The 40,557-nt window shown below is 58.1% G+C and carries 39 protein-coding genes; 27 read left to right on the top strand and 12 right to left on the bottom strand.

Features of this window, described 5'->3' with window-relative positions; translation table 11 throughout:
- Nucleotides 1-551: 551 nt before the first annotated feature.
- A complete protein-coding gene (locus ACRC0P_RS18850) occupies nt 552-1,136 on the top strand; it encodes an exopolysaccharide biosynthesis protein (protein ID WP_438632850.1) in 585 nt (194 codons plus the stop codon).
- A 489-nt stretch (nt 1,137-1,625) separates the two neighbouring features.
- Here the strand turns inward: ACRC0P_RS18850 and ACRC0P_RS18855 are convergent, their stop codons facing one another.
- Nucleotides 1,626-2,144, bottom strand: coding sequence for a GDYXXLXY domain-containing protein (locus ACRC0P_RS18855; protein WP_438632851.1), 519 nt, complete (start codon nt 2,142-2,144; stop codon nt 1,626-1,628).
- A complete protein-coding gene (locus ACRC0P_RS18860; protein ID WP_438632852.1) occupies nt 2,141-3,448 on the bottom strand; it encodes a DUF2157 domain-containing protein in 1,308 nt (435 codons plus the stop codon). Before ACRC0P_RS18860 ends, ACRC0P_RS18855 begins: the two co-directional genes overlap by 4 nt.
- 238 nt (nt 3,449-3,686) lie before the next feature.
- Here ACRC0P_RS18860 and ahpC point away from each other — a divergent pair, with 238 nt between their 5' ends.
- The 4 genes from ahpC to ACRC0P_RS18880 all read left to right on the top strand — a co-directional run bounded on the left by ahpC (nt 3,687) and on the right by ACRC0P_RS18880 (nt 7,464).
- Nucleotides 3,687-4,253 carry an alkyl hydroperoxide reductase subunit C gene (ahpC, locus tag ACRC0P_RS18865; protein ID WP_438632853.1) on the top strand — a complete coding sequence of 189 codons (567 nt, stop codon included), beginning with the start codon at nt 3,687-3,689 and terminating at the stop codon, nt 4,251-4,253.
- A gap of 271 nt (nt 4,254-4,524) precedes the next feature.
- Nucleotides 4,525-6,126 (top strand): alkyl hydroperoxide reductase subunit F, encoded by a 1,602-nt coding sequence (gene ahpF, locus ACRC0P_RS18870; RefSeq protein ID WP_438632854.1) that lies wholly within the window; start codon nt 4,525-4,527, stop codon nt 6,124-6,126.
- Between the two features lie 384 nt (nt 6,127-6,510).
- Nucleotides 6,511-6,954, top strand: a complete 444-nt coding sequence (locus ACRC0P_RS18875; protein ID WP_438632855.1) for a hypothetical protein — start codon at nt 6,511-6,513, stop codon at nt 6,952-6,954.
- A 96-nt stretch (nt 6,955-7,050) separates the two neighbouring features.
- Nucleotides 7,051-7,464: a hypothetical protein gene (locus ACRC0P_RS18880; protein WP_438632856.1), complete on the top strand. Its 414-nt coding sequence runs from the start codon at nt 7,051-7,053 to the stop codon at nt 7,462-7,464.
- 225 nt (nt 7,465-7,689) lie between these two features.
- On the opposite strand, the gene ACRC0P_RS18885 is transcribed toward ACRC0P_RS18880, so the two are convergent.
- Nucleotides 7,690-8,679 carry a transposase gene (locus tag ACRC0P_RS18885; RefSeq protein ID WP_438632857.1) on the bottom strand — a complete coding sequence of 330 codons (990 nt, stop codon included), beginning with the start codon at nt 8,677-8,679 and terminating at the stop codon, nt 7,690-7,692.
- 457 nt (nt 8,680-9,136) lie between these two features.
- Here ACRC0P_RS18885 and ACRC0P_RS18890 point away from each other — a divergent pair, with 457 nt between their 5' ends.
- From ACRC0P_RS18890 to ACRC0P_RS18900, 3 genes are all read left to right on the top strand, one after another.
- Entirely contained in the window at nt 9,137-9,784 is a 648-nt protein-coding gene (locus ACRC0P_RS18890; RefSeq protein WP_438632858.1) for a hypothetical protein, read from the top strand.
- A 326-nt stretch (nt 9,785-10,110) separates the two neighbouring features.
- A complete protein-coding gene (locus tag ACRC0P_RS18895; protein ID WP_438632859.1) occupies nt 10,111-10,461 on the top strand; it encodes a hypothetical protein in 351 nt (116 codons plus the stop codon).
- A 102-nt stretch (nt 10,462-10,563) separates the two neighbouring features.
- Nucleotides 10,564-10,761: a hypothetical protein gene (locus tag ACRC0P_RS18900; RefSeq protein ID WP_438632860.1), complete on the top strand. Its 198-nt coding sequence runs from the start codon at nt 10,564-10,566 to the stop codon at nt 10,759-10,761.
- 324 nt (nt 10,762-11,085) lie between these two features.
- Here the strand turns inward: ACRC0P_RS18900 and ACRC0P_RS18905 are convergent, their stop codons facing one another.
- Nucleotides 11,086-11,523, bottom strand: coding sequence for a YybH family protein (locus ACRC0P_RS18905; protein ID WP_438632861.1), 438 nt, complete (start codon nt 11,521-11,523; stop codon nt 11,086-11,088).
- A gap of 851 nt (nt 11,524-12,374) precedes the next feature.
- Here ACRC0P_RS18905 and ACRC0P_RS18910 point away from each other — a divergent pair.
- Both ACRC0P_RS18910 and ACRC0P_RS18915 read left to right on the top strand, forming a co-directional pair.
- Nucleotides 12,375-14,828 (top strand): GDSL-type esterase/lipase family protein, encoded by a 2,454-nt coding sequence (locus ACRC0P_RS18910; protein ID WP_438632862.1) that lies wholly within the window; start codon nt 12,375-12,377, stop codon nt 14,826-14,828.
- Between the two features lie 223 nt (nt 14,829-15,051).
- A complete protein-coding gene (locus tag ACRC0P_RS18915; protein WP_438632863.1) occupies nt 15,052-15,483 on the top strand; it encodes a pyrimidine dimer DNA glycosylase/endonuclease V in 432 nt (143 codons plus the stop codon).
- A gap of 266 nt (nt 15,484-15,749) precedes the next feature.
- Here the strand turns inward: ACRC0P_RS18915 and ACRC0P_RS18920 are convergent, their stop codons facing one another.
- Nucleotides 15,750-16,211, bottom strand: a complete 462-nt coding sequence (locus ACRC0P_RS18920) for a YybH family protein (protein ID WP_438632864.1) — start codon at nt 16,209-16,211, stop codon at nt 15,750-15,752.
- A gap of 12 nt (nt 16,212-16,223) precedes the next feature.
- The gene (locus tag ACRC0P_RS18925) at nt 16,224-16,643 is read right to left on the bottom strand and encodes a hypothetical protein (protein WP_438632865.1); all 420 of its coding nucleotides are present in this window, start codon (nt 16,641-16,643) and stop codon (nt 16,224-16,226) included.
- Nucleotides 16,644-16,728: 85 nt separating this feature from the next.
- Between ACRC0P_RS18925 and creB the strand changes: the two genes are divergently transcribed.
- The 4 genes from creB (at nt 16,729) to ACRC0P_RS18945 (ending at nt 20,865) form a co-directional block, all read left to right on the top strand.
- Nucleotides 16,729-17,403 (top strand): two-component system response regulator CreB, encoded by a 675-nt coding sequence (creB, locus tag ACRC0P_RS18930; RefSeq protein WP_438632866.1) that lies wholly within the window; start codon nt 16,729-16,731, stop codon nt 17,401-17,403.
- Nucleotides 17,400-18,821, top strand: coding sequence for a two-component system sensor histidine kinase CreC (gene creC / locus ACRC0P_RS18935; RefSeq protein ID WP_438632867.1), 1,422 nt, complete (start codon nt 17,400-17,402; stop codon nt 18,819-18,821). Before creB ends, creC begins: the two co-directional genes overlap by 4 nt.
- A 181-nt stretch (nt 18,822-19,002) precedes the next feature.
- Complete coding sequence (creD, locus tag ACRC0P_RS18940) at nt 19,003-20,352, top strand: cell envelope integrity protein CreD (protein ID WP_438632868.1); 1,350 nt, start codon at nt 19,003-19,005, stop codon at nt 20,350-20,352.
- Between the two features lie 126 nt (nt 20,353-20,478).
- A complete protein-coding gene (locus tag ACRC0P_RS18945) occupies nt 20,479-20,865 on the top strand; it encodes a VanZ family protein (protein ID WP_438632869.1) in 387 nt (128 codons plus the stop codon).
- Nucleotides 20,866-21,202: 337 nt separating this feature from the next.
- Here ACRC0P_RS18945 and ACRC0P_RS18950 read toward each other — a convergent pair whose 3' ends face one another.
- The gene (locus ACRC0P_RS18950) at nt 21,203-22,306 is read right to left on the bottom strand and encodes a citrate/2-methylcitrate synthase (RefSeq protein WP_438632870.1); all 1,104 of its coding nucleotides are present in this window, start codon (nt 22,304-22,306) and stop codon (nt 21,203-21,205) included.
- Between the two features lie 100 nt (nt 22,307-22,406).
- On the opposite strand from ACRC0P_RS18950, the gene ACRC0P_RS18955 reads away from it, so the two are divergent.
- The 8 genes from ACRC0P_RS18955 (at nt 22,407) to ACRC0P_RS18990 (ending at nt 29,605) form a co-directional block, all read left to right on the top strand.
- The gene (locus ACRC0P_RS18955; RefSeq protein WP_438632871.1) at nt 22,407-23,315 is read left to right on the top strand and encodes a LysR family transcriptional regulator; all 909 of its coding nucleotides are present in this window, start codon (nt 22,407-22,409) and stop codon (nt 23,313-23,315) included.
- 200 nt (nt 23,316-23,515) lie between these two features.
- On the top strand, nt 23,516-24,667 hold the full coding sequence (locus tag ACRC0P_RS18960; protein WP_438632872.1) for a glycoside hydrolase family 88/105 protein: 1,152 nt from the start codon (nt 23,516-23,518) through the stop codon (nt 24,665-24,667).
- A 95-nt stretch (nt 24,668-24,762) separates the two neighbouring features.
- Complete coding sequence (locus ACRC0P_RS18965; protein WP_438632873.1) at nt 24,763-25,113, top strand: DUF488 domain-containing protein; 351 nt, start codon at nt 24,763-24,765, stop codon at nt 25,111-25,113.
- Nucleotides 25,114-25,141: 28 nt separating this feature from the next.
- Complete coding sequence (locus tag ACRC0P_RS18970; RefSeq protein WP_438632874.1) at nt 25,142-25,597, top strand: GNAT family N-acetyltransferase; 456 nt, start codon at nt 25,142-25,144, stop codon at nt 25,595-25,597.
- A 538-nt stretch (nt 25,598-26,135) separates the two neighbouring features.
- Nucleotides 26,136-26,351 carry a cold-shock protein gene (locus ACRC0P_RS18975; protein ID WP_438632875.1) on the top strand — a complete coding sequence of 72 codons (216 nt, stop codon included), beginning with the start codon at nt 26,136-26,138 and terminating at the stop codon, nt 26,349-26,351.
- Nucleotides 26,352-26,761: 410 nt separating this feature from the next.
- Complete coding sequence (locus tag ACRC0P_RS18980) at nt 26,762-26,929, top strand: DUF1328 domain-containing protein (protein ID WP_438632876.1); 168 nt, start codon at nt 26,762-26,764, stop codon at nt 26,927-26,929.
- A 60-nt stretch (nt 26,930-26,989) separates the two neighbouring features.
- Nucleotides 26,990-28,486 (top strand): ComEC/Rec2 family competence protein, encoded by a 1,497-nt coding sequence (locus tag ACRC0P_RS18985; protein WP_438632877.1) that lies wholly within the window; start codon nt 26,990-26,992, stop codon nt 28,484-28,486.
- A gap of 114 nt (nt 28,487-28,600) precedes the next feature.
- Nucleotides 28,601-29,605, top strand: a complete 1,005-nt coding sequence (locus ACRC0P_RS18990; RefSeq protein ID WP_438632878.1) for an endo alpha-1,4 polygalactosaminidase — start codon at nt 28,601-28,603, stop codon at nt 29,603-29,605.
- Nucleotides 29,606-29,640: 35 nt separating this feature from the next.
- Here ACRC0P_RS18990 and ACRC0P_RS18995 read toward each other — a convergent pair whose 3' ends face one another.
- From ACRC0P_RS18995 to ACRC0P_RS19005, 3 genes are read right to left on the bottom strand one after another with little or no spacing between them, the layout of a single operon-like run.
- On the bottom strand, nt 29,641-31,398 hold the full coding sequence (locus tag ACRC0P_RS18995) for a SulP family inorganic anion transporter (protein WP_438632879.1): 1,758 nt from the start codon (nt 31,396-31,398) through the stop codon (nt 29,641-29,643).
- A gap of 13 nt (nt 31,399-31,411) precedes the next feature.
- Nucleotides 31,412-31,825, bottom strand: a complete 414-nt coding sequence (locus ACRC0P_RS19000; protein ID WP_438632880.1) for a TIGR01244 family sulfur transferase — start codon at nt 31,823-31,825, stop codon at nt 31,412-31,414.
- Nucleotides 31,826-31,844: 19 nt separating this feature from the next.
- On the bottom strand, nt 31,845-32,723 hold the full coding sequence (locus ACRC0P_RS19005; protein ID WP_438632881.1) for an MBL fold metallo-hydrolase: 879 nt from the start codon (nt 32,721-32,723) through the stop codon (nt 31,845-31,847).
- A 92-nt stretch (nt 32,724-32,815) separates the two neighbouring features.
- Between ACRC0P_RS19005 and ACRC0P_RS19010 the strand changes: the two genes are divergently transcribed.
- The 5 genes from ACRC0P_RS19010 (at nt 32,816) to ACRC0P_RS19030 (ending at nt 38,372) form a co-directional block, all read left to right on the top strand.
- Entirely contained in the window at nt 32,816-33,130 is a 315-nt protein-coding gene (locus tag ACRC0P_RS19010; protein WP_438632882.1) for an ArsR/SmtB family transcription factor, read from the top strand.
- Nucleotides 33,131-33,134: 4 nt separating this feature from the next.
- Nucleotides 33,135-33,569, top strand: a complete 435-nt coding sequence (locus ACRC0P_RS19015; protein ID WP_438632883.1) for a YeeE/YedE family protein — start codon at nt 33,135-33,137, stop codon at nt 33,567-33,569.
- Nucleotides 33,570-34,004, top strand: coding sequence for a DUF6691 family protein (locus tag ACRC0P_RS19020; RefSeq protein ID WP_438632884.1), 435 nt, complete (start codon nt 33,570-33,572; stop codon nt 34,002-34,004).
- Between the two features lie 263 nt (nt 34,005-34,267).
- Nucleotides 34,268-35,986, top strand: a complete 1,719-nt coding sequence (locus tag ACRC0P_RS19025; protein ID WP_438632885.1) for a SulP family inorganic anion transporter — start codon at nt 34,268-34,270, stop codon at nt 35,984-35,986.
- Nucleotides 35,987-36,140: 154 nt separating this feature from the next.
- The gene (locus tag ACRC0P_RS19030) at nt 36,141-38,372 is read left to right on the top strand and encodes an ATP-dependent helicase (RefSeq protein ID WP_438632886.1); all 2,232 of its coding nucleotides are present in this window, start codon (nt 36,141-36,143) and stop codon (nt 38,370-38,372) included.
- A 107-nt stretch (nt 38,373-38,479) separates the two neighbouring features.
- On the opposite strand, the gene ACRC0P_RS19035 is transcribed toward ACRC0P_RS19030, so the two are convergent.
- Together ACRC0P_RS19035 and ACRC0P_RS19040 are read right to left on the bottom strand one after the other, a co-directional pair.
- The gene (locus ACRC0P_RS19035; RefSeq protein ID WP_438632887.1) at nt 38,480-39,157 is read right to left on the bottom strand and encodes a DUF4919 domain-containing protein; all 678 of its coding nucleotides are present in this window, start codon (nt 39,155-39,157) and stop codon (nt 38,480-38,482) included.
- On the bottom strand, nt 39,138-40,403 hold the full coding sequence (locus ACRC0P_RS19040; protein WP_438632888.1) for a patatin-like phospholipase family protein: 1,266 nt from the start codon (nt 40,401-40,403) through the stop codon (nt 39,138-39,140). The genes ACRC0P_RS19035 and ACRC0P_RS19040 overlap by 20 nt, the downstream gene beginning before the upstream one ends.
- Nucleotides 40,404-40,557: the final 154 nt, after the last annotated feature.

Consider the following 40,557-nt stretch of genomic DNA (forward strand, 5'->3'; position numbering starts at 1 on the left):
TCCCTACGGGTGAGTAGTTACCTCGGGGCTTAACTTAGTGCCATTCGGACCGGAGTCTTTGTGATTGACGGAATACCATTGTGATCCGCCCTTTCACCATTCTCGTTCCGCTTTTGTTGCTGCTCGGCTGCCAGCGCCCCCACCGAGAAAGAAGTGGCGGACAATATACGTTGGATACTGTCCCCTGCAGATTCTGCCGGTTTCAATCGGCAACGGAAAGCCGACCACACCCGCACCCTGACAATTTCCCAGACCGGCGATTACACTCTGAAGGCGGAGGCATCCTCCTGGTGCGGCGCGGAGGTACGGGTCACGCCGGAAAAAATCGGTATCAAAGTAAGGACCTAGGGAACCTCTGAATATCGCCATCCCGGCGAAGGCCGGAATCCAGGGCCCGTTGATTCCGCTGGACTCCGGCCTTCCCGTTTTGCCCGCCAACCTCCATACTCCAAATAACTGTAGCGGACGGCTCCCTCGCGGGGGCCGCTAGTCACTTTTCCGGGATAGATTCTGCAACGGCCGCAACCCTTTACTGCGTAGAAAATTCTGCCATGCCGTATGAATTCACCAGCCTGCAGCAGTTGCTCGACCATATCGCCAAGACCGCCCGGCACCGCAAGCGGGTATCCCTGGATATGGTGATCAGGGCAATCGGGCAGCGTTCTTTCGCTCCTTTGCTGCTGCTGGTAGGTATTATTCTGTTTTCGCCCCTCAGCGGTATTCCGGGGGTTCCCACCACCATGGCTATTTTGGTGCTATTGGTTGCCGTTCAGCTGCTGCTGGGGCGCAAATACTTCTGGATGCCACAGTGGTTACTCCACCGATCCATATCCAAGACCAAACTGATCAAGGCATTGCATTGGCTACGACCTCCCGCACGGGTTATTGACCGCTGGCTGCGCCCCCGCCTGAGATTATTGGTACAGCGCACAGGCACCTATGTTATCGCGACAATCTGTGTCGTTATCGCCCTGGCGCTACCGATTATGGAGGTGGTGCCCTTTTCGGCAACCGCCGGAGGGCTGGCACTGACAGCTTTTGGTCTGGCACTGGTCGCCCAAGATGGATTGTTGGCTGCGCTTGCCTTTATATTTACTGCGGCCACTTTTGGGCTGGTTATCTTTGCCCTCATTTGACAGTGCTCGATCAATCTACCGATTTAGGCCGGTTTTCGACCATGTGCAGTCGAAGTTTGCCAAGGAGTTCCGCGGTCCCGAGACCTTGTCTGCCGGAAATTAATGATGGGCACGCCTTTGCCCATTTTGTAGGAGCGGCCGTTGGCCGCGATCGGGCGGTGCTACGTAGTGAGGATTGATCGCGGCCAGCGGCCGCTCCTACACAGGCAATAGACGAGCCTGCGCCGGTATGACGATATGCATTTATCCCCGGCTCAGTCTGCTTCCAGCACAACAAAGCGACACTCCTCGCCCCCTCCCCTATCGGCACAGACTTCAAAGCGATCCCCCAGCGCGGTAAACAGGTGGGCACCGTGTCAGCACGGCATTATTGACATGACCGCATGTCAAAAAAACATTCGCGCCAACCGCCCATTGGCTCTGGTTTCGCTCCGCTGCCGTGATGAGAAGCCAATCCGCGGTGAAAATCTACACCGCGGTCGCCAGCGCTCACTGAGCGACAACACCCTGCAACCGCGCCTTTCCGCCACCCGACACCTTCACCACCGCCACCCCGCCATCGACCAGTTCCTTCTCCAACGCCAGGGCCTTTTCCTTGGGGGCAAACAAAGCCTCGATACCGTATTTGATCCGCACCGATCCCCCCGGTCCTTCGAACCAGCGGTCGGCCACGCGGCCGCGCAGGAACAGCCCGGATTGCGGCTTTTGCAGGCTCACTCCGGAAAGTTCGTACAGATCGTTTTTTCCCGGCTCCAGGGACACATAGACCACCTCGCCGTTGCGCAGCCTTTTGCCGGGAGGAAACAGGCTCGCATCCACCCGGGAAATTGTATATTCCAACCGGGCGTAATTGCCGCGGAACAGGGAACGCGGGTCCACGGGCACGGTTTTCAGTTTTACTTCGGTGCCCGTCCACAGCGGCATCTGCGCGCTCACATACATGCCGGTGAGGATGACAAACTGAAAGGCAATGGCGGCGATCAGGCCGATCACTATTTTCTTCTTCATACCGCGCCCTCCCGCGAATGGAACCTTCGCCAATACCTGGCCGCCGCCAGCAGCAATACCGCGAACAGCAGAAAGACCGCCGCACCACCGATATAGTCGCCGATCAGGTCGATATAGCGCATCAGCGCGGTCAGCAGTATCGCGGTCACGCCGAGAAAAAAGTAATGGGAAATACCGCTGTGAATCCCCCGCACAATCAGCCAGATACCCATGCCGATCAGCGCGACGTTGTAAACCAGCTGAAAGTAAACCGCGTGCTCCTCATTGCCCAGCAGAATCGCCATCAGCAGCGAGAGAAAATAGAAAGCCAGCAGCCCCGCGGTGGCCCGCAAGCGCCCTCCCCCGGCGGCGAATACCAGCGCGATGGCGGCGAGCAGGGCCGACGCTGCCGTCATCGGCAGCCAGTAGCGCCACTCCGCCTCGATCAGTTCCTCCCAGGGGCCGGCAAAACTCAACACCAGCATCAACACCAACCCGAAACGCAGGCTCCAGATCGACAGCACCGCGCCGTAGTCCCGAGCCACCGCCGAGGTGCGCGCGGCCAGCCAGTGGCCGAGGGCGTAGAGAGCGATAAACAGGGCCACGCCCACCGCCAGGTTTTCCGCGCGGAATTCGAAATGGCCCGAATCCCGCCACCAGGCCGCCAGCGAATACTCCGTCCAGAAACCGATACCGGCCACCACCAGCAACAACAGCAGAATGCTCTCCCGCCCGCGCCACAGCACCCACAGGAACGCGGCAATAAATAGAGGGAAGAGCGTCGGGTAAAAACCGAGGGAAACTTCCAGGAAAAACCACACCAAAGCCAGCACACCGGCCTGCAGCGCCAGCCAGGGATTGCGCAGCAGCACCGCAAAGGGCAGGCAGCCCAGGGCCCACCAGAAGACCCCGTCCGGCATATGCTCGCCCAGGTGGTAGATCTGCGCGATCAGGATAATAGAGGCACCGAAGAAGAGATTGCCCAGCAGGAAGATCCCCGTGGCACCGCTTTCGTCTCCCGACAGATAGCGCCGCAACGCCAATCCCTGGGTGGCCACCGTAATCGCGATCAGCCCCCACATGCGCAGGGCGCGGGGAATCTCCTCCCAGTTGGCGCCGATCAGGGTGATCAGCGCCAGACCGATAAACAGATAGCCCAGGCCCGTCAGTACGCTGTAGCCCAGGGAGCGCCCCTGCGTCTGCTCGAAGTCCGCGCCGTAGCGGGTGCAAATCCGCTCCGCCTGCTCGCGGCTGACAATCCCCTCCGCCACCCAGTCGGCGGTCTCCCGGGCCAGGTCGTTCTTCAACAGCCGAATCAGCCGCATCCCTCTCCCCTCTTCTCTTTATTGTCCCGGGAACCGGCTCCCCGGCCATAGCAGCCGAGTATCCGGAAAGGTTTGGCGCAAAGCAATCCATGACCCCTGGCTATGAATAACCAGTCAGTGATCAGGCGGGACTATTAGACCTATTGAAATAGATTATTTTTATCAATGACTATCAACCCATAGTATATCTCTCGTCCAAGACAACTTCTGAACCCAAGACAGTCAACGAGGAGCAATCATGTCTCACTACATCAACACCGAACTCAAGCCCTTCCAGGCCAAAGCTTACCTGAACGGCGAGTTTATCGAACTCTGCGACGCCGACTTGAAAGGCAAGTGGTCCGTGGTCTTCTTCTACCCGGCGGACTTCACCTTCGTGTGCCCCACCGAGTTGGGCGACCTGGCGGACAACTACGCCGAGTTCAAGAAGATGGGCGTGGAGATCTACTCCGTATCCACCGACACCCACTTCACCCACAAAGCGTGGCACGACTCCTCCGACACCATCGGCAAGATCCATTACCCGATGATCGGCGACCCCACCGGCACCATCAGCCGTAACTTCGGGGTGATGATCGAGGAAGAAGGCATCGCCGACCGCGGCACCTTCGTGATCGACCCCGACGGCAAGATCCAGATCGTCGAGATCACCGCCGGCGGTATCGGCCGCGACGCCAGCGAACTGCTGCGCAAGATCAAAGCCGCCCAATACGTCGCCGCCCACCCCGGCGAAGTCTGCCCGGCCAAATGGAAAGAAGGCGAAGCAACCCTCGCCCCGTCCCTCGACCTGGTCGGCAAAATCTAAGCCCCCCGGGACCGCGGAGCTCCAGCTCCGCAAACGGGCCGCCCCTGGGAACGCCGAGCTCCAGCTCGGCAACCGGGCCAAAGGCCCGCTCCACCCCCGGGACCGCGGAGCTCCAGCTCCGCAAGCGGGCCGCCCCTGGGAACGCCGAGCTCCAGCTCGGCAACCGAGCCGAAAGGCCCGCCAACTGAAACCGTGAATTGGGACCACCATCCCCATTTGGCCCGCCCCCAAGCGGGCCCTTTTTAACCCCAAAGAACCACAGGACACACCGATGTTGGATGCAACCCTGAAACAGCAACTGGACACCTACCTGCAAAATATCGTCAATCCGATTGAAATCAGTGTGTCCGGCAACAGCAGCCCCAAATCCACGGAGCTGCAAACCCTGGCCGAAGAAATCACCGGCCTCTCCAGCAAAATCGCCCTCAATAGCGGCAGCGGCAAGCGCACACCCAGCATGGCCGTAGCCCCCGCGGGCGAACAACCGCGAGTCAGCTTCGCCGGCATTCCCCTGGGCCACGAATTCACCTCCCTGGTACTCGCCCTGCTCCAGGCCGGCGGCCACCCCTCCAAGGCCGACCCGGAACAGCTGGAACAAATCCGCAATCTCCAGGGCGAATACCATTTCGAAACCTACATCTCGCTGTCCTGCCAGAACTGCCCGGACGTGGTCCAGGCCCTGAACCTGATGGCGACTTTGAACCCGAACATCACCCACGAAATGATCGACGGCGCCCTCTTCCAGAACGAAGTGGAACAGCGCCAGGTAATGGCGGTACCCTCGGTCTACCTGAACGGCGAACACTTCGCCCAGGGCCGCATGACCCTGGAGGAAATCATCGGCAAACTGGACACCGGCGCCGCCGAGCGCAAGGTCGCCGAATTGAATGAAAAGGAACCCTACGACCTGCTGGTGGTCGGCGGCGGCCCCGCCGGCGCCGCCGCGGCCATCTACGCCGCGCGCAAAGGCATTCGCACCGGCCTGGTGGCCGAGCGCTTCGGCGGCCAGGTGATGGAGACCGTAGGTATCGAGAACTTTATCTCCGTGCCCTACACCGAAGGCCCCAAACTCGCCGCCAGCCTGGAACAGCACGTCAAGGAATACGGCGTGGACATCATCACCGACCAGCGCGCCGCCAACCTGACGCGCAAACAACTGGTGGAACTGGAACTGCAGAGCGGCGCCACCCTCTCCAGCCGCTCCGTAGTCCTCGCCACCGGCGCCCGCTGGAGACAACTGGGCGTGCCCGGAGAAGAAAAGTACCGCACCAAGGGCGTAGCCTATTGTCCCCACTGCGACGGCCCCTTCTTCAAAGGCAAACACGTGGCGGTGATCGGCGGCGGCAACTCCGGTATCGAAGCAGCCATCGACCTGGCGGGCATCGTCAAGCACGTCACCGTACTGGAATTCGCCGACACCCTGCGCGCCGACGACGTACTGGTGCGCAAGGCCAGATCAATGGACAACCTGGATATCATCACCAACGCCCAGACGACGGAAATAGTCGGCGACGGCAACAAGGTGAATGGTCTCGCTTACACCGACCGGGAAACCGGTGAAAGCAAACAACTGGAACTGGCTGGCGTATTCGTCCAGATAGGCCTGGTGCCCAACACCGAATGGCTCAAGGAAAGCGAAGTGGAACTCAACCGCATAGGCGAGATCCTGATCGACGAGCGCGGCGCCACCTCCCTCCCCGGCGTCTACGCTGCCGGTGATGCCACCACTGTGCCTTACAAGCAGATTGTTATCTCCATGGGTGCTGGGGCTACGGCGGCGCTGGGGGCTTTTGACTATCTGATTCGTTCCTCGGTAGCCGACGAGGCAGTGCAGAAAGAACTCGAGCCCCAGATGCTGGCAGCCAGCGCTTAACTTACTGATACCAACCTCAAAAAGTGGCCGGAAGATTTCCGGCCACTTTTTGATCATCTGGCACAGGGCAAATACGCCCCTTTCCTTCCTCGCGCCTCCCCACTTCCCTGGAAAAGTGATCATCGAGGCCGATATCTCTGCCTGCAAGCTAAAATCGACTGAAGGTCTCGTAGAAACAACAGGTTAGCTGCTATGCAAAAAAGGGGGATATGAGCCTCGATAAACGTTTTCACCAAAGTGAACAAACGTACCACTTTATCTTCAGGCTTGACCGGATGAGGCTTTCGAAGCATTCTTGCCTAAAAGTACCAATTGAGATATGAGGCAAGAGATATTGGCCTTTGTGATCACTATATAAAAGTTAGCGATAAGGGAAGGACTGGTGTGGATACAAGCCTAATTGATTCTATTGACTGGCAAAATTTAGAGCATGCTTACGGGCCGGCAATAGATGCACCAAAAGAATTAGCTAATCTTGTTAGTGGTGATGAGGATGATCGAGATGATGCGGTAAATGGCTTTCTATATAGCTCCGCTTACCATCAAGGAACCGTATACTCTTGTACTGCGAGCGTTGTACGTTGTGTTATACACATAATTAAAAATGAAGATGTATATTCGTTTGAAACCATAGGTGCACCTTTAATTCGGGAATTATTGTGTTTTATAAGCATTTGCGCTCACACTTGGAGATTTGAGCCAGAAACAGGTGCGGCAGCGTTTGAGGGCTGTGATGTGTACAAGGATTATCTAGATCACCCTGACAGTAAAACAGCGGGTTATGCAAAAGAGCTTACCGATTTTTGTAGTACTTATGAAAATAGCTAACAGGTAATCCACGGGACTTCTCTGAGAGGGTGTTCAAAATTCGCTGACGCTAGCCCGTGATTTTTACGTTAAATTTACACAATGAATAAACTCCATATGTATGATGAGCTCCAAGAATTACTAGGTGATTTATGTGTGGATTATGGCTTTTGTCTATCTACGCCGTTCTGGGAGGCTATGGCATCGAAAAAGCGCTACACAGCGAATGAGTTCGTTACTGATATTTTTATTGCAGATAAAACTGGCCCTAAAGATCAAGAAATTTATAGTCCCATCATCAAGAAATTGTTTGTTGAGAAATTCGGCACCGAAGTTAATGTGTGGAATCGCCGTTTCCAAACAGCACGTCGAAAACACCCATCTAGAATTGAGAAAGATGTCGTGCTATTGGATTTTGCACGAACTGAACGCATTATTACCAATAAAAACCCTAGAGCTGGTCAGCTCAGAGCTAGGTATAAGGGTATTCATATGCTCAAGGAGGCCAAGAGTAGAAAGTGCTTTAAGTAGTATTCAGCAATAAGAAGTAATAAGAAGTAAAAAAGTAAAAAGGACAGCCGTAAATAGAAAAATCGGAAGGTATACCGATGATGTTTAGGATTGAAAAATCTTTCGAACGTTAGCGGCTGCTTATTGGCAAAATGAGGTAGATGTGAGCCCCTGTCAGCCGCTTTAAGGCCAAAGAACCCCTCGCAGTTGAGCTGCGCCGGTACTCTTTAAAAGGAAGGCAAAGAATCAGGAGGTGGGCGACGGAGAGAAAAATCGCTCACACTCGCGAACTCCCTGTGCCCAGTGTTTACCGAGCTGTTCGCAGGCGGAGCGTATCGATTGGGCGGAGCCAACCAGAGACCTAAAGCGGCTTTCGAAGTTCCGGCTCAGGTAGAGCCAGTTTCTCGGGTCGATTTGCAACCGCTCCAGGATGGGCGGTAGGCGGTCGGAAATGGCTCCATGTTTGTCCTCGCGAAGAGCGCGTCCGGTCCAGTCTACCAGCGCCAGGTAGTCCTCGAGCCGCAGGGGTATGCCCTCGGGCATGGGCTCTCGCGGATTACCGGCGAAAGGGAAGAGTGACTGTGGTTGCTCACCTTGCTTGGCGGCTGCGATGCGCCGCTTGACCGAGGTATGCGCGGATTCCTCCGGAGTCTCCGCCATTTGCGCACGAATCGGGTTCAGGTCCACATAGGCCAGACAAGCCACCAGCGCCCGCTCGTCCAGCAACGCCTGGGACTTGAAACGGCCTTCCCAGAAACGGCCGGTGCACTGGTCCTCCCGGTTGGCCTCCCGAGCAATGGACTCATTCATCATGCGCATAAACCAGCTGACATCCGCAAGCCTTGAGCGCCAGGTCTCCGCAACTTCCGCAAGCCGGGCCAATTCTGCCGAATTCAGGGCTTCACCGCGAACAAAGCGTTGGGAGAGCACAGAACCCTTGCACAGCTGGTGCCAGCGCTCAGTCAGCTCGCGCAAATCCCAGCCTGCTGCCCGCTGTCGATCGATATGCAGCACAACATGGTAGTGGTTGCTCATCACCGCATATCCGCAGACATCCAGGGCGAACACCTGGGCCAGTGCCAGCAACCGGTCCTCAATCCACTGGCGGCGATGCTCGAAGCTCTGTCCTGTACGCTCATCCCGCCCACACAGGAAGGCACGGCGCACACAGCGGGAGACGCAGTGGTAGTAGGGTGTGGTGTCTGGGCAGATAAGAGCTTTGCGTGGCACGGTCATTTTCTGCTGGCTCATGAGCCTGGATGTATAACCAGTATTTTGCGCAAATGACGATATGATGCAATAGAAGTGGCGCGAAAAGCTCTTTGCTTGCTGGGTGTCCTCTAGAGTTTCGCTGGGTGTCCCTAGAGTTTCGCTGGGTGTCCTAGAGTTTCGCTGGGTGTCCTAGAGTTTCGCTGGGTGTCCTAGAGTTCCCCTTCCTAGAGTTCCCCTTCCTAGAGTTCCCCTCCTGAAGTACCCACTGCGTTTCGGTTTGCTAGAGCGCAGAGTGTTGAGTACACTTTTTAATTTAAGGAGGAAATAATGGTATTTTAACAGTACAACCAAATCAAGTTGGTGGCTATATTTAACTTAACAAGTGGCCATTTTAATTATTCGATCGCTCACCAAAAAGGAATTAAGTATGCGCATCCCTAGCAGAATGATAACCAATTTCAGCTCTGGCCGAGCCAATAGAATGAACACCAAGTTCAAATTTAGACGGAGCATAAGTACTCTATCTTTTAAGCAGCATGAAGATGTGATCAAAAAATTCAAGTCATTCTCCAAAAAACAAGGTGCCGTGGATTGTCACTTTGTGACCAATAAATTCTTACTTGCTGATAAACCATTATACAACGAAAACTGGTGGCGAAGGATTATATATGGCAATAATGGAACAACGCATATTCCCAAAAAAATAACATCAGGATTAATCACACCAGATGATATAATTGGAGCTTGGAAGGAATACGGCCAAGTCAAATTACATGCAAAACACATTACTGTCACTCCCGATTCCAGTCTAAATGGCAAGGGTACAAGATTCAGTGAAGACAGCTTTCATTGTATAAATATAGTGAAGATTTTTAGCATTAATCGAAAACCGTACACTCTCTCTTATGACCCAGAAGCCAACTGTGGTTTGTCTGACATTGAAAGGATAAACTCTATTAATCCAGCGTGTTATGAGATGTCAGAGCTAACAACAGAAACAACAGAAAGAATCCAGTCTCTATGTGCAATGTATAGAATCGACGACTTATATTCACTCCTTCGCAAGGCAGATACCATAACCCACCCTGATAGCGGCCTATATGTAGCAAAAGAAAAACATTGGCTCTAATCCGACGAAGACACGGAATCTATTTCATAGCCAATGTGCGAGTGGCTGGTGAGCGGAGCATGGCCAGTCACTCCCTAAGAAGCTATACGACGGTGAAGATCATGAGCTTGCAAACAACTGCAAGATCCCGGATTGGCAAGGGCACATCCCTGAAGCGCTTAAAGCCATGAAGGATGGCCTTGAACGACGTGAGCAACTGCGGGCTGAACCAATTGACGACTGAACATGGCTGTCAACTAACTCGCTGTCAACTAACTCGCGGATAAATTAGTCAGGCCACCGGTGATGATCCAGGTGACCCGTGATTGCTGGCATGAGGCATGAAGATGAAGACACAGTTGGAAACTACGCTCCATAAAATGAAAGAAGGCTTGTTCTCCACGGAAACCAAGCGGTGGCGCAAAGTTATTACGGTTATTTTCTATTCAGTCATTTGTGTGCTGCCAGTTATAGCATTTTCTTTAATCGTGGTATTTGAGCCAGGGTATGACCAATGGAAAGCCTTTCTTTTCATGTCTATCCTTTGGGTGTGCGCCGAACTGGTAGTAGTCTGGTACATTTACTACTCGGACAACATGCCAGCATTTGCAAGAGGGGCAATTCAACTGAACGTCCTCATTGCTAACGTTTGGTTTGGCCTATTCATTTTTTCACTGAACCCAAGCGGACCACTATAAAATCACACCGAGTCGCGCCAACCGCCTCCGGCTTCATCGTCTCACCAGCGGAGCATTAAATGCACTAAGCATGAGTGTTTACGAAAAAAATAGGGTTAAGGTATGTCGATTAATCCTGGAAACGTCGGTCACAACCCCAATCTGCACCTGCAGTCCGACGCACTCGCGGCGTGGTACGGCAGTGTCGGCGTCTTCGTCTGGAACCCGAAAGTGGACGGTGTCGGCGAAGTGATCGTCGTCATGATCAATGCCATGACCCGCACCGAGGCGTTTCCGGTGGAAATCGTGGTTTGGGAGTAGCTACCCTCCCCTCTCCCACTGCGGGGGAGGGGCCGGTGGAGGGGGCGCTGACCGGCTCCCCCTCTCCCTAACCCTCTCCCCCAAGGGGGAGAGGGGACTGTCGGGGTAGGCAGTTACGTTTGGGATAAACAAGGTGAGTGGCGGGAAAACCAGACCGTGCCGCAATTCAAAGCCCGGCCCGGCGCCCACCTGCCCTCGCAACGAGGACGGCAGAGAATATCGATTCTGGAAAATTCTCAGCACTATCACGTGGCTACACCCGCCATGCACGGGCTATAAATTCTACTCGGTCCTCCGGGGAGGTTAGCGGGGCCGACCTGCCAATCAGGCGTGGCGGGCGGTACCGGCGACTTGAATCCAGCCGGGCAAGACATCGGCATGGTGGACGATCATCTTCCACTCGCCATCCTCGCGCCGAAATACAGAAGTCTCCCTGATTTCCTGCTCAATACCGACACCTTCGGGATCGGTTAGGACGCCTCTCTCCAGGGATTGTACAACCGCCATGTCCCCCTCGATGATGACGTGGTTTTCTACACCCTCAACGTAACCGCCTCGGGTCAACTCTGCCTGAGCCTGCCAGTCCCTCCAGGTTTCGTCCCAGCCAACGCGTAAACCGCCTTCGGCAGACATGTAGGAAACATCATTGGCGTGGGAATAGACTTCGGCGAAAGGTTCCGGATCACCCTCCAACATAGCGTTCAAAGCAAGGAACCAAGCCTTATGTGCAGCCAGCACAGCCGCTTTGTCATCTGTATGCATGAGAGCCCCCTCCATGGCGCCCCAATACTTATTTATCGGTCAAACAAGGTCTGACGATCACAGCTATCATAGTTCATCGACTTCACTTGCCTCTCCCCAACAGGCGATTTTTGCCGCGCAGCCAGGCCTGTCAAGTAAAGATTGCGCCACCTACGTACAAACCTGGTAAAAATATTCGCTCCGGCTCAAAGTTGGACGACAGTATTGTGCCCTTATCGCTGAAAATGCTCTATAATTTATATGATTAATAACAGCTTTTGCTTCTGCCTCCACTGCGAGGCGGGGTGAGAATATAAAATATAAAAAGTGACGGTTGATAGCGATGACAAGGAAACCAAGCCGCGGCCTCCGCATGAGAGGACGGCCGCCAAATATCCACATTCCACAGTCGTATTGGGTAAGTGATATCTGTCACAAATCAGCGGGCAGTATCTCCCATCTTGTTTATCTTATTCCCCTTCTCACCTGTGTTTTACAGGCATTATCCCTATCTGGAACGATAGGGCCCACTCTAATGAAATTGGAGCGGAGCTGTTTGCGCAGTAACTACTTACCCATAGGAAACCTGCATTGACTTAAGCGAGCCACCCTGTAGGAGCGGCATGTCGGATGGCCGACCCGCCACTCCTACAGGGGTAAGCAGTTACTTTGCGCAAGTGATTGTTAGTGAAATTCGCCAACAAAATATTGGTATCACTGACTACTTGCGCAATCCATAACGTGAACTTAAGCGAAGCCAACCGGGCCCATGGCCCACTAGTGGAGAATTTATCATGATAGACATAAAGCGAAGCTTGGCTGTAATACTTCTATGCCTTGCGTGGCAGACGGTATACGGCGCCCAGGGTTCCATGACCATCACCAACGACTGGAGCTCGGGCTTCCAGGCCGAGGTCACTGTTACCAACGACGGCTCCACCACGCTGTCGAACTGGACAGCCGAGTTCGACATGCCCATTGCAATCGACAGCATCTGGAACGGCGAGGTGCAATCCAGCGACGATGGGCACTTCGCGATTGGACCGGCAGGCTGGAACACCGAGATCGCACCGGGCGGTTCGACTTCCTTTGGATTCACCGCGACACCGGGCAACGTATCGGCGGCGAGCGTGACGGTTAGAGGCGACGGGGGGACGGGTTCCAGTTCGTCGAGTTCGAGCAGTTCGTCCTCGAGCGGCGGATGCGCCCCAACGGTGATAACGCCTTACATGAGTGTGGATGGCGGCAGCTGGCAGCAAACGGCCAGCGCAAGCATCTCCGCCGGCGGTAGCGTGCGACTTGGCCCGCATCCGACTTCGGGCTCCTGGAGTTGGAACGGCTGCGGCACCTCAGGTTCGTCGCGGGAGCAGACGGTATCCCCCGACTCTTCCTGCACCGCCACGGCGACCTACACCAACAGCTGCGGCGCCCAAAGCACGCAAGACTTTTCGCTGACAGTAGAGAACAGCCAAGGTACGGAAATCGTAATTGAGGAAAACACCACCGGATTCTGCCAGGTCGACGGCTCGGTCGACAACAACAATGACGGCTTTACCGGCACTGGTTTTGCCAACACCGACAACGCCACAGGCAAAGGGGTCAACTGGCAAATCGAGGTCAGCCAGGCGGGCACCTACAGTCTGCAGTGGCGCTATGCCAATGGTGGCGCGAATGGACGCCCTGGCGATCTACTGATTGACGGCCAAGCGCAGTTTTACGGCGTGGCGTTTGCGGTAACCGATGGCTGGACAAGCTGGGCAAACAGCGAGGCGATTGAGCTGTGGCTTGAACAGGGTACCCACACGATCCGTCTGCAAGCCACCACCGCCGATGGCCTTGGCAATATTGATTCCTTGAGCATCACCGGAGACGGCAACGTCAGTGGCATTGAGTGTGGGGGCAGCGACGCCATTACCCTCTGGATGGCTGGCGATTCCACCGTGATGAATGGCGGGTCCTCCTGCCCGCACGGGTGGGGTCGCGACTTTGCAAGTTACTTTAACAACAATGTCAGCGTGCGAAACCTGGCAGTCGGTGGGCGTAGTGTTCGCACCTGGCTTTACGACGTTCAATCCAGTGTTGGCAGTGATGGGGAGTGTATTTTAAATACCGACTCCAGCGGGAATCCGATCCTGCAAAACCGATGGCAAACCACGCTGTCCGGCATGAAAAGCGGTGACTATTTATTCATCCAGTTTGGCATTAATGATGGCTCCAGAACCTGTCCGCGGCACGTCGGTTCGGAGGCTTTCATGCAGGCTTATCAAATGATGGCTGAAGCTGCTCGGGCAAGAGGTGCAACGCCGATATTTATCACACCGGTATCAGCGATCCGTTGTTCTGGCAGCACGGCTGTGGCAACACGCGGATTTTTATCAGAAACTATTAATTTAGGTGCCAATCTTGGTGTACCCGTCATTGACCTGCACCAACGCAGTATTCAGCTGTATAACGAGCGGGGTTTCTGCCCGATTCCGGGTGGTGGAGATGTGTCGGAAAGTACTGGCGGAGCGGTCGGCGCGTTCTTCTGTAACGATCACACCCATTTCGACACAAGTGGAGCCTATGATATAGCTGCTCTCGTGGTGCAAGGCCTCCGCGATCTGAATATTCCTTTGGCCCAACACCTGAAAGTTGATACCTCGACCCCGGTAAATGTTTTCCTGGCAGGCGATTCCATCGTTTCTAGTTATACCGATACTCCAAGCCCTAATGATATCGCGGGCTGGGGCCAAATGTTGCCAGAACAGTACAACGCCAATGTCAATGTCTATAACCACGCAGTTGGGGGGCGTACTGCACGTCGTTTCATTGACGAAGGACGCCTCGATGCCATTTGGGCAGAGGCCAACGCAGGCGACTATTTGTTGTTACAGTTCGGTACCAATGATAGCCACAGAACCGCGACCTATACTATCAATGGACAAACTATTCCCTACTATCTGGATCCGGATACCGATTTTAAATCCTACTTGTCGCAATACATAAGCGGTGCCCGTGCACGAGGAATTAACCTGGGCTTCGTCACGCCAACCCCCAGAAATTCCGCGTATTGTACTGGTGGAAACGGCACCGGCCGGTGGGCGCAAGCAATGCGGGAGCTCGCATCTGCCGAAGGTATACCCCTGATCGATTTGAATCGAAAAACAGTGGACCATTTAACGGCAATTTGTCCGGCGCCAACGCCAGAGGATTTCTTTTTTGTGCGCTCTGACGGCTCCGTCGACGGCACACATTTCCAGGAGAATGGCGCACGTATTCTCGCGCGCTTTGTCTCGGATGGCATTGGCGAAGCGGGCATGGTATTGGACCACTATCGCAAATAGGAATCAGGAGCATAAACAGCTGCGGCTGTTTATGCTTTTGAAATGGGAGCGGAGTTGTTTTCCCGAACGATTGCCAAGGCTCCCTTCGGGCGGGCCGCTAAGCAGCCATCTGCGGCGTTGCTTTTGCTTGACGTAGAACACAACTACGCCAGCGAAAATGCACCTTGCATCTGGCCGCTTAGCGGCCCGCTGATCAATTAGTACCTTACACTAGCCCACCGCTATGCGACTGTGGTCATTGCATCCGAAATATCTGGACCGGCAGGGGCTGGTAGCCTTGTGGCGGGAAGCCCTCTTGGCACAAGCCGTTCTCAGAGGCGAAACTCGCGGATACCGCAACCACCCGCAACTCGACCGATTCAGAAACCACCGCGCACCTCTCACAGCAATGTCACTCTATTTGAGCGGAATTTATTCTGAGGCGATGGTGCGTGGCTATAATTTCGATAGGAGCAAGTTCCGGATCGTTCGCAAGCACCTCACCCTTCCGGTAACATCCGGACAGCTGGAGTACGAATGGCATCATCTGATGGAGAAGCTTCGCACCCGAAGCCCCGAGACGTACCAAATGTGGCGAAAGACGAAATCTCCCGAAGCCCACCCACTGATGGAAGTGTACCAGGGAGACGTTGAACCCTGGGAGCGTAAAACGTAAACATGGGAGCGACTAATTTGGCCATCCGAGCGGGCGCTAAGCCTTCTGCTTTAGTGCGCCGGCAAAACATCACGGAGGTTCTTACCCTGTCTGCTACGCCATCGGCATTCCGTGAACGGCGGCCGGTGCCTACCTGCCCTCGCAACAATAACGGCCACGAGAATAGCGATTCCGGGAAATTCTCAGCGCCATCAATGCCCGCCAAGTGCGGGCTATAAATTCTACTCGGCCTCCGCGGACATCAGGAGCAAGGAGGAGTCGGCCGATCAGTCAGGCTTTGCGGGCGACACCCAGGCTTTGCGGGCGACGCCGGCGACTTCAATCCAACTGGGCAGGGCATCCGCGTGGTGGGCAACCATTTTCCACTTGCCATCTTCACGCCGATATACAGAAGTTTCCCTGATTTCCTGCTCAATACCTATACCTTCGATATCGGTTATGACTCCCCTTTCCATGGATTGTACAACCGCCATGTCCCCCTGTACGATAACGTGGTTTTCCACATCCTCGACATAACCACCCCGGGTCAACTCTGCCTGAGCCTGCCAGTCCTTCCACGTTGCATCCCATCCAACGCGAAGGCCACCTCCGGCAGACATGTAGGAAACATCACCGGAATGGGAATAGAGCTCGGCAAAAGGTTCCGGATCGCCTTCCAGCAAAGCGTTCAATGCATCGAACCACCCTTTGTGCGCAGCCAATACGGCCGCTTTGTCGCCTGTGTGCATAATATCCTCGCCTTAGCGCTCTTCAATAAAATTCTGCGCGTTGATAATCGTCTTGTCACCGTGTCGGTTCACACTGCTGAATACGGAAAAATGCGCTTGCAGATCCACTTCAGAGAAGCGCTGGCGCATATCATCACTAACGGCCCAGTGCGAAATACAGGCTTTACCTTCCGGCAATTCAGGTTCCATCACCTGAGCATCGCTTGATTCTAGTCCGGTGCCCGGAACCTTTACAAACGGCACAACTTGCTCTCGCCGTAGGCGCCCGGTGCTTCCGCAAGCCGGATTGAGGAGTATCCCTTGGCCAAAGGCCGGAGGAACACAGGGCGTATCTTGCCAGGCGCCGACCGGCGGCGTAATGTGGTGCGCCAGTTGCTTGCCGAGCCAAGCCGCCGGATTGAAAAGCCTTGGGGAAGTTTGAGCCGTATGCAAGGAACCCCGTAGTGCGGCTCTCAGCTTTCCGGTGCGCGCGGCGCACCCTACCAGCGCTTTTTCCCCTGCAGACGAGATATAGCCCGTGCCTGAAATCCTGATCGTAGACGACGAACCCCGTATCGCCGAGCCCTTGATGTTTGCCCTGGAACGCGAGCACTTTGAAGTCGCCCATGTGACACTGGCCGAGCAGGCGCTGGCCGCCCTGCGACAGGAGAATTTTTCGCTGGTGGTCCTGGATGTGGGACTGCCGGATGTGAACGGCTTCGAAGTGCTCAAGGAATTGCGGCGCTTCAGCGAGGTGCCGGTGCTGTTCCTGACCGCGCGCCAGGACGAGGTGGACCGCATTCTCGGGCTGGAACTGGGCGGTGACGACTATGTCACCAAACCGTTCAGTCCCCGTGAAGTGGTGGCGCGGATCCGGGCCATCCTCAAGCGACTGCAGGGCGCGCCGTCGGCACCCACTGGCAAAAAAACGTGGGAGCTAGACGAGACCGGAGCGCGGATATTGTTCCGCGGCCAGCCGTTGGCATTGACCCATTCCGAGTTCCGCATCCTGGCGGCGCTGGTGCAGCGTCCCGGGCAGGTGTTCAGCCGGGCGCAGTTGCTGGATGTCTGCGACAGCGACGAAGACAGCTTCGAGCGCAGCGTGGATAGCCACATCAAAACCCTGCGCGCCAAGTTGCGCCCCCTGGGGGGTGACAGCCTGATCGCCACGCGCCGGGGCCTGGGTTACTACCTGGAAACGGAGTCCCCGTGAAGCTGGGCCAGCGCTTGCTGCTGTTCTACTTTTTCATTCTCGGTCTGTTGGGCTGGCTGGTGCTGGATCTGGTGTTCGGCCAGGCCAAGCCGCTGGTGCGTCAATCCGCCGAGGAAACCCTGGTGGATGCCGCTAACCTGCTGGCGGAAATCGTCGCCAGCGATACCCGACAGGGCCAGGTGGTGATCACACCCGAGCTGCGCGCCGCCCTAAACCGTTACGCCGACCGCGACCTGGATGCGGATATCTGGGGCCTGAAAAAGGCGGCCATCCATACCCACGTCTATGTCACCGGCCCCACCGGCACGGTGTTATTCGACTCCCGAGGGCGGGACGAGGGCATGGACTTTTCCCGCTGGAACGACGTATACCTGACCCTTCAGGGCCGCTACGGCGCGCGGACCACCCGTACCGATCCGGCCGATCCCGGCACCTCGGTGATGTATGTGGCCGCCCCGATCCGCCATGAAGGAAGCCTGATCGGGGTGGTAAGCCTGGGTAAACCGGGGCGCTCCATCCAGCCCTTTGTGGACCGGGCGGAACGACAACTGACCCTTTATGGGGGGCTGGTGCTGGGCGCCTGTTTGCTGGTGGGGATGTTGCTGGCCTGGTGGCTGACCCGCCGCCTGCAACGGCTGCGTCACTATGCACAGGCCGTGGCGGAGGGCGAGCGACCGGCGCCGCCGCGCTTGCGGGGCCGCGATGAAATCCGCGATCTGGCCGAAGCGGTCACCGCCATGCGCCGCCGTCTGGAAGAGCGGGCGCGACTGGAAGATAACGTCAGCCTGCTCACCCACGAAATGAAGAGCCCGCTGGCGGCAATTCGTGGTGCCGGGGAAATCCTCGCCGAGGAAGTGACGGACCCTGCTATGCACCGCTTCACCGATAACGTGATCCATGAAAGCCAGCGCCTGAGTGAACTGCTCGACCGGCTGCTGGCCATGGCCCGGCTGGAAAAGCTGGAAAGCCTGCCCGCCCGCCGGCGGCTGGCCTTGGCCCCCCTGCTGGCGGACTGGCAGCAAAGCCGCTATCCACTGCTCGCTGAAAAAAACCTCAGCGTACAGGGGCCGCAGGAGGAAACCCTGTGGGTGGAGCCGGAAACCCTGCAATTGGCCCTGTTCAACCTGCTCGACAATGCCCTGCGTTTTGCCGAACCGGGCTCTACCTTGAGTGTCACCGTCACTGATGCCGGCGGGGAACAATGCCTAGCGGTAACCAACCGGGGCCCGACTATTCCGGATTACGCGCTGGCGCGAGTCAGTGAACGCTTCTATTCCCTGCCCGCCCCGGGCCGGGAAAAAAGCTCCGGCCTGGGCCTGGCCATGGTGCGGGAAATCGCCGCTCTCCATGGGGGGCGCCTGTCGGTCGGAAACACCAGTGACGGTGTGTGCGCCAGCCTGGTTCTGCCGGCGGGTTAAGGGCCTCTGATTAACGTCATTCCGGCGCAAGCCGGAGTGGCGAAATGCATCTATTCAGCGATTCCTTAATGGTTTTCCCAGCTATCCACCACTTCCCCACACAATCCCCATAAAACCCCCAAACCGACCCGCCATGCTGGGACCTCGCGAACAACCCGTTAGAAGAAGGGAGAGGAACCCCATGCGTCAGACACTGTTTTTAAAACTGCTCACCATCGCCGGCCTAATGCTGTTGCTGGTGGCGCCCCTGTTGATGATCCAGGGCAAGGTTGCCGAGCGCAGCAACGAGGCCCGGCAGGTGAAATACCAGATCGCCCGGCAGGTCAGCGGCGAACAGACCCTCAGTGGCCCCCTGGTGGTAGTGCCCCGGGTGCGCGAACAATTGGTGGAACGTGGAGACTGCCGGCGCCAGGAGCGCTGCGCGACGGTGGAGCAGCGCTCGGTGCTGGAAAGCCAGATTCCCGACACTCTGAGCGTGGACGGCCAGTTGCAGACCGAAATGCGCTACCGGGGCATCTACGGCACCCCGGTCTATCGCAGCCTGCTCACTCTGGAAGCGGTGTTCCCCGCCAACTGGCAGGCAGTGGACGAGCCGGAGCAGGTGGTATCGTCCCGGCCGGCCCTGCTGATCATGCGCATCAGTGACCTGCGAGGCCTGGTGGAACGGCCCCAGATTCTGGTCAACGACACGCCCCTGCCGCTGGTGGAAACCGAACAACTGCCGCAGGCGCTGGGAGACTCCGTGATAGCGGTGCAGTTGCCGGCGGACCTGACCGGCGCCTTTACCGTCAAGGTGCGGCTCAATTTGAACGGCACCGACTCCCTGGCGCTGTTGCCCCTGGCCAAGGAGACGCGCCTGGGGCTGCGCGCCGACTGGCCCCATCCCAGCTTTGAAGGGCTGGTGCTGCCGGTGGACCGGGAGATCAGTGCGGAAGGCTTTACCAGCCATTGGCGCACCAACAGCCTGGCCGCCGCCAGCGCCATCCATTGCGCCCGCAACGGCCAGGCCTGCGACGACGCCGGCCAGGCCATGGGGGTACGGCTGGTACAGCCGGTCACCGGCCTGTTATCCAGCGAAAGAGCCCTGAAATACAGCTTTCTGATTGCCGGCCTCACCTTCGCCGCCTTCTTCCTGTTCGAGGTGCTGCGCCGCTATCCCCTGCACGCCATGCAGTACCTGCTGGTTGGGCTGGCACTGGCCATGTTCTACCTGCTGCTGGTGGCCCTCAGCGAGCATATCGACTTCGTATTGGCCTACCTGTCGGCGGCATTGGCCTGTTGCGGTCTGATCGGCGTCTACTTGATGGCGGTGCTGCGCTCGGCCCGGGCCGGCTGGGGCTTTGCCGGCAGTCTGCTACTGGTGCTCGGGCTGATCTACGGCATCCTGATGGCGGAAGACTATGCATTGTTGTTGGGCGCTTTGCTGTTGTTCGCGGCCCTGGCGGCAGTCATGTTGGTGACCCGAAGACTGGACTGGTACGCCTTCTCGGTACGCAGCACAGGCAAGCCCGCGTCGGACCCTGCCGGATGATCCCCCTTTAGAAACGGCGAACGGGGCGGCCGCCTGCCGCCGCCCCATGCCCGGCCCGGCGGTAACTCGACGTATACCGCAGGGCGGGATAAGACTCAAAGAATTTTCCGGGTTTTGCAAAGAATTATGCCTAAATTAACAACTGCAATGGCTACGAGTTTTTTCCTATTTATTTTATGGATTATTTACCTTGCCAATAGTGGCAGTGACAGCCTGTTTTTCGACTTTGTCAGGTCAATTCCCCACGGAGACAAGATCGGCCATTTTTTCCTCTTTGGTACACTTACCTTGACTGTCGTTGTCGCCACCCGATTTCGCTCATTTACTGTTGGCTGGCTAAATATCTATTATGGTGGAGCTCTGGTTGCGCTATTTGTTCTGGGTGAAGAAGTCAGTCAAGTGTTTATACCATTTCGAACTTTTGACCTGGCAGATCTAATCGCAGACTCTCTCGGCATATTAGTGGCAATTGGGGTTGCCTATTTAATCAGAAAATATTTAGGGAACCTCTAAAAATTGATGCTGTGGGGTGCGCCGTACGCACCGAAAAAGGCAGGAGACCGTGGCGATGCTCGGCTGGTGCGCACGGCGCACCCTACGCTCAAAAGCAGGTTCGCGGTTTTTAGAGGTGCCCTTTAATAAATCTCTGATAAGAGCGCCGAAAACGACTCCGTTTAGCTTGGCGTTGGAATTAGAAAAAAGCTCGAGTGTTTCGCAGGCCAGAAACCTTTCCGGTGGAAAAGTAATCCAACTCGGCCTGCAAGGGTGGCATCAGGATAGGGATTGATAACGCCGGCGGGACGCCGGCGAAATTCCATCGGAGTGTCGGCATTGCGTCGGCACACCCCTCTCAACGGCCGGCGTAAAGCGCGCGCGGGCGGATCAGTCGCGGGTCCCTGTTGAACTCGTGGAAGTGTGAGATCCAGCCGAACGCCCGGCTGCAGGCGAACAGGGAGGTGAAGTATCGCTCCGGAATGCCCAGCGCCAGGTAGACGGCACCTTTGTAGAATTCCAGGTTCGCGTGGATTTCCTTCCCCTTGGCACTGAAGACATCCTGGCAGGTGTCCTCCACCGCCACCAGGGTTTCCATCAGTGTCTGCCATTCGGTGCCTTCGCAGAACTGTCGGGCCATGGGTTTGAGGATGGCGGCGCGGGGATCGAGGCGTTTGTATTCGCGGTGCCCCATGCCCATGATCTTGACCTTGTTGGCCAGGGCGTCGCGCACCCAGCCGTCGGCTTTTTCGGGGCTGCCGATCTCGCGCGCCATCATCACCGCCGCTTCGTCGGCACCGCCGTGAAGCGGACCGGACAGGGCCCCCAGGCTGCCGGCGACGCTGGCGGACAGGCTGGCGCCGGTGCTGGCGATGACCCGTCCGGCGAAGGTGCCGGCGTTGAAGCTGTGGTCCAGCTGCAGGATCTGGGTAGTGTTGATGGCCTGCAGGGCCTGTTCACCGGGCGCGGTGCCGTTGATGCCGTAAAGCAGTTTTTCCAGGAAACCCAGGCCGGCGGGTACGGCGAAGACGTCGCCATTCTGGCTCAGGTTGTGCCATACCCGAACGGCGGCATTGATGCGAGCGGCCAGAACCATGCCGGGCACCCACTGCCCGTCCAGCCAAGCCGGCGGTTGTCGGGCCGGGGTCAGGTCGGCGATGGGCGCCAGGGCCTGCAGCACCGCCATCGGGTGGATGTCGCGGGGCAGTTGTTCCAGCACCCCGGCCTCGACTGCGCTCAGTTCGGATTCGTCGGCCAGCCAGCGGTCCAGTTCCCGGCACTGCTCCGCATCCAGCCACTCACCGGTCATCAGCCAGTTGATTACGGCGGGAAAGTCCCGCTCAACCAGTGCCTCGATGGGCTCGCCGCGATAGGTCAGCCGGCCGATATCGCCTTCGACGTTGGACAGTTCCGTCTCACCTACGACAACGCCTTCCAAACCTGCGTTGATTTCCTCGGTCATGACAATCTCCTCACGCTGTGTTTGTGACGGCGCTATTAAAAAGGTGAGAGCGCTGTTAATCTAATTAAACTTTATAAACGAATGATTAGTAGGGCTTATCATGCGTCTGGAAAGCGGTGAAATGCGTATCTTCCACTCCGTGGCCCGCTCCGGTGGCTTTCGCGCCGCGGCCCAGGAGCTCCACCTCACCCAGTCGGCGGTCAGCCAGGCCGTCAAGCAATTGGAAGTGAAGCTGAACCAGCCGCTGTTGATCCGCGACCGACCGGTGCGCCTGACCCAGGCCGGCCGCCGCCTCTACCGTTACGTGGACGACCAGTTGCAGCAGGAGCAGGCGGTGCTGGGAGACCTGTCGCGGCTGGCGCGCGGGTTGGACCAGCAGTTGAGCGTGGCCATCGACAGCACCAACAACCGCTTCGCCGGGGCGGATTTGATCCATACCTTTATCGGCCGCTGGCCGGAAGCCAGGCTGCGGCTGGTCGAGCAGCCATCCCGCGCCATCGTGCAGGCGGTGATGAGCGGCGAGGTCGAGCTGGGGCTCGGCCCCTTCCAGACACGGATGGACCGCTTCAGTACCGCTCCGCTGTACAACGAACACCGCCTGCTGATGATCAGCCCCGAGCACCCACTCCACCGCGCCGAGATGACCGCCAAGGATCTGCAGCGCATCCCCCTGGTGGTGTCCTCGCTGGACGAACCGGACCAGCGGCCTTACCAGGAAAAGCTGCGCGATAACTTCCGCATGATCTGGCAGATCAGCAGCCTTAACGTGCGCCTGAACCTTATCGACCGGGGCCTGGCCGTGGGTTACATCAGCACGGAGGTGACGCGGCAGTTGCCGCACATCCAGCATTTCCGGGCGCTGAATGAATTCGACTTCGCCCGTATCGAACGCCAGGTGGGTTTGTTTTATCGCAAGGACCGGGATTTGAGCCCGGTAGCCCAGGATTTCATTGAGGTATGCCGGCGCTACTGGGCCGACGAGGCAGGCGCTCCAGGCGGGATCCGTTAAACTACTCTTCCTGATTCTTGCGCGCTTGTAACAGCATTCTGTTTCAGCAAAATTGCTCTACGGACCAAAACATCCTCATCTTGGCCATTATTTAGGCTAATTCTTTGTATAACTGGCACCCTTTACAATATTATTTATATGATTTATTGTTGGCAACTGATCGTTTGTCTCATAAAAATCGGCACCAGAGCTGAAACAACATGAATAGAAATACCCTTCGCAACCTGCTCGCTGTGCTCTCCCTTCTCTTTATCGCCAGCAGTTGTGCAACGCGAAGCCATCAATCTATACAGTCCCTGCCCGGTCCATCTGAAGTGTTGGAACAGCTGACCCGCACCAATGATTACTGGCAGACCCAAAATCCGGAACCCGGTTGGGCATTCTGGGAGCACGCGGCCTACCACACCGGCAACATGGAGGCCTACTTCGTCAGTGGCAATCAAGCCTATCTTGACTATTCCCTGCGTTGGGGTGAGCGCAATCAGTGGATGGGTGCCAAATCGGATAACCGCGCGGAGTGGCAATACAGCTACGGCGAAACCGATGAACATGTTCTATTCGGCGACTGGCAAATTTGTTTTCAAACCTATATTGATCTTTATCAAATTACCGGCGACAGACAGAAAATCGCCCGCGCATTGGAAGTCATGGAATATCAAATGGCCACCGATGCGGTTGACTACTGGTGGTGGGCCGACGGCCTCTATATGGTGATGCCGGTAATGACAAAACTGTACCAAGTGACCGGCGACGAAATCTACCTGGAAAAATTACACGAATACTTCACCTACGCCAAAAGCATTATGTACGATGAGGAAACCGGCCTGTTTTTTCGCGACGCGAAATATGTTTACCCCGCGCATAAAAGTTTAAACGGTCGCAAAGACTTTTGGGCCCGGGGAGACGGCTGGGTATTTGCCGGCCTGGCGAAAGTCCTGGCCGATCTACCCAAAGATAACAAACACCGCGACGAATATATTGCCATTTATCAAAAAATGGCCGCTACCCTGGCCGGCGCACAGCAACCCGGTGGCTACTGGACGCGCAGCCTGCTCGATCCGGAACACGCACCCGGTTACGAAACCAGCGGCACTGCATTTTTTACCTACGGATACTTATGGGGCATAAATAACGGCTATCTCGATAAGGAAACTTATCTACCCCTTGTGTTGAAGTCCTGGGGGTACCTTACCGAAACAGCACTCCAGAAAAACGGAAAACTCGGCTACGTTCAGCCAATTGGCGAAAGGGCTATTCCCGGCCAAGTGGTAGATGCAGACTCCACCGCTAACTTTGGTGTCGGAGCTTTCCTGCTCGCGGCCTCGGAAATGTATCGTTTGGTAAAAGAATAACCTGTCATCTACGCCACGCAAAGCAGCACAGCGACGGGCCCACAGAAACCCGGTGCCACGACTATTCTGTTTACACCACAACAGGAGAGTCCCTTATGTCCATTACCGTTAAAAGAGTCTATGAAAAGCCGAAATCCGGAGAAGGAATGAGAATCCTGGTGGACCGCCTGTGGCCCAGGGGCCTGTCGAGGGACAAGGCAGATATCGACCTCTGGGTCAAGGATCTCGCCCCCTCCGATGAACTCCGGCGCTGGTACCAACACGATCCGGAGAAGTGGCCTGAGTTCAAGAAGCGATATTTTTCCGAACTCGACAATAGTCGTGAATCGGTCGATGAACTGGTCGATAACATAAAGTTCAGGAAAGCGGTATTCCTGTTCAGCTCGAAGGAAACGCACTACAACAATGCCGCCGCGTTGAAAGAGTATATCGAGTCTATCCTCTAGCGCACTTTGATAGAAAAGTTCAGCCTGTATGAAAATCAAAGTAGATGACCTGAGTGGCCCGGAAGTGGCCGAGCTATTGAGCGAGCACCTGCGGGGCATGGCCCGGCATTCTCCCCCGGAAAGTATCCACGCACTGGACCTGGAGGCGTTGCGCCGGCCGGAAATCACTTTCTGGAGTGCCTGGGATGGCGCCGAACTGATGGGCTGCGGGGCATTGAAGGCACTGGATACCCGGCATGCGGAAATAAAATCCATGCGCACCGCATCGGCACACCTGAGGAAAGGTGTCGCACGGCGACTGCTGCATCACATACTCGGCCAGGCCCGCAGTCGCGGCTACCGGCGCCTGAGCCTGGAGACAGGCTCGATGGCCGCCTTCGAGCCGGCGAGAAGACTCTACGCCAGTTTCGGATTTGAATACTGCGAACCCTTTGCCGACTACCGGGAAGATCCGAACAGTGTGTTTATGACCAGAAAACTGTAAACGGCTGGCGGCACATTCCGGTCCTGACCGAATGGTATAAGTTAAGCCCCGAGCTGCTCCTGCCCCTGAGGATTGCGCTGTAGGAGCCTGCTTGCAGGCGAACATTCCCGGTGCCTTACCGCGACCTCAATTCGCCTGCAAGCAGGCTCCTACAGGGGGATTCCGCTTAAGTCAGTGCCATTCCGGTCCTGACCTACTGGGAATGTCACCGTCTTTGGCGGCGCGACCGACGAGTCTGCATACGCCCTGGACCCAAAGAGCGGGGGACTATTCTGGCAGCTCGGGTCACTCAGTGATAGGGTCACAAACCTCCCGGCGGGTCACCACCTTCGACGGCTACATCTATGCCCTGCATTAATAGATTGACTTTCACCCAAATGGCTATACACTATTGGGAAGCTAGAACACAAGCTGCATGATTATTCTCTCCTGTCACGAAGTTATACCCATAATCCTCGTCCTTTAGTTAGTAACTCCGCTTGTTTCCCGCTACACCCGCCATTTTCAAATGGCACAATATTGTTATTATTTTTAGGAAATGATTGTGAGCAACACAACTATAGGAACCGTAAAGTGGTTCGACGAATCCAAGGGTTTTGGCTTTCTTGAGCAGGAATCAGGCCCCGACGTCTTTGCGCACTTCAGTGCAATCGCCGACACCGGATTCAAGACCCTGGCCGAAGGCCAGAAAGTCGAGTTCACCGTAGCCAAAGGCCCCAAAGGCCTGCAAGCTGAAAATATTGTCGCACTCTAATCCATTGTGACATTCTCCCCCGGCTACCACTGGGGGAATTTTCACCCCTGAGGTGAAAATACGAAAAAGGGCAAGGCCGGAAGGTCTTGCCCTTTTTTAATTATTCCGCAGCACCCCCGCGGCCAGCGGGGTTCGGGACAAGGCCCCTCTTCCGCTGAGGAGAGATACGAATGGCAATATTCAGCAGCGGAGCATCTCGCCCGGCCCAATCAGGTCACCCGCTCCACCTCCTTCGCCACATCCGGCATATCGCAGCCGTGCAACGTTAGCGCTGTCATCGACGCCAAAATATGGTGACCCCGCTTGCGGCACCCTAACCTTGACGCTAGCCGCAAAGAAGCTATTGGGCAAAGTATCATCCAGTAGGCAAAGGCCGGGCAGTAGGCAGAGGCCGGGCAGGAGGTTCAAGCATGTTGCGCTGGGCAATCATTTTCTTTGTTGTTGCGATTATCGCCGCCTTTTTCGGCTTTAGCGGTGTCGCAACAGTCGCTACGGACGCGGCAAAGGTCCTATTCTTTATATTTATTATACTCTTTGTGCTGGCACTGATTTTCGGCCGCCGCGGCCCGCCGAAGTAGAAACTGGAGACTGCGGCTCCGGAAGAGTACCGTCAACCGTAAAACAGGAAGGTCCGGGCCGTGGTCAGGATCCGCTATGCTAAGGGGCCGGTTGTCTATCTCTACGATATCGACAACCTGAGAACCAGGAAGCGGCAACTGCTGTGGGGGGACTGGCTGCGCATTGTCGACGATATCGACGAAAAGTGGTCCAGAGTGAGCTGGGGCGGTGGTACCTTTGCCATCAAAAAAGAGGACTACCAGCAAGAGCGGCTGCTGGAGATGATTTTTCTCGACGTGGGCCAGGGGGACGGCTGCATCCTCACTACTCCGCTGATCGGCACGCGGGAAAGAATCCTGATTATCGACGCCGGTATCGGCGACAACATGAAGGGCTACCTGGAGTACCGGTTCCGGGATTTCAAAAACAAATTTCGCTTCCACGCCGCGGTGATCACCCACCCGGACAGCGACCACTACCGGGGTTTTCAGAAGGTTTTTGAAAACCCGCAGATCTCCTTCGAAAACGTCTACCACAATGGCCTGATGGAACGCACCGGTCCCGACCTGCTGGGGCCGCTCGAAGGCGGTTTCCTCACCGATATCCGGCCCACTGAATCCTCAGCCCGCGCGCTCTATGCCGACCCGGCGGTGCGCGGGCGGAAATGGTATCCGGAACTGATCTGGACCGCGCTGGAGAGCGAGTGCTTCGGCGACATAGCCATGCTGTCCACCGAGCACGGAGCGAAAGAGGACGGGCGCAGCTGGATGCCTGGATTCGCCCCCTCGGACAACCCGGAGCTGACCATCGAGGTGCTGGGCCCGGTGGTGGAGAAAGCTCCCAACGGCCAACCTGGTCTGCGTGCCCTGCCCGCCACCATGAGCGGGACCGCGATGAACACCGCCAAGACCAAGAACGGCCACTCGGTACTGCTGCGGCTGCAGTACAGGGGTTTCGCCATCCTGTTCGGCGGTGATCTCAATGCCCCCGCAGAACACTTCCTGATGCGTCACTACGGCAACAGCGGCGCGGCCCCCACCACCCTAACCGAGACCCGGGCGATGATCGAGCGGGCCAGAGCGAGCTTTGGCGCGGACCTGATGAAATGCTGCCACCACGGCTCTTCCGATGTCACCGAGGAATTTCTCGAGGCCACGGCGCCCGCCGGCTATGTGGTCTCCTCCGGCGACGAGGAGAGCCACGTGCACCCGCGCCCCGACCTGCTCGGCCTGCTGGGCAAAAAGGGGCGGGGCGAGCGCCCGCTGATTCTCAGCACCGAACTGCAGCGCTCCACCCGCGAACACGAAGACCAGTCCTTGCGCCGGAAACTGGACAGGCTGGTGGAGAAGATCAAAAGAGAGGACGACCCGGCCAGGGAACAGGAATTAAAGGACCAGCGCAACGAGATACTGGACGAGCTGTTCAAACGGAATGTGGGTGTCTACGGCTCCATCAACCTGCGCACCGACGGCCACCGGGCGGTGATTGCATTCCGCCGGGAAAAATCCAGCCAGACCAAGCGCTGGTTCTACTATGAACTGGAAAAGGATACGGATGGCGTCTTTCAGGTCAAGTAGTCCTCAGCCAAATCAGCCTACAAAAGCGGCACCGGACCGGTGCCGCTTTTCGGTTGCCCGTTCTCCCCATCCCTGTTACCTTCGGTCCCTACGAGTTACCCGGAGGGATGTAATGTGAAACGGTTCGGCTACGCAATCTTCCTACTGCCTTTATTTCTGTTTGGTTGCAACCTGGACGAATTTCCGAAGATCGATTCCGACAGCGACGGGGAAGTGGAAGCCGTCGACTACAAACAAGAGATGCGGGATTTCGTCCAGGATATCAGTCAATACGCAAAAGGAGCCGACGGAAACTTTATCATTATTCCCCAGAATGGCGCAGAAATCGTCAGCACAACCGGGAACGACACCGGCACTGCCGATGTGGACTATGTCAATGCCATAGACGGTATCGGGCTGGAATCCCTGTTCTACGGCTATGACGACGATGACCAGCCCACGCCGGCAAAGGAACGTCTGTGGACCCGTACCTTCCTGGATATGGCCAAGGACAGTGGTGATGTCACCATTCTGGTTACCGACTACGCCTTCAGCCAGAACAATATGGATGACTCTTACGAGCAGAATGCCAACCTCGGATATATTTCCTTCGCCGCCGACAACCGGGAACTGGACAATATCCCCACTTACCCGCTCAGCATCAACAATGAAAATGACGAGGATATCGAACAGCTCTCCGATGCCAGGAACTTCCTCTATCTGATCAATCCGTGGCTCTCCTCGACACGCCAGGAGCTGGTCAACGATATCAGCATTACCAACTACGACGTGATCATCATGGATTTCTTCTTCGACGGAGTGGAGTACACCCCGGCGCAGATAGAGCAGCTCAAGGAAAAGCGCAACGGTGGCAAGCGGTTGCTGATCGCCTATATGAGCATTGGCCAAGCGGAGGACTATCGCTATTACTGGCAGAGTCACTGGCCATCCAATCAGCCGGTATGGCTGGAGAAAGAAGACCCCGACTGGGACGGCAACTACTACGTGGAGTACTGGGACCAGGACTGGCAGGAGTTAATCTACGGAGAGGACAATGCCTATCTGGACAGGATAATAGAGGCCGGTTTCGACGGCGTTTACCTGGACAGAATCGACGCCTTCGAATACTTCGAAAACTGATATTTCTCGACCGGCGCCATCCCCGGCGCCGATTTTCAGGCATCTTCGGTTATCGCCGCCGGCTGCCCTGCATCAACACTGTCCAGTTCCGGGACTTTCGAAAAAGCCTGGAACTGGGTGAGAAAAACCTCCCCGGAAAGCTGCTGCAGGAAACCACTGCGCTGAAGTGCATCCATCACCGGCCCCTTGACTTCAGACAGGTGCAGACTGACACCCAGTTCCGCCAGCCTTTCATTCACCGACTCCAGCACTTCCAGTGCACTCCAGTCTACTTCGTTGACTGCGCTGCACATCAGGATCACATGCCGAACCTGCGCATTCCCCGCCAAATCGGCATAAATGCGACCCTCGAGATAGCCGGCATTGGAGAACAGCAGGCTTTCGTCCACGCGGATGGTCAGTATCTGCGGCACCGTCAGCACCTTATGGCGCCTGACGTTCCTGAAATGTTCGGTGCCCTCCACCAGTCCCACTTCGGCGATATGCGGCCTGGAGGTGCGATAGAGGAACAGCATTATCGAAGCGGCGACACCGCAGGCAACACCCGCCTCAACTCCCGCAAGCAATGTCACTACGATGGTGACGAGCGCAGCGGCGAAGTCCCTGCGGGAGAAATTCCAGGTCTTTTTCAGTATGGAAAAATCCACCAGCGACAGGACCGCGACGATAATGGTGGCCGCCAGTGTTGCCTTGGGCAGGTAGTACAGGAAAGGAGTGAGAAACATTGATACCAGGGCGATACCGATAGCGGTAAAGACACTCGCCATCTGCGTCTCCGCCCCCGCGTCGAAATTGACCACCGAGCGGGAGAATCCTCCGGTCACCGGAAAGGCGCCGGAGAAACCGGAAGCCACGTTGGCCGCCCCCAGGCCGACCAGTTCGCGGTTCACATCGATTTTCTGGCGGCGCTTGGCAGCCAGAGTCTTGCCCACGGATACAGATTCCACATAGCCGATGACCGAAATCATCACCGCCGGCAGCATCAGCGCCCTAATCAGTTCCCAGGAAAGGCCGGGTATCCGCAAGTCTGGCAGCCCGCGGGGAATGGTACCCACGAGCGCCACATCTTTTTCCTCCAGACCGAGTACCAGGCTGAGCAAAACAGTGACCAGCACACCCACCACCGGGGCCGCTTTTGCCAACAGCGCGGCGCTGTGCGGAGATAATGACAAACGGGTCAACAGAATTGTGGCACCGCTCCGCGACCAGAACAAAAACAGCACAACCAGTGTGCCGATCGCCAGTGTATGAGCATTCATTCCGGAGAGATTTTCCAGCAGCGATGCACCCAACTGCGGCAGGTTTTCGCCACCTGCATCAATACCCAGGATATGCTTGAGCTGGCTGAGAGCAATCAGCAGTCCGGAAGCGGTAATAAAACCAGAGATCACCGGGTGCGAGAGGAAATTGGCAAGAAAGCCCAGGCGCAGAAATCCCATCAATGCCAGAAACAGCCCGCACAGCAGCGCCAGCACCGACGCCGCCAACAGGTATTCCCCGGTTCCCTGCACGGCCACCTGGCTTAGGGCGACAGCGGTCATCAGAGACGTTATCGCCACGGGACCCACCGACAGACTGCGGCTGCTGCCGAACAGGGCGTAGGCGATCAGCGGCGCGATACTCGCGTAGAGACCAACCTCGGCGGGCAGACCCGCGAGCAGTGCGTAGGCCAGCGACTGGGGGATCAGCATGATGGTGACGATAACCCCAGCCAGGAGGTCACGCCCCAATTTCTGGCGGTTGTACTGCCTGAGCCAGGCGGGAATGGGCAGGTAGCCCGCCAGTCGATGCACCGCGTCCACCCCGTTAGCGGCCGAAAACAATAAGCGTGCCGCTGACGTCAAACCCCGCCCCGCGGGCGTTTTCCATCAGGGTTTTCCCATCTGCTCCCGCCCCGCATTTTGCCGCAGCCCACAAATTGCAGGCCCGGTTGCCGGTGCGGCAGAAGGCGTGGACCTTTTTGCCGCCGTCCAGGATTTCCGCGAACTCATCACAGTGAGCAGCGTGCATCTGCCCCGGAACAAAGGGGATGGCGACAAATTCGATACCACAGGCAGCTGCGGCTTGTGCCAGTTCCGCGAAGGAGTCCTGGCCATCTGCCTCCCCTTCCAGCCGGTTGCATACCAGCACCTCAACGCCGGCCTGTACCAAATACTGTAATTGTGCACAGGTTATATCGGCGGATACGGACACCTGGCTGTCCAATTGTTTGATATCCATTGTCTCTCCAACCTCGATACTACAAATGGTTGATCGGCACTTTGAGGTAGACCACCCCGTTATCCTCCGGCGGCGGCATCCGCCCCGCGCGGATATTCACCTGGATAGAGGGAATAATCAGCCGGGGCATGGGCAGGGTGGCATCGCGCTTGGTGCGCATGGCCACGAACCCGGCTTCGCTGACACCCTGGTGCAGGTGGATATTGTTGCGCTTCTGCTCGCCCACCGTGGTCTCGCAACGGTGCCCGCGACCGCCCTCGGGCGGGTAGTCGTGGCACATGAACATGCGGACATCCTCCGGCAGCTCCAGCAGTTTTTGCACCGAGCGGTACAGGCTGGCGGCATCGCCTCCGGGGAAATCGCAGCGGGCGCTGCCCACATCCGGCATAAAAAGGGTATCGCCCACAAACAGGGCGTCGCCGATCATCCAGGCCATATCCGCCGGCGTATGGCCCGGCACATAGATGACCCGGGCTTCCAGTTCGCCGACATTGAATACATCGCCATCGTGGAACAGGTGATCGAACTGACTGCCATCCACGAGGAATTGCTTCTCCAGGTTGAACACCTCGCGGAAAATCTTTTGCACCTCGCGGATCTTGTCACCGATAGCGATTTTCCCACCCAGCTGCTTGCGGATAAATGGCGCCGCGGACAGATGGTCCGCGTGAGCGTGAGTTTCCAGTATCCACTCCACCGAGAGTTTTTCTGCGTGGATGAATTCCACCAGGCGCTTGGCGCCGGCGGTGTTGGTGTGACCGGACGCGGGGTCGAAGTCCAACACCGGGTCCACCACCGCGGCAGTGCCGCCCGGGTGATCGTAGACCACATAGCTCCAGGTTTCGGTGTCCGGGTCAAGGAACGGCTGGACCTGGGTAAGCGGTTTAGCGGCTGACATAGGCTTATCTCCCAATCTCAACAGCCAACAATATACTTGCAAATATTATATAAATCAATATAATATTTGCTTGTAAACTTTATGGGGCAACCATGGCCGATACTTCCAACATCAGTCTCGACAAGATGCGCGCCTCTGCCGGCGACGCCTCGCTGATGCTGCGCTCCCTGGCCAACCGGGACCGCCTGCTACTACTGTGTCAGTTGAGCCAGGAAGAGCTCTGTGTCGGCGACCTGGAGGACAGGCTGGGCATCTACCAGCCCAGCCTGTCCCAGCAACTGGGCGTGCTGCGCAGGGAGGGGCTGGTGGCCACCCGCCGCGAGGGCAAGCACGTGTACTACCGGGTGGCCGACGAGCGGGTGCTGGCGCTGCTGCAAACCCTCTACCACCTCTACTGCTCGGAGTAACTGTATGACCATAGACTGGAATGCCTTTACCCCCCTGTCCGCACTGGCGGGCGGAGCACTGATCGGCCTGGCCAGCGCGCTGCTGCTGTCGCTGAATGGGCGTATCGCCGGAATCTCTGGCATCGTCGGCGGGTTGTTCGCGCGCACTGCCGGCGAGACTGGCTGGCGCCTGGCGTTCGTTCTCGGCCTGCTGGCCGCACCCGCGCTCTGGGCACTTTTCACCGCCCTGCCGCCGATTCGTATCGAGGCGGGTTACCCGATGCTGATCGCCGCCGGGCTGCTGGTGGGTATCGGCACCCGCTATGGCTCCGGCTGCACCAGCGGCCACGGGGTCTGCGGCCTGTCCCGGCTGTCACCCCGCTCGCTGGTGGCGACGCTGGCATTTATGGGCGGCGGCTTTGCCACGGTTTATGTGACGCGCCATCTTCTGGGGGTCTAAGTGAACAGATCACTCTTTTCCGCTTTTCTCGCCGGGCTGGTATTCGGCATCGGCCTGCTGCTCTCCGGAATGGCCAACCCGGAAAAGGTGCTGGCCTTCCTCGACTTGTTCGGCGCCTGGGACCCCTCTCTGGGTCTGGTGATGGCCGGCGCCATCTGTGTCGGCATGCCGGCCTTCTATCTGACCGGGAAGCGAGGCAAGTCGCTCTTTGGCGGCGAGCTGAAATTGCCCTCGCGGCAAAATATCGACCGCCGACTGCTCCTGGGAGGCATTGTGTTTGGCATCGGCTGGGGCCTGGCAGGCTTCTGCCCGGGCCCCGGCATCGTGGCCACCGGCGCCGGTGAATTCAAGGCGCTGGTGTTCGCCGCCGCCATGGTGGCGGGCATGGGTATTTTTCGGGTAATAGAAAGCCGCCGCGCCACAGCGGATGGCTGAGACAGGGTACGGCAGAGCAACTGCAGCGTTGCGCACTCCGCCTTCCGGAGCGGATCTTTCTGATATCGTAACTACTCACTCATAGGGAACCTGCATTGGCTTAAGCGAACCACCCCGCCGCTCCTACAGGGGTGAACAGTTACCTGATATCTTGATATTCTGGTTTCGGAGTCCAGCCATGGGTTTAATATTTACCGATCAGGTTTGTGAATCTGTACTCCCGAAACCCGGCTTGACCGAAGCAGCGAGGAAAGCGCGGAACTATGCGGCTAAAGAAGCTGGTCCCGGACTGGTTGCAAGGCTATCAGCGCCAGTGGCTGGCGGGAGATACCACCGCCGCGCTGGTGACCACCATGATGCTGGTGCCCCAGTCGCTCGCCTATGCACTGCTCGCCGGACTGCCTCCGCATATCGGCCTCTACGCCAGCCTGCTGCCGCTGCTCGGCTATGCGCTCTTCGGCTCCAGCATGGTGCTATCAGTGGGGCCGATGGCGGTGCTGTCGCTGATGACCGCTTCCGCCCTCACCCCCCTGGCCGCTCCCGGCAGCCCGGAGTACATCGCCGCCGCCGCACTGCTCGCCGCGCTCAGTGGACTGTTTTCGTTCGCCCTGGGGATGCTGCGCATGGGCATTCTCGCAAACCTGCTCAGTCATCCGGTGATCACCGGCTTTATCGCCGCCACCGCGGTTCTGATCATTGTCGGCCAGGTAGACACCCTGCTCGGGGTGCCGGCGACCGAGGTCACCGCGCTGCAGTTACTCCTCGCCACCCTGCGCAACCTGCCGGACGACATCCCCCTCTCCACATGGGCGGGGCTGGCGGCCCTGCTAGTGCTGATCGCCGCCCGCCTGTGGCTGCCGCTGTTGCTGTGCAAGTTGGGAATGGAAAAAAACACAGCGCGACTGCTCGCCTCGCTCGTACCCATGGCGGTGGTACTTGCCGCCACTGCCCTGGTGGTGGCGCTGGACCTGGAGCAATTCCTGCCGGTTGTGGGCCCCTTGCCCCCCGGCCTGCCGCAAATCCGCCTCCCCCCTTTCGACTGGAATACCAGCTACCAGCTGTTGCTGCCCGCACTGATCATCGCCCTGCTCAATTTCATCGGCAGCTTGTCCGTGGCCCAGGCCATGGCGGCCAGGCGCGGCGAACGCTTGAATGCGGACGCGGAACTGCGGGGGCTGGGCGCCGCCAATATCGCCAGCGCCCTGTCAGGCGGCATGCCGGTAACCGGCAGCCTGTCACGCACCATCATCAGCGAAGAGGCCGGCGCGGTATCCCCGATGGTGGGCGTGCTCACCGCCCTGATGATCGGGCTGGTGCTGCTGTTTCTCACCGGGATCTTTGCCCACCTGCCGATTGCTGTGTTGGCCGCCACCATCATCGTGGCCGCCGCCAGCTCCATCGATATACGGGGATTCGCACGTATCTGGCGCTACGATCGCGCCGACGGCCTGGCGATGCTCGGCACCTTTCTCGGCGTAATGCTATTCGGGATCGAGGCGGGCATCGGCCTCGGTGTAGGCTTCTCCTTCGCCTCCCTGATCTGGCACAGCAGCCGCCCGCACATCGCGGTGATGGGGAGGCTGCCGGGCACCGAGCATTTCCGCAACGTGTTGCGCCACACGGTGGAGACGTCGCCGGAGATACTCTTCCTGCGTATCGACGAGAGCCTGTTTTTCAACAATATCAGCGCGGTGGAAGACCGCCTGCTGAGCGAGCTGAAACGGCATTCGCAGGCGCGCGAACTGGTGCTGATCCTGTCTTCGGTGAACCGAATCGACGGCACCGCGCTGGAACGGCTGCAGCAGGTGAACCGGGACCTGAAGGACCGGAATATCCGCCTGCACCTTTCGGAGGTAAAGGGTCCGGTGCTCGACCGCCTGGGGCGCTCGCGCCTGCTGGAGGAGCTGAGCGGCCGGGTGTTCCTGTCCTCCTATATCGCCGAGCTGGCGCTGCGCAGGGGGGAGGCCGGTGGGGGGGAGTGATCACTAGTGCCGGAGCCAGGGTGCATGTAGCCGATCCCGTGGCGGCCCTGCTACCGGGGGCTTCGCATTAAATTCCGGTATTCTTTCCCAACTCCCCGCTTGTATCCGCTCCGCGAGTACTGGCAGAATATCCAGTATTTGACCGGCAGCTCCCATGCAGCACCCACTCACGGAAGAACAACAGGCCATCGCCGACCATCCCGGCGGCCATGCAAAGATCATCGCCGTGGCCGGCTCCGGCAAGACCACCGCCCTGCTGCACTACATCAAGAACCGCCTGCGGGCCGGGGTGGCGGCGGAGCGCATGCTGGTGCTGATGTACAATCGCAGCGCGCGGGAGGATTTCGAGCGGCGCCTGCGGCAGCTGGACTGCACGCCCGCGCCGGCGGTGCACACCTTCCACAGCCTCGGCTACCGCCTCTACCAGCGCATGATCGCCAATGGCCATATCGCCCCCGCCAGACTCACCCCCCTGCCCCAGCCCACGGTGCAACTGCAGATCTGGAAAGCCATCGAAAAGTGCGCGGCCCCCTACGAGCTGGAGGACATCCGCGCGCGCAAGCAGTCGGAAATCGAGGCCGCGGAATTTTTCATCGATTACACCAAGACCATTCTCACCGGTGACCTGAGCGCCTTCCAGGAATTGAAACTCGGCGACGAGTACATGTATTTTCTAAAGGTGTTCCGCAGCTTCGAACAGTGGCGACGCAGCCAGGGCGCGGTGACCTACGCGGACCTGATCTACGACCCGGCGATATTGCTGAGCCTGTGCCCGGAAATCGCCGAGGAGTACGGCAGCTACTACGAGGATATCCTGGTGGACGAGTACCAGGATATCAACGAGGTACAGCACTTCCTTTTACGCGTGCTCTACGGCCGCCCCAGCAACAAGAGCTGCAACGTGATCGCCATCGGCGACCCGGATCAGACCATTTACGAGTGGCGCGGCTCAAAGCCCAGCTTTCTGCTGAAATTTTTCGACGGGGATTTCCCCCCCTCCAACGTCTACCGCCTGAGCCGCACCTTCCGCTACGGCCACGCCCTTTCCCTGGCCGCCAATCACTTTATCGAAAACAATCGCGAACGCGCGGATATTTTCTGCGTGTCCGCCAACGGCGAACAGCGGACGGAGATCGAAACCGTGGCCACCGGCAACGAGAGCCGCTGGCTGGTGGACCATTTGCGCGGCTGCCGCAAACGCGGCGAATCGCTGAAGGGAATCGCCATCCTGGTGCGCCTCTGGTCCGTGGCCGCACCCATCGAGCTGGCGCTGCTCGCCGGCAATATTCCCTACCGCTCCGGCAGCCGCAACACGGTGCTGTCCCGCCGGGAGTTGCGCCCGCTGTTCTGGAGTTTGAACATCGCCGCCGGCCGATTCGCCGAACTGCCCGCGGAACGGCGCCAGCGGGGACTCTACGAATGGCTGACCGCACCGCATATCCGCATCCCCCGCGCGCAGCTGGAGCCCCTGTGTGCCGAGCTGGCCCGCTGCGGCAGCGACTGGGGAAAACACCTGCTGCACCTGCTGCCGGAATCCCTGAGCAAAGCGCAGACCAGGCGCCTGCGCCTGCGCGCCGAACTGCTTACCGAAATCGAACAGTGGCGCGGCCAGGCGGGCGAGCTGCTGCGCCGGCAACTGGCGGCACTGGACTACCTCGACGGCATCGGCGATGACAGCTTCACCCGCCAGCAGGGGGAGGAAAAACAACAGACAGTGCTGGCCTTCTGCCAGTACCTGGATCAGTTGCGCCGCCCTCCCGCCGAGGCGCTGGCGCACTTGCGCGAGCTGCAGCGCCAGCACCGCGAGGGCGAACAGACCGCCGCCGAGGCGGTGCAGATCACCACCATGCACCAGGCCAAGGGACTGGAGTGGGACCAGGTGATTATTCCCTCCCTCACCCGACACCATATGCCCTACCAGCCACAGCGGGATTTCTCCACGCCGGCGTCGGTGGAGAGCGAGCGGCGGCTGATGTATGTGGCTGTGACCCGCGCGCGCCAAAAACTCTATCTGCTGACTCCGGAAAATCCCGGGCCGGCGGAAAACAGCGAAGCGCAGCAGTGCCCCTCGCTGTTCCTTGAGGAAATGCAGCTGCCGCTGTGCCGACTTGTAGACGAAGCCTTGCGTGAACGCCCGCAGACGCTGCACAGCCCGGTGCCGGTCACCCGGCTGACATTGCGCTACCTGGAGGCCTGCGATTACACCCCGGAGATCGAGGCGCCGCGCGCGGCGATGCGCAAGCCGGCCCTGGGCGAGGGCATCCGCCACCGCAAGCTCGGTTACGGGCGGGTGGTCAAGTGGGAGGAGCAGCGGGTGGAAATTCTGTTCAGCGACCGGAAGACGCGGCGCTTCGACTGGGAAAAACTCTCGCAGTTCCTGATGTAGGAGCGGCGGGGCGGCCATCCGCCCATGGCCGCGATCACTCTCTCAGGGAGCCCGAAAGTCTGATCGCGGCCATGGGCCGCTCCTACAGGGATATATCGCACTCCCGGCTATTCTTCGCTGTTGTCCACACTGCGCGCAAACTGCCGGCTGACATCGAAAAACAGCGGATACTCCTCTCCGGACTCCGGATCGCGCACGTGCATCTTGTCGTAGATGCCCTCTCTGTCGTAGACGATATCCTGGTCCAGCACCTGCAACCCCTTGAGGCGTACAAAGCCGCGCAGTTCCGATGTACTGATGGTCTGGTAGGCGCTGTCCTGGGTCCTGCCGTCGCCGCTGCTTTCAATGGAGGACATCAGGCCGTCCACCATATAGCGGTGGCGGTCCTCCCGCTCGAAGTCGCCGGCCTGGCCGCTGCACACCACGCCGATCATATGCGCCTCAAGGCTCATGTAGTTGCTGTCCAGCACCCGGTCCACATGCTTCAGGCATTCCCCGAACTCGGCGCTCTCCACCGCGCCGTAGGCCTCCGGCAATCCCGCCAGTTTTACGCCCCCATGGGGGTTGTATACCGGCGACGCCACGAAGGCGCGGCGCAGCTGGTTGAAATCCAGGGTGAAAGACAGTTGCTGTGCCTCAGCCAGCAGGCGGCGGTACTCGCTCTCCTCCGCGGTGCGGAGGCGGGACGGCTCCTGCCGGCTTCCCGGTGTACTGCAGCCGGAAACGACCGCGGTCAGCAACAGGATGGAAAGGGAGATCCCGAAATTACGATTGCGTATTGCCATTTTCTGCTTCCGTTGCCGGTTTCACTCGAATTCCAAACAGGCCCTTGCGTTCCTCCTGCACCGACTCGGTATCCGGCTGCAGAAAGGCGCGCAACTTGTCCTGTTCCCACATGGCGTCCTGGTAGCCCAGTTCGATCAACTCGCCGATAAAGGGCTTTTCGAACAGCAGGTAGCTGGCCGCCGAGGCGCCGCCGCCGGAGGTGGTCGCGCCGGTGGAGCGAAACAGCCAACGCACCGCCGGCGGCAGGTAGCGAACTTTGCGCCCCGCCAGGCGGTCGAGGCTCTGGGAGGGCTCGATCACCGCCGATTCCACCGGACGCAGCGGCGCCAGGTCGCCGAGCTTCGATTCCGGCACCGAACCGAGCAAATGGTTGACCCGGTCCAGGTGCTCGATATCCCCCTCCAGGCTGTCGATAAAGGCGGCGTTGAACAGCTGCCCGGCAATCTGCGCCATGGAGGGAGAATGCCGCGGCGGCTTGTGGCGCTTCTTGCCCCAGTGTACCGGGGAGCGGTTGTCCGACACCCCCACCACAAACACCCGATTGGCCCCCAGGTGCAACGCCGGGCTGATGGGCGCCAGTTGACGCACGGCACCGTCGCCATAATAGTCGTCGCCGATTTTGACCGTGGAAAACAGGGTGGGAATCGCCGCCGAGGCCATCAGGTGGTCGGCGGTCAGGCGGGTGCGCAGCCCGTAGCGGCGGAACCGGCGCCACTCTTCCAGTTCCTCGGCGCCCTGGAAAAAGCTGACCGACTCCCCCTCGCTGTAGGACAGGGCATTGACGCACACGGCCCGCAGATGGCCGGCGTCGATGTGCTTCTGGATATTGTCGAAATAGATGATCTCATCCACCAGCTCCCGCAGCGGCGTATTGTCCAGCAGCGCCAGCGGTCTCTGCCGCGCCACCCCCTGGTTGAACAGTGAGCAGGTGATGGAAAGCATATTGCCCAGCAGGCTCCGCCAGCTGCTGCGGTAGATATTGTCTACGGTGAGGTCCATCCACAGGGCACAGAGGCGATCCACCGACTCCCTGAAACTGCCCGGATGAGAGGCGAGCCACAGCGCGTTCACCGCCCCGGCGGACGTGCCGCAGATAATCTGGAAGGGATGGGGCTCGCTCTCCGGTACCAGTTCCGCCAATGCCTTGAGCACCCCCGCCTGGTAGGCAGCGCGGGCGCCGCCGCCGGACAGCACCAGGGCATTGGATTTGTAGGGGAGTTTGGGCAATTCGTTATTTGAGGACAATTTTGTTTTACCGATACCTAGTGTGGTGTTTCATACTAAATGGTCATATCAGCGGGCCGCTAAGCGGCCAGATGCAAGGCGCATTTGCGCAGGCGTAGCCGGCTACGTCAAGCAAATGCAACGCCGCAGATGGCTGCTTAGCGGCCCGCCCGGA

It is taken from the genome of Microbulbifer sp. (assembly GCF_051659245.1).
Classification (GTDB): domain Bacteria; phylum Pseudomonadota; class Gammaproteobacteria; order Pseudomonadales; family Cellvibrionaceae; genus Microbulbifer.

What these genes read in the sequence shown, in the direction of transcription:
- ACRC0P_RS18970 (WP_438632874.1), top strand. Translation starts at nt 25,142, where the DNA reads ATGAAAATCAAAGTAGATGACCTGAGTGGCCCGGAAGTGGCCGAGCTA.
- ACRC0P_RS18915 (WP_438632863.1), top strand. Translation starts at nt 15,052, where the DNA reads ATGCGACTGTGGTCATTGCATCCGAAATATCTGGACCGGCAGGGGCTG.
- ACRC0P_RS18905 (WP_438632861.1), bottom strand. Translation starts at nt 11,523, where the DNA reads ATGCATACAGATGACAAAGCGGCTGTGCTGGCTGCACATAAGGCTTGG.
- ACRC0P_RS18895 (WP_438632859.1), top strand. Translation starts at nt 10,111, where the DNA reads ATGAAGACACAGTTGGAAACTACGCTCCATAAAATGAAAGAAGGCTTG.
- ACRC0P_RS18850 (WP_438632850.1), top strand. Translation starts at nt 552, where the DNA reads ATGCCGTATGAATTCACCAGCCTGCAGCAGTTGCTCGACCATATCGCC.
- ACRC0P_RS18885 (WP_438632857.1), bottom strand. Translation starts at nt 8,679, where the DNA reads ATGACCGTGCCACGCAAAGCTCTTATCTGCCCAGACACCACACCCTAC.
- ahpC (WP_438632853.1), top strand. Translation starts at nt 3,687, where the DNA reads ATGTCTCACTACATCAACACCGAACTCAAGCCCTTCCAGGCCAAAGCT.
- ACRC0P_RS19005 (WP_438632881.1), bottom strand. Translation starts at nt 32,723, where the DNA reads ATGTCAGCCGCTAAACCGCTTACCCAGGTCCAGCCGTTCCTTGACCCG.
- ACRC0P_RS18980 (WP_438632876.1), top strand. Translation starts at nt 26,762, where the DNA reads ATGTTGCGCTGGGCAATCATTTTCTTTGTTGTTGCGATTATCGCCGCC.
- ACRC0P_RS19025 (WP_438632885.1), top strand. Translation starts at nt 34,268, where the DNA reads ATGCGGCTAAAGAAGCTGGTCCCGGACTGGTTGCAAGGCTATCAGCGC.
- ACRC0P_RS18920 (WP_438632864.1), bottom strand. Translation starts at nt 16,211, where the DNA reads ATGCACACAGGCGACAAAGCGGCCGTATTGGCTGCGCACAAAGGGTGG.
- ACRC0P_RS18900 (WP_438632860.1), top strand. Translation starts at nt 10,564, where the DNA reads ATGTCGATTAATCCTGGAAACGTCGGTCACAACCCCAATCTGCACCTG.
- ACRC0P_RS18910 (WP_438632862.1), top strand. Translation starts at nt 12,375, where the DNA reads ATGACCATCACCAACGACTGGAGCTCGGGCTTCCAGGCCGAGGTCACT.
- ACRC0P_RS18965 (WP_438632873.1), top strand. Translation starts at nt 24,763, where the DNA reads ATGTCCATTACCGTTAAAAGAGTCTATGAAAAGCCGAAATCCGGAGAA.
- ACRC0P_RS19000 (WP_438632880.1), bottom strand. Translation starts at nt 31,825, where the DNA reads ATGGATATCAAACAATTGGACAGCCAGGTGTCCGTATCCGCCGATATA.
- ACRC0P_RS19030 (WP_438632886.1), top strand. Translation starts at nt 36,141, where the DNA reads ATGCAGCACCCACTCACGGAAGAACAACAGGCCATCGCCGACCATCCC.
- ACRC0P_RS18975 (WP_438632875.1), top strand. Translation starts at nt 26,136, where the DNA reads ATGATTGTGAGCAACACAACTATAGGAACCGTAAAGTGGTTCGACGAA.
- ACRC0P_RS18880 (WP_438632856.1), top strand. Translation starts at nt 7,051, where the DNA reads ATGTATGATGAGCTCCAAGAATTACTAGGTGATTTATGTGTGGATTAT.
- creD (WP_438632868.1), top strand. Translation starts at nt 19,003, where the DNA reads ATGCGTCAGACACTGTTTTTAAAACTGCTCACCATCGCCGGCCTAATG.
- ahpF (WP_438632854.1), top strand. Translation starts at nt 4,525, where the DNA reads ATGTTGGATGCAACCCTGAAACAGCAACTGGACACCTACCTGCAAAAT.
- ACRC0P_RS18960 (WP_438632872.1), top strand. Translation starts at nt 23,516, where the DNA reads ATGAATAGAAATACCCTTCGCAACCTGCTCGCTGTGCTCTCCCTTCTC.
- ACRC0P_RS18955 (WP_438632871.1), top strand. Translation starts at nt 22,407, where the DNA reads ATGCGTCTGGAAAGCGGTGAAATGCGTATCTTCCACTCCGTGGCCCGC.
- ACRC0P_RS19035 (WP_438632887.1), bottom strand. Translation starts at nt 39,157, where the DNA reads ATGGCAATACGCAATCGTAATTTCGGGATCTCCCTTTCCATCCTGTTG.
- ACRC0P_RS18950 (WP_438632870.1), bottom strand. Translation starts at nt 22,306, where the DNA reads ATGACCGAGGAAATCAACGCAGGTTTGGAAGGCGTTGTCGTAGGTGAG.
- ACRC0P_RS18890 (WP_438632858.1), top strand. Translation starts at nt 9,137, where the DNA reads ATGAACACCAAGTTCAAATTTAGACGGAGCATAAGTACTCTATCTTTT.
- ACRC0P_RS19010 (WP_438632882.1), top strand. Translation starts at nt 32,816, where the DNA reads ATGGCCGATACTTCCAACATCAGTCTCGACAAGATGCGCGCCTCTGCC.
- ACRC0P_RS18855 (WP_438632851.1), bottom strand. Translation starts at nt 2,144, where the DNA reads ATGAAGAAGAAAATAGTGATCGGCCTGATCGCCGCCATTGCCTTTCAG.
- ACRC0P_RS18945 (WP_438632869.1), top strand. Translation starts at nt 20,479, where the DNA reads ATGCCTAAATTAACAACTGCAATGGCTACGAGTTTTTTCCTATTTATT.
- ACRC0P_RS19015 (WP_438632883.1), top strand. Translation starts at nt 33,135, where the DNA reads ATGACCATAGACTGGAATGCCTTTACCCCCCTGTCCGCACTGGCGGGC.
- ACRC0P_RS18860 (WP_438632852.1), bottom strand. Translation starts at nt 3,448, where the DNA reads ATGCGGCTGATTCGGCTGTTGAAGAACGACCTGGCCCGGGAGACCGCC.